General features: G+C 65.8%; 55 protein-coding genes, 1 tRNA gene and 1 other RNA gene. 28 read left to right on the top strand and 29 right to left on the bottom strand.

Translation table 11 applies throughout. The features are described 5' to 3' along the window. Position 1 precedes the first annotated feature (1 nt). A complete protein-coding gene (locus ACP159_RS15610; protein ID WP_425100714.1) occupies positions 2-733 on the bottom strand; it encodes a GNAT family N-acetyltransferase in 732 nt (243 codons plus the stop codon). A gap of 82 nt (positions 734-815) precedes the next feature. After that, on the bottom strand, positions 816-1,241 hold the full coding sequence (locus ACP159_RS15605) for an outer membrane protein assembly factor BamE (RefSeq protein WP_425100638.1): 426 nt from the start codon (positions 1,239-1,241) through the stop codon (positions 816-818). 136 nt (positions 1,242-1,377) lie between these two features. Between ACP159_RS15605 and ACP159_RS15600 the strand changes: the two genes are divergently transcribed. From ACP159_RS15600 to ACP159_RS15560, 9 genes are all read left to right on the top strand, one after another. Further along, complete coding sequence (locus ACP159_RS15600) at positions 1,378-1,941, top strand: YceD family protein (RefSeq protein WP_425100637.1); 564 nt, start codon at positions 1,378-1,380, stop codon at positions 1,939-1,941. A 171-nt stretch (positions 1,942-2,112) separates the two neighbouring features. Then, a complete protein-coding gene (rpmF, locus tag ACP159_RS15595) occupies positions 2,113-2,319 on the top strand; it encodes a 50S ribosomal protein L32 (RefSeq protein WP_425100636.1) in 207 nt (68 codons plus the stop codon). Between the two features lie 27 nt (positions 2,320-2,346). Next, positions 2,347-3,459 carry a phosphate acyltransferase PlsX gene (gene plsX / locus ACP159_RS15590; RefSeq protein WP_425100635.1) on the top strand — a complete coding sequence of 371 codons (1,113 nt, stop codon included), beginning with the start codon at positions 2,347-2,349 and terminating at the stop codon, positions 3,457-3,459. Then, entirely contained in the window at positions 3,456-4,427 is a 972-nt protein-coding gene (locus tag ACP159_RS15585) for a beta-ketoacyl-ACP synthase III (protein WP_425100634.1), read from the top strand. The genes plsX and ACP159_RS15585 overlap by 4 nt, the downstream gene beginning before the upstream one ends. A 98-nt stretch (positions 4,428-4,525) precedes the next feature. Continuing rightward, positions 4,526-4,828: an integration host factor subunit alpha gene (gene ihfA / locus ACP159_RS15580; RefSeq protein ID WP_425100633.1), complete on the top strand. Its 303-nt coding sequence runs from the start codon at positions 4,526-4,528 to the stop codon at positions 4,826-4,828. 10 nt (positions 4,829-4,838) lie between these two features. Further along, entirely contained in the window at positions 4,839-6,275 is a 1,437-nt protein-coding gene (locus ACP159_RS15575; protein ID WP_425100630.1) for a MerR family transcriptional regulator, read from the top strand. A gap of 153 nt (positions 6,276-6,428) precedes the next feature. Continuing rightward, a tRNA-Pro gene (locus ACP159_RS15570) sits at positions 6,429-6,505 on the top strand. A gap of 276 nt (positions 6,506-6,781) precedes the next feature. Next, complete coding sequence (locus ACP159_RS15565; RefSeq protein ID WP_425100628.1) at positions 6,782-8,539, top strand: PA14 domain-containing protein; 1,758 nt, start codon at positions 6,782-6,784, stop codon at positions 8,537-8,539. Positions 8,540-8,665: 126 nt separating this feature from the next. Next, entirely contained in the window at positions 8,666-9,751 is a 1,086-nt protein-coding gene (locus ACP159_RS15560) for a 2'-deoxycytidine 5'-triphosphate deaminase (RefSeq protein WP_425100627.1), read from the top strand. Between the two features lie 123 nt (positions 9,752-9,874). Here the strand turns inward: ACP159_RS15560 and scpB are convergent, their stop codons facing one another. From scpB to ACP159_RS15520, 8 genes are all read right to left on the bottom strand, one after another. Next, complete coding sequence (scpB, locus tag ACP159_RS15555) at positions 9,875-10,486, bottom strand: SMC-Scp complex subunit ScpB (protein ID WP_425100712.1); 612 nt, start codon at positions 10,484-10,486, stop codon at positions 9,875-9,877. A 61-nt stretch (positions 10,487-10,547) separates the two neighbouring features. Further along, entirely contained in the window at positions 10,548-11,345 is a 798-nt protein-coding gene (locus ACP159_RS15550) for a segregation and condensation protein A (protein WP_425100626.1), read from the bottom strand. Beyond that, positions 11,345-12,346 carry a glycoside hydrolase family 3 N-terminal domain-containing protein gene (locus ACP159_RS15545; protein WP_425100625.1) on the bottom strand — a complete coding sequence of 334 codons (1,002 nt, stop codon included), beginning with the start codon at positions 12,344-12,346 and terminating at the stop codon, positions 11,345-11,347. Before ACP159_RS15545 ends, ACP159_RS15550 begins: the two co-directional genes overlap by 1 nt. Then, positions 12,343-13,350: an SPOR domain-containing protein gene (locus ACP159_RS15540; protein WP_425100624.1), complete on the bottom strand. Its 1,008-nt coding sequence runs from the start codon at positions 13,348-13,350 to the stop codon at positions 12,343-12,345. Before ACP159_RS15540 ends, ACP159_RS15545 begins: the two co-directional genes overlap by 4 nt. An 81-nt stretch (positions 13,351-13,431) precedes the next feature. Further along, positions 13,432-15,174 (bottom strand): arginine--tRNA ligase, encoded by a 1,743-nt coding sequence (gene argS / locus ACP159_RS15535; RefSeq protein ID WP_425100623.1) that lies wholly within the window; start codon positions 15,172-15,174, stop codon positions 13,432-13,434. Between the two features lie 74 nt (positions 15,175-15,248). Beyond that, positions 15,249-17,096: a cation:proton antiporter gene (locus ACP159_RS15530; RefSeq protein ID WP_425100622.1), complete on the bottom strand. Its 1,848-nt coding sequence runs from the start codon at positions 17,094-17,096 to the stop codon at positions 15,249-15,251. 74 nt (positions 17,097-17,170) lie between these two features. Then, positions 17,171-17,857 carry a hypothetical protein gene (locus ACP159_RS15525; RefSeq protein ID WP_425100621.1) on the bottom strand — a complete coding sequence of 229 codons (687 nt, stop codon included), beginning with the start codon at positions 17,855-17,857 and terminating at the stop codon, positions 17,171-17,173. A 95-nt stretch (positions 17,858-17,952) separates the two neighbouring features. Then, positions 17,953-19,113 carry a deoxyguanosinetriphosphate triphosphohydrolase gene (locus ACP159_RS15520; RefSeq protein WP_425100620.1) on the bottom strand — a complete coding sequence of 387 codons (1,161 nt, stop codon included), beginning with the start codon at positions 19,111-19,113 and terminating at the stop codon, positions 17,953-17,955. 77 nt (positions 19,114-19,190) lie between these two features. Between ACP159_RS15520 and ACP159_RS15515 the strand changes: the two genes are divergently transcribed. Then, complete coding sequence (locus ACP159_RS15515; protein WP_425100619.1) at positions 19,191-19,514, top strand: HesB/IscA family protein; 324 nt, start codon at positions 19,191-19,193, stop codon at positions 19,512-19,514. A 59-nt stretch (positions 19,515-19,573) separates the two neighbouring features. On the opposite strand, the gene ACP159_RS15510 is transcribed toward ACP159_RS15515, so the two are convergent. The 3 genes from ACP159_RS15510 to ACP159_RS15500 form a co-directional block, all read right to left on the bottom strand. Next, positions 19,574-20,446 (bottom strand): DMT family transporter, encoded by an 873-nt coding sequence (locus ACP159_RS15510; protein ID WP_425100618.1) that lies wholly within the window; start codon positions 20,444-20,446, stop codon positions 19,574-19,576. Then, positions 20,443-21,504, bottom strand: coding sequence for a DUF6902 family protein (locus tag ACP159_RS15505; RefSeq protein WP_425100617.1), 1,062 nt, complete (start codon positions 21,502-21,504; stop codon positions 20,443-20,445). Before ACP159_RS15505 ends, ACP159_RS15510 begins: the two co-directional genes overlap by 4 nt. 65 nt (positions 21,505-21,569) lie before the next feature. Further along, positions 21,570-22,079, bottom strand: a complete 510-nt coding sequence (locus tag ACP159_RS15500; RefSeq protein ID WP_425100616.1) for a hypothetical protein — start codon at positions 22,077-22,079, stop codon at positions 21,570-21,572. 538 nt (positions 22,080-22,617) lie between these two features. On the opposite strand from ACP159_RS15500, the gene xth reads away from it, so the two are divergent. From xth to ACP159_RS15460, 8 genes are all read left to right on the top strand, one after another. Beyond that, on the top strand, positions 22,618-23,427 hold the full coding sequence (gene xth / locus ACP159_RS15495) for an exodeoxyribonuclease III (protein WP_425100615.1): 810 nt from the start codon (positions 22,618-22,620) through the stop codon (positions 23,425-23,427). A gap of 71 nt (positions 23,428-23,498) precedes the next feature. Continuing rightward, positions 23,499-23,850: a transfer-messenger RNA gene (gene ssrA, locus ACP159_RS15490) on the top strand. Positions 23,851-23,947: 97 nt separating this feature from the next. Continuing rightward, positions 23,948-24,310: a DUF4345 family protein gene (locus tag ACP159_RS15485; protein WP_425100614.1), complete on the top strand. Its 363-nt coding sequence runs from the start codon at positions 23,948-23,950 to the stop codon at positions 24,308-24,310. 32 nt (positions 24,311-24,342) lie between these two features. After that, positions 24,343-24,987, top strand: a complete 645-nt coding sequence (locus ACP159_RS15480; protein WP_425100613.1) for a DUF1194 domain-containing protein — start codon at positions 24,343-24,345, stop codon at positions 24,985-24,987. A gap of 120 nt (positions 24,988-25,107) precedes the next feature. Continuing rightward, positions 25,108-25,590 (top strand): SspB family protein, encoded by a 483-nt coding sequence (locus ACP159_RS15475; RefSeq protein ID WP_425100612.1) that lies wholly within the window; start codon positions 25,108-25,110, stop codon positions 25,588-25,590. 226 nt (positions 25,591-25,816) lie between these two features. Beyond that, entirely contained in the window at positions 25,817-27,211 is a 1,395-nt protein-coding gene (gene fumC / locus ACP159_RS15470) for a class II fumarate hydratase (protein WP_425100611.1), read from the top strand. A 93-nt stretch (positions 27,212-27,304) separates the two neighbouring features. Then, positions 27,305-27,478: a DUF4169 family protein gene (locus tag ACP159_RS15465; RefSeq protein WP_425100610.1), complete on the top strand. Its 174-nt coding sequence runs from the start codon at positions 27,305-27,307 to the stop codon at positions 27,476-27,478. Next, positions 27,475-27,717: a ribbon-helix-helix domain-containing protein gene (locus ACP159_RS15460; RefSeq protein ID WP_425100609.1), complete on the top strand. Its 243-nt coding sequence runs from the start codon at positions 27,475-27,477 to the stop codon at positions 27,715-27,717. Before ACP159_RS15465 ends, ACP159_RS15460 begins: the two co-directional genes overlap by 4 nt. Here the strand turns inward: ACP159_RS15460 and ACP159_RS15455 are convergent. From ACP159_RS15455 to ACP159_RS15445, 3 genes are all read right to left on the bottom strand, one after another. After that, a complete protein-coding gene (locus tag ACP159_RS15455) occupies positions 27,712-28,803 on the bottom strand; it encodes an ABC transporter ATP-binding protein (RefSeq protein ID WP_425100608.1) in 1,092 nt (363 codons plus the stop codon). The genes ACP159_RS15460 and ACP159_RS15455 overlap by 6 nt on opposite strands. Before the next feature lie 82 nt (positions 28,804-28,885). Continuing rightward, positions 28,886-29,425, bottom strand: a complete 540-nt coding sequence (locus ACP159_RS15450) for an RSP_2648 family PIN domain-containing protein (protein ID WP_425100607.1) — start codon at positions 29,423-29,425, stop codon at positions 28,886-28,888. A gap of 4 nt (positions 29,426-29,429) precedes the next feature. Then, positions 29,430-30,629 (bottom strand): RSP_2647 family RNA methyltransferase, encoded by a 1,200-nt coding sequence (locus ACP159_RS15445; protein WP_425100606.1) that lies wholly within the window; start codon positions 30,627-30,629, stop codon positions 29,430-29,432. A 161-nt stretch (positions 30,630-30,790) separates the two neighbouring features. Here ACP159_RS15445 and edd point away from each other — a divergent pair, with 161 nt between their 5' ends. After that, positions 30,791-32,596: a phosphogluconate dehydratase gene (edd, locus tag ACP159_RS15440; RefSeq protein ID WP_425100605.1), complete on the top strand. Its 1,806-nt coding sequence runs from the start codon at positions 30,791-30,793 to the stop codon at positions 32,594-32,596. 61 nt (positions 32,597-32,657) lie between these two features. Then, complete coding sequence (locus tag ACP159_RS15435; protein ID WP_425100604.1) at positions 32,658-33,302, top strand: bifunctional 4-hydroxy-2-oxoglutarate aldolase/2-dehydro-3-deoxy-phosphogluconate aldolase; 645 nt, start codon at positions 32,658-32,660, stop codon at positions 33,300-33,302. Positions 33,303-33,596: 294 nt separating this feature from the next. Here the strand turns inward: ACP159_RS15435 and mfd are convergent, their stop codons facing one another. Further along, positions 33,597-37,082 carry a transcription-repair coupling factor gene (gene mfd, locus ACP159_RS15430; protein ID WP_425100603.1) on the bottom strand — a complete coding sequence of 1,162 codons (3,486 nt, stop codon included), beginning with the start codon at positions 37,080-37,082 and terminating at the stop codon, positions 33,597-33,599. Positions 37,083-37,130: 48 nt separating this feature from the next. Beyond that, positions 37,131-37,655 carry a component of SufBCD complex gene (locus ACP159_RS15425; RefSeq protein WP_425100602.1) on the bottom strand — a complete coding sequence of 175 codons (525 nt, stop codon included), beginning with the start codon at positions 37,653-37,655 and terminating at the stop codon, positions 37,131-37,133. 109 nt (positions 37,656-37,764) lie between these two features. Between ACP159_RS15425 and hemB the strand changes: the two genes are divergently transcribed. Beyond that, positions 37,765-38,763 carry a porphobilinogen synthase gene (hemB, locus tag ACP159_RS15420; RefSeq protein WP_425100601.1) on the top strand — a complete coding sequence of 333 codons (999 nt, stop codon included), beginning with the start codon at positions 37,765-37,767 and terminating at the stop codon, positions 38,761-38,763. Between the two features lie 191 nt (positions 38,764-38,954). After that, positions 38,955-39,509: a YSC84-related protein gene (locus ACP159_RS15415; RefSeq protein WP_425100600.1), complete on the top strand. Its 555-nt coding sequence runs from the start codon at positions 38,955-38,957 to the stop codon at positions 39,507-39,509. A gap of 128 nt (positions 39,510-39,637) precedes the next feature. Here the strand turns inward: ACP159_RS15415 and ACP159_RS15410 are convergent, their stop codons facing one another. After that, entirely contained in the window at positions 39,638-39,922 is a 285-nt protein-coding gene (locus tag ACP159_RS15410) for an usg protein (protein ID WP_425100599.1), read from the bottom strand. Positions 39,923-40,120: 198 nt separating this feature from the next. Between ACP159_RS15410 and gyrA the strand changes: the two genes are divergently transcribed. Genes gyrA through ACP159_RS15395 form a run of 3 tightly spaced genes read left to right on the top strand, consistent with a single transcriptional unit; the run spans position 40,121 to position 43,488 of the window. Beyond that, complete coding sequence (gene gyrA / locus ACP159_RS15405) at positions 40,121-42,850, top strand: DNA gyrase subunit A (RefSeq protein WP_425100598.1); 2,730 nt, start codon at positions 40,121-40,123, stop codon at positions 42,848-42,850. Next, on the top strand, positions 42,847-43,086 hold the full coding sequence (locus ACP159_RS15400) for a hypothetical protein (protein ID WP_425100597.1): 240 nt from the start codon (positions 42,847-42,849) through the stop codon (positions 43,084-43,086). Before gyrA ends, ACP159_RS15400 begins: the two co-directional genes overlap by 4 nt. Positions 43,087-43,137: 51 nt before the next feature. After that, a complete protein-coding gene (locus tag ACP159_RS15395; protein WP_425100596.1) occupies positions 43,138-43,488 on the top strand; it encodes a DUF6614 family protein in 351 nt (116 codons plus the stop codon). An 89-nt stretch (positions 43,489-43,577) separates the two neighbouring features. On the opposite strand, the gene ACP159_RS15390 is transcribed toward ACP159_RS15395, so the two are convergent. Together ACP159_RS15390 and ctaA are read right to left on the bottom strand one after the other, a co-directional pair. Further along, positions 43,578-45,056, bottom strand: a complete 1,479-nt coding sequence (locus ACP159_RS15390; RefSeq protein ID WP_425100595.1) for a carboxypeptidase M32 — start codon at positions 45,054-45,056, stop codon at positions 43,578-43,580. Between the two features lie 3 nt (positions 45,057-45,059). After that, positions 45,060-46,208: a heme A synthase gene (gene ctaA, locus ACP159_RS15385; protein ID WP_425100594.1), complete on the bottom strand. Its 1,149-nt coding sequence runs from the start codon at positions 46,206-46,208 to the stop codon at positions 45,060-45,062. Positions 46,209-46,407: 199 nt separating this feature from the next. On the opposite strand from ctaA, the gene ACP159_RS15380 reads away from it, so the two are divergent. Then, positions 46,408-46,722 (top strand): SH3 domain-containing protein, encoded by a 315-nt coding sequence (locus ACP159_RS15380; RefSeq protein WP_425100593.1) that lies wholly within the window; start codon positions 46,408-46,410, stop codon positions 46,720-46,722. Positions 46,723-46,790: 68 nt separating this feature from the next. Here the strand turns inward: ACP159_RS15380 and ACP159_RS15375 are convergent, their stop codons facing one another. Next, complete coding sequence (locus ACP159_RS15375) at positions 46,791-47,573, bottom strand: RNA methyltransferase (RefSeq protein WP_425100592.1); 783 nt, start codon at positions 47,571-47,573, stop codon at positions 46,791-46,793. Between the two features lie 145 nt (positions 47,574-47,718). Here ACP159_RS15375 and ACP159_RS15370 point away from each other — a divergent pair, with 145 nt between their 5' ends. After that, entirely contained in the window at positions 47,719-48,336 is a 618-nt protein-coding gene (locus ACP159_RS15370) for a thiamine phosphate synthase (protein WP_425100591.1), read from the top strand. A gap of 5 nt (positions 48,337-48,341) precedes the next feature. Here ACP159_RS15370 and ACP159_RS15365 read toward each other — a convergent pair whose 3' ends face one another. The 3 genes from ACP159_RS15365 to ACP159_RS15355 all read right to left on the bottom strand — a co-directional run bounded on the left by ACP159_RS15365 (position 48,342) and on the right by ACP159_RS15355 (position 50,324). Continuing rightward, complete coding sequence (locus ACP159_RS15365) at positions 48,342-49,166, bottom strand: lysophospholipid acyltransferase family protein (protein ID WP_425100590.1); 825 nt, start codon at positions 49,164-49,166, stop codon at positions 48,342-48,344. Then, entirely contained in the window at positions 49,163-49,924 is a 762-nt protein-coding gene (locus ACP159_RS15360) for a GNAT family N-acetyltransferase (protein ID WP_425100589.1), read from the bottom strand. The genes ACP159_RS15365 and ACP159_RS15360 overlap by 4 nt, the downstream gene beginning before the upstream one ends. Before the next feature lie 214 nt (positions 49,925-50,138). Beyond that, positions 50,139-50,324 carry a DUF3553 domain-containing protein gene (locus tag ACP159_RS15355; RefSeq protein WP_425100588.1) on the bottom strand — a complete coding sequence of 62 codons (186 nt, stop codon included), beginning with the start codon at positions 50,322-50,324 and terminating at the stop codon, positions 50,139-50,141. Between the two features lie 28 nt (positions 50,325-50,352). On the opposite strand from ACP159_RS15355, the gene ACP159_RS15350 reads away from it, so the two are divergent. After that, a complete protein-coding gene (locus ACP159_RS15350) occupies positions 50,353-50,961 on the top strand; it encodes a histidine phosphotransferase family protein (RefSeq protein WP_425100587.1) in 609 nt (202 codons plus the stop codon). 75 nt (positions 50,962-51,036) lie between these two features. Here ACP159_RS15350 and ACP159_RS15345 read toward each other — a convergent pair whose 3' ends face one another. The 4 genes from ACP159_RS15345 to ACP159_RS15330 all read right to left on the bottom strand — a co-directional run bounded on the left by ACP159_RS15345 (position 51,037) and on the right by ACP159_RS15330 (position 55,102). Next, complete coding sequence (locus ACP159_RS15345) at positions 51,037-52,302, bottom strand: glutamate-5-semialdehyde dehydrogenase (protein ID WP_425100586.1); 1,266 nt, start codon at positions 52,300-52,302, stop codon at positions 51,037-51,039. A gap of 68 nt (positions 52,303-52,370) precedes the next feature. Beyond that, on the bottom strand, positions 52,371-53,477 hold the full coding sequence (gene proB / locus ACP159_RS15340) for a glutamate 5-kinase (protein WP_425100585.1): 1,107 nt from the start codon (positions 53,475-53,477) through the stop codon (positions 52,371-52,373). Continuing rightward, entirely contained in the window at positions 53,465-54,514 is a 1,050-nt protein-coding gene (obgE, locus tag ACP159_RS15335) for a GTPase ObgE (RefSeq protein WP_425100584.1), read from the bottom strand. Before obgE ends, proB begins: the two co-directional genes overlap by 13 nt. A 51-nt stretch (positions 54,515-54,565) precedes the next feature. Then, positions 54,566-55,102 carry a GNAT family N-acetyltransferase gene (locus tag ACP159_RS15330; protein WP_425100583.1) on the bottom strand — a complete coding sequence of 179 codons (537 nt, stop codon included), beginning with the start codon at positions 55,100-55,102 and terminating at the stop codon, positions 54,566-54,568. Positions 55,103-55,264: the final 162 nt, after the last annotated feature.

Genomic DNA, 55,264 nt, shown 5'->3' with positions numbered 1-55,264 from the left:
TTCACCCGGCCACCGCCCGCAGCAGCTTCTTGCGCGCCGGCGGAATGGCCGCGATTTCCACCCCGGTAAACACGTGCAGCGTGTTCATCTGCGCGTCCACCACCGCGTGGTCGGACACCCAGCCGCCCATCATCAGGTAAGTGCGCAGGAGCGGCGGCATCCGCGCCATGGCCGCCCGCACATCGGGCTTGCGCCGCAGCCTCTGGGCAAAGCGGAAGACGTCGGGTGCCTTGACCCGGGGCAGCCAGCGGCGCGGGCCCAGGTGCCGTGCCTTGAGCACGGCGAAGGCGTCGTAATAGGCCCGCGCGTCGGTCCCGGCGAAGGAGGTGCAGCCGAACAGCATCTCCACGCTGGTCTCGTCCACGTAGGCGGTCATTGCCCCCCAGGCCACGCGCAGGATGTCAGGGTCCGTCCAGTCCGGGTGCAGGCAGAAGCGGCCCATTTCGACCATGCGGCCCTCGAACCCTTCGAGGCTGGAGAGTTCATAGAACTGCGCCGCGTAGCTGTTGCCGATCGCCCGTCCGCTTGGCAGCGGCAGAAAGCGGAAGCAGCAGACCAATGCGCCGCTCCGCGTGTCTTCGATCAGCATGTGATCGCAGCGCGCGTCGAAGGCGTCGGCATCCGGGATCTGCGTGCCATGGAATGCCAGACCACGCAACTTCTGCGCCGCGGCGAGGTCATCCGCGCCCTGCGCCAGCCGTGCGCGATAGCGGCCCCTGCTCAGCTCGATCATCCCGTCCTCCGGCGCTTGCGGCACGGGTCTCGTGCCGCCGTCCATGGAGGTGCCAAATTTCTGTGTCGTCAAGATGACGGGATCAGCTGCCCCCGAGATCGCCGAGGTTCAGCGCGCCGATGTTGCCGAACAGCTTGCGCACGAAGCTGATGTCGCCGTCCGAGGTGCGCGTGATCCGCCGCTGCAGCGGCACGACCCGGCCGTCCTCCAGCCCGTATGTGGTGATGTTGGTCACCACGCCGGCCTGGTCGAAGGAAATTTCCAGGATCGTCCGGTCCACCACTTCGGGGCGTTTCCAGGCGAAGTGTTTCACTTCGCTCTGGATGTAATAGTAGCCCGAGTCCTTCTGCACGCCGGAGGTAGTCGGCAGGCCGATCAGGTCCTCGACGGAGGCGCGGGTGTCGACACCCGGCACGATCTGCTGCAACTCGTCCTCCGGCGGGACAAAGCCATGGCTGCGGTATTGCGCCGAACAGGCCGCCATTGCCACGAATGCCAGCACCGCCATTACGGTCCTTGCCCGTGTCCCTGTCACTCCCGGAAACCTGCGTCGCATCCCACACCCCTTGCCTTGGCCCTTCCGGCCTCTTAATTCCGATTACAGAAGGACGCCTCTGCATTCAAGCCAAGGAAATCCCGACCTTATGACCAATTCCGCCTCCCAGAGCCATCGCCTGCGTGTCGCAGACCTGCCCCAGCGCCGGGAAACCGCGTTCCTGATCGAACCGGGCGCGGCCTCCCGCGAGGCGATTGCCGGGGAACTCGGCGCCGAGGCGCTGCGCAAGCTGCGCTTCGAGGGCAGCCTTGCCCCGCGTGGAAAAAGCGGCTGGGAACTCAAGGCCACGCTGGGCGCGACGGCGGTGCAATCCTGCATCGTGACGCTGGAGCCGGTGACGACCCGCATCGACACCACCGTGCTGCGCCGCTTCGTACCCGAGGAGCATCTTGGCACGCCCGAGGTGGCCGGGGCGGAGACTGAGATGCCCGAGGACGACAGCCTTGAGCCGCTGGGCGATGTCATCGACCTCGAGGCGGTGATGATCGAGGCCCTGTCGCTGGCGCTTCCGAGCTATCCGCGCGCCGACGGGGCGGCGCTGGACGAGGCGGTCTTTGCCGAGGATGGCACCGAGCCGCTGCGCGATGCGGACCTCAAGCCCTTCGCCGGTCTTGCCGCTCTGCGAGACAAATTGCAGGACAAGGGGGAATAATCCCGCTGCACCGCACCGAATCGGCTTGCTCTTTCGCCGCCGATGCGTATTTTCGCGCCTTCACGAGAAATGATCCTTGTGCCCGCCCGCGTCTTCGCTTTAAGAGGCCGGACACGAATGCAAATCACCGGGCAGCGCGTCTGCCCCGCTACCCAAGATAGAGGTTGAGACATGGCAGTCCAACAGAACAAGGTGTCGAAATCGCGCCGCAACCAGCGCCGCGCCCACGATTCCCTGACCGCTGCGAATCCGAACGAGTGCGACAACTGCGGGGAACTGAAGCGCCCGCACCACGTCTGCCCGTCCTGCGGCCACTATGCAGAACGCGAAGTCGTTGCCATGGCGGACGACATCGAACTGGACGAAGACGCGGCATAATTCCGAAACGACTCAGGCCCTCTGCTCATGAGCTCCCTCAAGGATCACACGCAGGCAGGGTCTGATCGGGTCGTGATTTCGGTCGACGCCATGGGCGGAGACAGCGGGCCGGCAACCGTGGTTGCCGGCATTTCGCATTCTGCGGAAAAGAACCCCCGGCTGCACTTCCTCCTGCATGGCCCGAAAGCCGAGCTCGATGCGCTTGTCGCCAAGCGCCCTGTACTTGCCGGGCGCTGCGAGATTCGGGACGCCACCGGCGTGGTCTCGATGCACGACAAGCCGAGCCAGGTGATGCGCAACGGCAAGGGGACCTCCATGTGGTCGACCCTCGACGCCGTGCGCGACAAGGAAGCCGAGGTCGCCGTCTCCTGTGGCAACACCGGGGCGCTCATGGCGCTGTCGATGGTGCGTCTGCGCAAGCTGCCGGGTGTCGATCGCCCGGCCATCGCGATTCTGTGGCCCTCGCGCAATCCCCAGGGGTTCAACGTGATGCTCGACGTCGGCGCCGATGTGCGCGCCGACGCCCGCGACCTGCTGCAATATGCGCATATGGGCGCATCCTACGCCCGCAACGGTCTCGACCTGAAGACCCCGCGGATCGGTTTGCTGAACGTCGGCACCGAGGAGCACAAGGGCCGCGCCGAACTCAAGGAAGCCTATGAGCTGATTGGCCGCCACGCCGAGGCCGGCGGCTTCGAGTTCGTCGGATTCGTCGAGGGCGGCGACATCCCCGGCAACCGCTGCGACGTGATCGTCACCGATGGCTTCACCGGCAATGTGGCGCTGAAGACCGGCGAGGGTACCGCGAGCCTGATCGGCGAGCTGCTGCGCGAGGCCTTCGCCTACTCGCCGCTCTCCCGCCTTGCCTCGCTTCTTGCGCTGACCTCGCTCCGCCGCCTGAAAAAGCGCATCGACCCGCGCCGGGTCAACGGCGGCGTCTTCCTCGGACTCAATGGCACCGTGGTGAAATCCCACGGCGGCGCCGATGCCACCGGCGTCTCGGCAGCGGTCAAACTGGCCTTCGAACTGGCCGACAGCGGCTTTGGCGGACGTCTGGCCGCCCGGGTTGCCTCTGCCGCCAAGCTTGCGCAGGATGCAGGCGAAGACGGTGACGGACAAAAGGACAGCAAAGTATCATGACCACCCGAGCCGTCGTCATTGGCGCAGGGCATTACCTGCCGGAACGCATCGTCGAGAACGCCGAGTTCGAAAAGACACTGGACACCACCGACGAATGGATTCGCGCACGCTCCGGGATCGAGCGCCGCCATTTCGCCGCCGAAGGGCAGACCACCTCCGATCTCGCCTGCCGCGCCGCGCGGAATGCGCTGGCCGATGCCGGGCTGGAACCGGACGACATCGACGCCATCGTGCTCGCCACTTCCACTGCCGACCTGACCTTTCCCTCCGCCGCCACCATGGTGCAGGCGCAACTCGGCATGACGCGCGGCTTTGCCTTCGACGTGCAGGCGGTCTGTGCCGGGTTCATCTATGCGCTGACCAATGCCAACGCCCTGATCGTCTCCGGTCAGGCGAAACGCGTTCTGGTGATCGGGGCGGAGACCTTCAGCCGGATCATGGACTGGACGGACCGCAGCACCTGCGTGCTGTTCGGCGACGGCGCCGGGGCGGTGGTGCTGGAGGCGCGCAACGGCAGCGGCAACAACGCCGACCGCGGCATCCTCTCGACCGATCTCAACAGCGACGGGCGTTACCGCGACCTTCTTTATGTGGACGGCGGCGTGTCGACGCAGTCCACCGGCTTCCTGCGCATGGAAGGCAAGGAAGTGTTCCGCCACGCGGTCGAGAAGCTGGCCGCCACCGCAACGACGGCGCTGGACAAGATCGGCATGACTTCCGCCGATATCGACTGGGTGGTGCCGCATCAGGCCAACATCCGCATCATCAAGGGCACGGCGAAGAAGCTGGACCTGCCGATGGAGCAGGTCATCGTCACGGTGCAGGACCACGGCAATACCTCCGCCGCATCGATTCCCCTCGCCCTGTCCGTCGGCAAGCAGCGCGGCCAGATTCGCGAAGGGGATGTGCTTGTCACCGAGGCCATCGGCGGCGGACTGGCCTGGGGCGCGGTGGTTCTGCGCTGGTAATAAGCGTTCCAACCGTTTGAAAGTGTTAATGCAAGTCGTTGATATTGACTTGTGATTTGTCCTGCCGCATCCTGCCCCAAACCTCGGGAGGGACGATGATGGGTGACAAGACGCTGACCCGGATGGATCTGAGTGAAGCGGTGTTTCAGGAAGTCGGGCTCTCGCGCAACGAGAGTTCGGAACTGGTGGAGGCTGTCCTGCAGATGATGTCCGACGCGCTGGTGGCGGGCGAGCAGGTGAAGATTTCCTCCTTCGGGACCTTCTCGGTGCGGGAAAAGGCCGCCCGCGTCGGGCGCAATCCGAAAACCGGCGAAGAGGTGCCGATCCAGCCCCGCCGCGTGCTGACCTTCCGGCCATCACACCTCATGAAAGAGCAGGTTGCCGCGGGCAACAAGGGCTGAGGACTGAGGCATGGCGAAATCCCGCGACGCCTTCCGGACCATCTCGGAAGTGGCGGATTGGCTGGAGACGCCGGCCCACGTCCTGCGCTTTTGGGAAAGCAAGTTCACCCAGGTGAAGCCGGTCAAGCGTGCCGGTGGCAGGCGGTATTACCGGCCCGCGGACATGGAGTTGCTTGGCGGCATCAAGAAGCTGCTGCACGACGATGGGATGACCATCAAAGGTGTGCAGAAAATCTTGCGGGAACAAGGGGTTCGCCACGTTGCATCGCTGTCGGAGCTGCGCGCGGAAGGGGCCGATGACGACTACGCCCTGATCGAGGACGCGCCGTACATCGAGGTCGAGTCGGAACCCGCGCCCGATACCGTCGTCGCGTTCAACCGCGACAAGACCGCCGACCTGTTCGCCGCCAGCGCCTCCCGGACCGAGCCGGTGCCGGAAGAGGCTGCCGAGGGGACTGTCCCGGAACCGGAGGAAGAAAAGGCGATCGCGCCCGAGCCGGCGCCGGAGGCGCCTGCCTCACCGGAGCCGGTTGCACCCATGGAGGACGCGCCGGAGACTCCGGATGCCGTCGCAGACCCCATGCCGGCGGCCGCGACCTCGGAAGAACCGGAAGAGGCCCCGGCGGCGGAAGCCGCTTCGGCTGACCTGCCGGAGAGTGATCCTGTCGCGGACGCCGTGACGGCCCGGGCGTCGGAGGACGAGTTCCGTGCCGAGGCCGAGGACACGCAGGACGTGGAACCAGTACCGCAGATGGCCCCTGCCCCGGTGACGCCGGAGCCTGAGGCGCTTGCGAACGAAGAAGAGCAACCTGTCGCCGAGTCGCCGGATGCACCGGAACCGGAGCCCGAACCGGACGCACCGGCCAAAGTGTTCCGCACCGCCCCCATGCCCCCCATGGACCCGGAACCTGAAGCGGCCACGGACGACCAAGAACGCGCCGTGGAGGCAGAACCAGCGGACACGGCTTCCAAGGATGCCGTGCTGCCCGAAGACGCGCCGGAAACCGCTGACGTCTCGGCGGAGCTGGAACCGGCGAATCCCGTGTTCAGCACGGCCCCGATGCCCGCCCCTGAGCCTGAGCAGGCGCCTGAGCCTGAGCCGGATCTCGGGGCCGATGCCATGCCGGAAACAGACCCGGAGTCCGACGCCACCCCGGAGGCCGCCGAAGTCGACACGCCTCCACAAGCGGCCGCCTCGGACGCCGAAGACGACGCGGATCTGACCATGCCCCTGCCGGAGCATGTCAGCAGCCGCCCGCTCGACCTGCCGGATTTCGAGACCCCGGCCATTCCCGACGTCCCCGACGTCCGGCCAGCCGCCGCCCTTCCCGGCCCGCTCAGCCGCCTCGATGCGCTCGGCACACTGTCGGAGGCACAGATCGCGGCCATTGCCGCGCTCATTCCGCGTCTCGAAGCCATCGCCACGCGCACCGGATCGGGGAACTGACAGGGGCGGAGAAGTTTTTCCAGATCGGGGGTTGCCCCTGCCCTGAAAACGGGTAAGACACTCCCCATTCAGGCGTTTCGACACGCTCCTGACTCGGCCAGGCGCCCCGCGAGGGGGTCCATCGGGACAGGGCAAAAGCCGAAACACCGTAGTCGGGCTATAGCGCAGCCTGGTAGCGCGTCCGTCTGGGGGACGGAAGGTCGCAGGTTCAAGTCCTGCTAGCCCGACCACTTATCCAAGCTGCCAGTTCACGCCACTCACCTTGAAGTTGTGATATTCTGGTTTGGCATTCACCAAACCTTAACCAAACCGCTGCTAGGAAACGATCTGTTTCTACCGATCTGACAACCGGACGTTTAACGGGCCGTTGACCAGTTTGCCGAGTGCAGTACAATTTGGCAACCGGATCATGGGGGCGACAGCGGTGAGTCCGGGCCGTTCCCGGACCATCCGTGCGCCCCTGCCCGCCTGTTTACGTCCCGCCTGTTCCGAGGAGTGTCGGCACGATGCCCGATGTCGTCTCACAGTACCTGTTCGGCAATTCGCTGATTGCCTTCTCCGGCGGTGGCATACGGACCAGCCTGCCGTTCTGGATGGATTACCTCGCGGATTCCGAGGGCAACACCTACGAGGGCTCCGGCGGCTATGGCTTCCTGCGCAACTTCGCCGACAATCCGAACCCGCCCGCGGCCTGGGGATTCGGTGGCCTGAACCAGTCCATCAATCCCGGCGAGACCTTCGCCACCGCCGACATCAACACGGTCCTGATCACCCCGGCGAACTTCATCCAGGATGTCAGCCCGGACACCGACTATGTCGGCGACGTCCGCAGCCCGCTCGACGCGGTGATCGACATCGTCGGCACCGTGAACGCCAGCCATCCGACCGCGCAGATCCTGATCTACGAAGGCATGGCGGACCTTGCGCCGTTCACCTCCACGATCCCACCGAGCGACGCGGCGCTCGACTCCTACTACGATTACATCCTCGGACCGTATCACGACTGGTACGTGGACCTCGTCGACCAGGTCAATGACGCCTTCCCGGAAGACGAGGTGCAGCTGGTCCCGGTCGGCTCGATCCTCGCGGACCTGCTCAGCACCACGCTCTCCGACATCCCGGCCACCGATCTGTATGTGGACGACGCGCCGCACGGGACGGAGACGCTGTTCTACCTCACGGCGATGGTGACCTACCAGGCGACCTTCGGCGAGCCCGCGCCGCTGCCGGACGTGCTGCCGGATTCCATCCACCCGTCTGTCTTCACCAATTACGACGAGATCAACGCGGTGATCGAGGCCGGCCTGATCGAGGCCGATGTGCTGGACGACCTGCCCGATACCACGCCCGACCCGGTCATTCCGGACCCGGTCGTACCCGATCCGGTCATCCCCGACCCCGTCGAACCGGACCCGGATACGACCCCGGATCCCCAGCCCGACCCGACGCCGACGCCGGACCCGGCAACCGGCGACGACACGGATGACGCCGGAGCGCCGGTTGCGCCCACTCCGGTGGACCCCACTGACCCGGTGGTCGACAGCGGCGACCGCCCGGCCCCCGGTCCGGTTCCGCCAGTGGACGAGACGCCCGTGCCGGACGAGACGCCGGTGGGCTCCGATGCCGACGAGCCGGACAACGCTCCGAGCGTGCCCGATGCGCCGGTCGGTACCTACGCCGTGGACTTCTTCACCCTCGGCGCGGGTGTCACTTCGCTCGATCAGGTCGATTTCACCGCCACCCCGGACGCCACCGGCACCGAGGATGCGCTTGATTTCGTTGGCGAAGCGGGCAGTTTCTGGGATGGAGGGCCGACGGACAACGTCGCCGCCGCCTACAGTCAGACGCTCGAAAGTCCGGATGGCGGGGTGTACCACTTCAGCCTCATGGCCGACGATCAGGCGCAGGTCTACGTCGATGGGACGCTGGTGCTCGATACCGCCGATGTCGGCTTCGAAGAGGTTCAGGACACCACCGTCGACCTCTCACCCGGCAATCACCTGCTGGAGGTGCACTATCTGGAACAGGACGGCGAGGCGAGCCTGCAACTGGGTGTGAACCGCATCGGCGACCTGCCGGACCAGCCGTCGCAGCCCGATCCGGCCCCCGCGCAACAGACGCTGGCCGATCAGGTCTCGGACATGGACGACATAACCAGCATCTTTACCGTGCTCCAGGACAGCTGGAACGCGATGGAGGCGGAGGCCGAGTACAACGGTCGGGTCGAGGAAGAGCTCGACGCGGAGCCCGAACCCGTGGTCTGACCGCGCACCAGTGTGGAAAATCATGGCTTTTCCGCGTGCCGGGGGTGTCTTCGGCACGCATCTGCCTTTCCATTGCCGGGCAAGCCTTGCTAAGGAAGCGGTCAGGCAAGCAGAGAGGCATCCCGCATGACAGGCGTTCTGGCCAGCCAGCAGATCGAGGCACTGATCGCGCGCGGCGCGCTCGGCGCCGAGGCCGAATTTACCGAAGGCCAGGTCCAGCCCGCCAGCCTGGACCTGCGTCTCGGCCGCGTGGCTTACCGGGTGCGGGCATCCTTCCTCGCCGGTCAGGGCCGCTCCGTCGCCGCCCGCATCGACGATTTCGAGATGCACCGGATTGACCTGACCAACGGCGCGGTGCTGGAAAAGGGTTGCGTCTACGTGGTGCCGCTGATGGAGCGGCTCGCCCTGCCCGATGACATCCAGGCGATTGCCAACGCCAAGAGCAGCACCGGGCGGCTCGACCTGCTGACCCGGGTGATCACCGACGGGGGCACCGAGTTCGACCGCATCGCGCCGGGCTATTCCGGGCCGCTCTACGCGGAGATCTGCCCCCGGTCGTTTTCCGTGCTGGTCCGCCCCGGGATGCGCCTGAACCAGATCCGCTTCCGCGATGGCCGCGCGGTGCTGACCGACGGCGAATTGCGCGATCTGCACACGGCCGAAACGCTGGTGTCCGGCGGTCCTGCGGTGATCGGCGAGGGTCTTGGCTTCTCGGTCGATCTGCAACCGGAGGGCGGCACGCTGGTCGGCTACCGCGCCAAGCCGCACACCGGGGTGATCGACCTCGATCGCATCGGGTATTACGACCCGGCGGAATTCTGGGACCCGCTGCACACGAAAGACGGGCAACTGGTGCTGGACCCGGGGGCCTTCTACATCCTCGTCAGCCGAGAGGCGGTGCACATCCCCCCGGGCTATGCTGCTGAAATGGCGCCCTATCTCGCCATGGTCGGTGAATTTCGCGTGCATTACGCGGGTTTCTTCGACCCCGGCTTCGGGCATGAACATGCAGGCGGCACGGGTGCCCGAGGCGTGCTGGAAGTGCGCTGTCACGAGGCGCCCTTCGTGCTCGAACACGGCCAGATCGTCGGGCGGCTGGTCTACGAGCGCATGTCCCAGGTCCCGACGCAGCTTTACGGCGCGGGGATCGCGTCGAACTACCAGGGCCAGGGGCTGAAACTGTCCAAGCATTTCGCGTCGCCCACGGAATAGCGCCGCGCCCTCTCCCTTGGGGAGGGTTGGGGGTCCCGAGCGCCCGGAAAACCGTCCTGTGGACGGTTTTCAGCGAGGGACGGGCGAAGCCCCTGGGGACAGGAAAACGTCCGGAACTCCGGATCAGTCCTCGAACAGCTCGCTCTGGCCCTCGTCGGTTTCCTCTTCCGCGTCGAGATCGCCCTCGCCCATCCGCGGTGCGCCGCCCGGCAACGGGCGGCTTTCCAGCAGGCCCGCGGCGCGGAGTTCCGCGAGACCCGGCAGGTCGCGGGCGGATTCGAGGCCGAAGTGGTCGAGAAAGCCCTGCGTCACCACGAAGGTCACCGGCCGCCCCGGCGTCATCCGCCGCCGCCCAAACCGGATCCACTCCATCTCCAGCAGCTGGTCGATGGTCCCCCGCGAGACCGCCACGCCGCGGATCTCCTCGATCTCCGCGCGGGTGCAGGGCTGGTGGTAGGCGATGATCGCCAGCGTTTCGATGGCGGCGCGGCTGAGTTTGCGCTGCTCCACCGTCTCGCGCTGCATCAGGAAGCCGAGGTCGCCGGCGGTCCGGATCGCCCAGGCGTCGCCGACCCGGACCACATGCACGCCGCGCCCTTCGTAGCGCTTGCGCAGGTGGACCAAAGCCTCCGCCGGATCGCAGCCGTGCGGCAATCGGTCGGACAACTCCTTCACCGTCACCGGCTCGGCGCTGGCAAACAGGATGGCCTCGACCATGCGCTCCTGTTCGCCCATGGGCGGCGCATCGAACAGGCTGTCGCGCGGGGCCTTGCGCTCCGCCTCGGGGGTCAACTCGTCACTCACGCGGCGTCTCCCGCTTGCGCATCTGGATCGGCGCGAACAGATCCGACTGTTTCAGTTCGAGATGGCCTTCCTTGACCAGCTGCAGCGAGGCGGCAAAGGTCGCCGCCGTGGCCGAACGCCAGCGCACCGGATCGCCGTCCCAGCCCTCCGGCAGCCAGCTCTGGATATCGGTCCACTGGCCCGCATAGCCGATCATCCCGCGCAGCCGCTCCAGCGCCTGCTCCATGGTATAGACATTGTCGCGGTCCATGACGAAGGGACGGAATTCGTCGCGGGTGCGGATGCGGGCGTAGCCTTTCATCAGGTCGATGAGCGTGGCGGTATAGGTCACCTTGCGCACACGCTGCATCTCTTCCGGCAGACCGCGCGCAAAGAAATCCTTGCCCAACTGGTCCCGCGCCATCAGCCGTGCCGCCGCCTCGCGCATGGCTTGCAGGCGTTCGAGCTGGAAGGCCAGATGCGCGGCGAGGTCCTCTCCGGAGGGGCCGTCCTCGGTCGGGTCCGGCGGCAGGAGAAGCCGCGATTTCAGGAAGGCGAGCCAGGCGGCCATGACCAGATAGTCGGCGGCAAGTTCGATCCGCAGTTCCTTGGCCTTCTCGACAAAGGCCAGGTATTGCTTTGCCAGCGCCAGCACGCTGATCTTGCGCAGGTCCACCTTCTGAACCCGGGCCATGTTCAAAAGCAGGTCCAGCGGCCCCTCGAACCCGTCCACGTCCACGACCAGAGCCTCCGCCGCGAGGCGGGCCTCCACGGTCTGGGGCTCGGTGAACAGGTCTGGATCGTCGCTCATCAGGCGTGCTTTTGGCTCAAAGCCTCAAACTCCGCAACCAGTGTGTCGATGTCAACCGGTGCCGGGGCTTTCCGCGCGTCCAGCGCCCGCGCCGCGCGGTCCATCGCGCCCTGCGGCATCGTCCCGATGCGGTCCATCAGCGCCGTCATTTCGGAGAAATCGCCGTTGCAATGCAGCACCGCATCGCAGCCCGCCGCCAGCGCCGCCGCGCCGCGTTCCGCCACGGTGCCGTCCAGCGCCTCCATGCTGATGTCGTCGGTCATCAGGAACCCTTCGAAGCCGATGTCGCTGCGAATGAGCTCGATCATCACCGGGGAGATGGTCGAGGGGCGCGGGTCGATCTGTTCGAAGACGAGGTGGCAGGTCATGCCAAGCGGCAGGTCATTGAGTGCTTTGAAGGCGGCGAAATCGACGCGGTCCAGCTCGTCGCGCCCAGCCCCGACCCTCGGCAGTTCCAGATGGCTGTCGAGCGTGCCGAGGCCATGGCCCGGCATATGCTTGATGACCGGCAGCACACCGCTGTCCAGATGTGCCTGCGCGATCACGCGGCCAAGCTCTGTGACCTGCTCCACCGTATCGCCCAGCAGGCGGTTGCGCAGCACGGCATGGGTCTCGGGTCGCGCCACGTCGAGCGCGGGCGAACAGTTGCCGTCGATTCCAAGCGCCAGCAGTTCGGCGCAGATGATGCGGTAGCGCAGGGCCATGGCTGCGGCGGCATCAGTGCCGAACCGCCTCACATCGTCCAGCGGCGGCAGCCAGTCGCGGGCCACAGGCGAGCGCAGACGCTGCACCCGGCCGCCTTCCTGGTCGATGAACACCGGCGCCTTCCAGCCGACGCTCTCCCGCAGCTCGGACGTCAGCGCTCGCAGTTGCTCCGCCGTCGCGACATTGCGGGCAAAGAGGATGAACCCGAAGGGGTTCGCCTCCGCGAAGAACCGCTTCTCTTCCGTCGTCAACCGTTCCCCGGCACAGCCGAAGATCGCCGCACCGAAGGGTTTCACTTGGTCACCAGCGGGATGCAGTCGACGTTCTGCGCCACGAAGGCCGCGCAGAAGCGGCGGGCGTCGGACAGGTCCTCGAAGCCATGCGCGCGCAGGCGGTAGAACGTCCGCCCGCCGGAACTGGCCTTCTGGATAACCCGGTCCTTGCCGTCGAGATACTCGCCAAAACGCACTTCCAGCCGCTTCCATTCGGACCGCGCGGCGTCCTCGCTGTCGAAGGCACCGATCTGGACCAGCCGCGTGCCCACGGGCAGAGCGGCCGGGTCGAGTTCCTGGGTCTCCGCCGCCGCAACCGCCGCGGCGATGGCCTCGGGCGCCACTGCGCTCAGGGAGGCGGTCTGCATCTCGGACGGACGCAGTTTCGGACGCAACGACCGGGCCAGCCCCGGGCCAGGCTTCGGCAGATCCGGTTCGGCCATGGTCACGTCTTCGAGCGGCTCCTCGGGGACGATCTCCGCCTGCACCGGCACGTCCTCGCCCGGCGCAAGCGCGCTCAGGGGTTCTGCTCCGGCAGCCAGCTCAGCGGCCAGTGCCGCAACCGGATCGGTCTCGACCGGCTGGGTCAGGGCGGGCGCCGGCTCCGGTGCGGAGAGGTCCGGCGCCGGCTGCACGGCCACCGGGCGCGGCGCTTCGGGATGCGGGGTCACCGCGGTGAGCAATCCCTGCGCCACGTCCTCTTCGGACAGCCCCGCCGGGCGCGGCGCCAGAACCAGCCGCTCCGCCGGGCCTTCGGCCTTGCCGGTTCCCGCGACCTCGTTCACCGCCAGACCCTGGTTGTCCGCCAGTTCGCCGCCGGGATTGTCGGGCGCGATGCGCATCGGGGAGGTGGTCGCCTTGACCACGGGAATGCCGGAGACGTCCCGCGCAATCGTCTTGTAGCCCCAGACACCCACGCCCGCGACCAGCGCAAGCGACACGACGGCCCCGGCAATGTTGGCCATGGAGCCTGCACTGCGCGAAGTCGGAGCCGCGTCTGCGGCTCCTTGATAGGTGTAATCAGCCATGTTGCCTCATCTCGTCCGGGGAATGCCTGTCCCCCGGATCGTCTGCTCGAAGTCAAACCGGCTGAGGCCGCGCCTTGTAGGTCAGCGCATTTCCTCGACCGGAGTCACGCCCAAGATACCCAAGCCGGACGAAATGACAACCGCCGTGGCGCGGGCCAGCGCGATCTTCGCCTGCGATGTTGCAGGATCGTCCTGCAGGAAGCGCAGCTGCGGCTCGTCGTTGCCCCGGTTCCACAGGCCATGCAGGTCGGAGGCCACTTCGCTGAGGTAGGTTGCCACGCGATGCGGCTCGTTGCCCTTCGCCGCGATCTCGATCAGGCGCGGGAATTCCGCCAGCTTGCGGGCCAGTTCCAGCTCGCTGGCATGGGTCATCGCCGTCAGGTCAGCCTGCGCCAGCGCCGCGTCGGAGACGTCGATGCCCTGCTCCGCCGCCTTGCGCAGCACCGAGCAGATCCGGGCGTGGGCGTATTGCACGTAGAACACCGGGTTTTCCTTCGACTGCTCGACCACCTTGTCGAAGTCGAAATCCAGCGGCGCGTCGTTCTTGCGCGTGAGCATGTGGAAGCGGGCCACGTCCGCGCCCACCATGTCCACCACGTCGCGCAGGGTCACGAAGGTCCCTGCCCGCTTCGACATCTTGAACGGCTCGCCGTTCTTGAACAGCTTGACCAACTGGATCAGCTTGATGTCGAGCGGCGTCTTGCCGTCCGACAGCGCCGAGACCGCCGCCTTCATCCGCTTGACATAGCCGCCATGGTCCGCACCGAAAATGTCGATCAGCAGATCATAGCCGCGCGTGACCTTGTCGTAGTGATAGGCGATGTCCGGCGCGAAATAGGTCCAGCTGCCGTCCGATTTCATGATCGGCCGGTCCACGTCGTCGCCATGGGCGGTGGACTTGAACAGGGTCTGCTCGCGCGGCTCCCAATCCTCGGGCTTCTTGCCCTTCGGCGGCTCCAGCACGCCCCGGTAGATCAGACCCTTGTCGCGCAGGCTGTCGATGGCCGCCTCGATCCTGCCGGTGCCATAAAGCGACTTTTCCGAGAAGAACCGATCCATGACCACGCCGAGCGCCGCGAGGTCCTCGCGGATCAGGTCCATCATCGCGGCAATGGCGAACTCGCGCACCGGCTCCAGCCACTCCTCCTCGGGAGCCTCCAGCCAGATGTCGCCGACCTTGTCCTTGAGCGCGTCGCCGACCGGCTCCAGATACTCGCCCGGGTAGGATTGCTCGGGCCAGTCCACCGTCAGGTCATGGGCTTCGAGATAGCGGTTGTAGACCGACCGCGCCAGCACATCGACCTGTGCGCCGCCGTCGTTGATGTAGTACTCCCGCGTCACGTCCCAGCCCGCGAAGGCCAGCAGGCTGGCAATCGCATCGCCCACCACCGCGCCCCGCGCATGGCCGACGTGCATCGGGCCGGTGGGGTTGGCGGAGACGTATTCGACGTTGACCGATTTGCCCGCGCCCATTTCGGAGCGGCCGTATTGCCCGCCCGCTTTCAGGATCGCCCCGGGCAGCGCCTGCCAGACCTTCGGCGCCAGCCGCAGGTTGATGAAGCCCGGCCCGGCCACCTCCGCCGATGCGATCCGGTCATCCTCCGCCAGTTTCGCCACCAGCGCCTCCGCGATGTCGCGCGGCTTCATCCCGGCGGGCTTCGAGAGCACCATCGCGGCATTGGTCGCCATGTCGCCGTGCAGCGGATCGCGCGGCGGCTCCACCGTCACGGCGGCGGTGTTCAGGTCGCCGGGCAATGCGCCCGAGGCCTGCATCGCCTCGATCGAGGCGATCACGAGGGCACGGATATCGGTAAAGAGGTTCATGTCAGGCTCCAAGTCTTGGGGCCTCCTCTACCACTTTGTCGCGCGGGGTCAAATGGCCTGTCGGACGCGGGCCGTCACGCGCCCGCCTGACCGCCCGCCTGCCCTCCGGCCAGCCGCTCTTCGCGCGCGGGCATCAGCGCCAGCAGCTTGCCCGCATCCTTGCGCTTCACCTCGTCCTCTGGACCGAAGAACCGCAGCGTGCCGTTCGGCCCCAGCGTCGCGACGATCACCGCCTCCGGGTTCTTCTCGCGCCAGTCGTCCAGCGTGAATTCCTCCGTCAGCCCGGTGACCCGGAACTCCCAGCCCTCCGCCAGCCGCGCGTTGGCCTCGAAGAAGGTCTCGTTCGCCCCGATCAGCCGTCCGCCGAGGGTCGAGGGCAGCGCGTGGCGGGTGCTGGCGTGCTTGACGCGCTTGAGCTGATACACGTTCTCGCGCCCGAATTCCGGCGCAAGGTCCGTCGCGGCCAGCGTGTTGTAGGCGTCGTTGTCGGTTGCGCAGATCAGCGTGTCATAGGCGGCCAGCTCCAGCCGGTGCTCCGCCGCCTCCGACAGGATGTCGCCGAACCAGGTGTCCAGCCCCGCCTCCCGCGCCGTGCGCAGGTGGGCGTGGTTGGGGTCGGCCACGATCACCGGCAGGTCCAGCTTCCGGAGCGCCTGCCCCAGCGCCACCGACCAGCGCGAGCCGCCGAGGATCATCACCCCCGGCGCATTGCTCGCGGTCAGCCCAAGCGCGCGCGCCAATGGGGTCAAGGTGAAGCCGTGCAGCACAACCGTCGCCGCCACCAGCGCGAAGGCCAGCGGCGCGATCCGGTCCGCGTCCTCGATGCCGAGACCCACCAGCCGTTCGCCGAACAGCCCCGCCACCGCGACCAGAACCACGCCCCGCGGGCCGGTGAAGGCGACGAGCAGGCGCTCCTTCCATGGCACGTTGGAGAAGGCCAGCGCGATCAGCACCGGCAAGGGCCGCGCCAGCAGGATGACCGACAGGACGAACACCGCCGCGCGCCAGTCCAGCGTGGAGAGCACGTCGAGGCTCATGCCCGCCGCCAGCAGGATGAACACGCCCGAGACCAGCAGCACGGTGGCGTGTTCCTTGAACCGGCGCAGCTCCGCGAAGCTCGGCAGGTCGGCGTTGGCGATCCACAGGCCCATGATCGTGACCGCCAGAAGGCCGCTTTCGTGCAGCACGGAATCCGCCACCGCGAAAACCCCGATGAGCAGCACGAAGAGCACAGGAACCTTCATGTATTCCGGCACATAGGCCTGGCGGAACGCCCGCACCAGCCCCCAGCCGGCGGCGATGCCGAGGCCGGTCGCCACCGCGATGCCGAGGCCGAGCTGCCAGACCGCATGGCCGAGGCCCGTCGCCGTCTGCAGCACCACGACCACCTCGAACGCCAGAACCGCCGCCAGGGCGCCGACCGGATCGTTGACGATGGCCTCCCATTGCAACAGCGCGGCGGGGCGTTTCGACAGCTTTGCCTGCCGCAGCAGCGGTGCGATCACTGTCGGTCCGGTGACGATCATGATGCCGCCGAAGACCGCCGCCGTCTCCCAACTCAGGCCCGCGACGTAGTGCAGCGCACAGCTCGACGCCAGCCATCCCAGCGGTGCCCCGATGAAGACCAGCCGGCGCACCCCGACCGCCGCGTCCCGCAACGAGCCGAGGTTCAGCGTCAGACCGCCTTCGAAAAGGATGATTGCCACCGCGATGGCGACCATGGGTGACAGCATGTCACCGAACTGAGCGCCCGGTTTCAGCAGACCCAGCACAGGCCCGATGATCAGCCCGGCCAGCAGCATCAGCACGATGGCGGGAAGCCGCATCCGCCAGGCCAGCCACTGGCTGCCGACGCCCAGCAGACCGACCAGCGAAAATGCAAGGACGGGGTCCAGCCCACCGCCCGTAGATGAAAGTGCCATGCGCGTTGTCCTGCCCCGGATTGTTCCACGTCTCGCTGAACATAGCGCGGCCCGCGCCATTTCAAACTGCACCGTCAGGCGGTCCAGGCCAGCACCGTTCCCGGCTGCACGCCGCGCGACACCGGGTGGCACAGCATCAGGATCGCGTCTCCGGCAGACAGGCAATCGGCATCCGTCCAGGCGCAGTCCGCATCGTTGAAATTCAGCCCGAGGAACCGCCCCGGCAGGCAGTTTTCGTTGAAATGCCGCACGAGCCCGGCATAGCCCGCCGCCCGCGTCCCGCGGTTCGGCGCGCCGGCCCGCGCCTGCGGAAAGCACAGCACCGCCTGCGCCTGCCCGGCCCGCATGCCGGGCAGGAGGGCCGACGCGAGCGCCGCGCTGCGCGAGAAGACATCACGGGTCTCGGACAGGCTGTGCGACTCCGCGAGCGGCAACAGGTCGATGTAGAGGTCGATCGGCTCCTCTGCCCAGGCCTCCTGCAGAAGGCGCAGGACCTCGCGCCAGCCCCGGCCCAGGGTCAGGGTCTGCACCGCACCGGGATATTGCCGCGCCAGCCGCCAGAGGATCTCCGCATCGTCGCCCAGGGCCACCACCGTGGCGCCGAATTCCGCAAGACGGCGCACCAGGGACTGGGCCAGAGGAAGCTCGCCCCCTGCGACGATCGCCACCTTGTCCTTGAACCGCGACACGCTGAACAGCTTGCTCTCCAGACCCCAGTCCCGGATGTTCCTCCGGGTGGCGGCACTTATAGGTTGCGTCATGACAAATAATACCCGAAATCGTGCAGAATCGTCCCTGCTTTCGCGACAATCGCGCAGGAAACAGCCGAAATCATGCGGAAATTGACCCGGACCGCTCAGCTGCCGTCGTGCAGGATGTCGGTTCCGGTAAATTGGGCATGTTGCTGCAGGGCAAAGCGGTCGGTCATGCCGGCGATATAATCGGCCACGAGACGTGCGCGGGTGGTATCGTCCCCCGAACCCTGCGCTTCGCCATGCCAGCGTTCCGGCAGCAGCGACAGGTCCGCCATGTAGATCGGAAACAGCGCCTCGACGACCTTCGTCACCTTGGCACGCTGCTCCATGACGCTGGGTGCGCGGTACATGTTGGTGAACAGGAAGGTCCGGATCTCCTTGAGGTCCGTCCACATGCCATCGGAAAAGGCGATCACCGGCCGTCCGAGTTCCCGGATCTCCTGAGCAGACCGGCAACCGGAGTCCGCAAGCCGCGCGGCGGAGGTATCGATCAGGTCGGCAACCATGACCCCGAACACCCGCCTCAGCGCCTCGTGCCTGCGCCGGTAGGCATCCGTGGTCGGATAAAGCCGGTCGACTTCCGCATAGGCCGCGCCGATGATCGGCAGATCGCCGATCTGGCTCTCGGTAAACAGCCCGGCCCGCAGCCCGTCGTGCAGGTCGTGGTTGTTATAAGCCACGTCATCGGACAGTGCCGCCACCTGCGCCTCGGCGCTGGCATGGGTGTGCAGTTCAAGATCGTGGCGGGCGTTGTACTCCGCCAGCGCATAGGGAATCGGGTCCTGAACCGGACCATTATGCTTCGCTATACCCTCCAGCGTATCCCAGGTCAGGTTCAGCCCGTCGAACTCCGCGTAATGACACTCCAGCCTGGTCACGATCCGCAGCGTCTGCGCATTGTGATCGAACCCGCCATAAGGTGCCATCAGCGCATGCAGCGCGTCCTCCCCGGTATGACCGAACGGCGTATGGCCGAGATCATGCGCCAGCGCCACGGCTTCGGTCAGATCCGTGTTCAAATTCAAGGCGCCCGCAATGGTTCTTGCAACCTGCGCCACCTCGATCGAATGGGTCAGCCGGGTGCGGTAGAAATCACCCTCATGCTCGACGAAGACCTGTGTCTTGTGCTTGAGCCTCCGGAAACTGGACGCGTGGATGATCCGGTCGCGATCCCGTTGAAAACACGAGCGAAAGGCGCTCTCTTCTTCCGCGATCAGACGCCCGCGCGCCGTCTTTGGATCGCAGGCATAGCTCGCTCGCATCCGTCCATCCTTGTCGCCCGTCCCTTGCGCCCATATATTCGAGACAGGACACGAATGAAAGCAAGAGGATGCAGAGCATGCAACTCCCCCCGAAAGTGACGGACCGCGCCTTCGAACGCCTCGCCGAGATCGGCGCGGGCGAGGATGGCAAGGCGCTGCGCGTCGCCGTCGAGGGCGGCGGCTGCTCCGGCTTCCAGTATGACATCCGGCTCGACAACCCCGAGGGCGAGGATCTGGTGCTCGAAGGGCACGGCCAGCGCGTGGTGGTGGACCCGGTGTCGCTGCCCTTCCTTGCCGGTGCCGTGATCGACTTCAGCGACGAACTCATCGGCGCCCGCTTCGTCATCGAGAACCCCAATGCCACCAGCTCCTGCGGCTGCGGCACGTCCTTCTCGATCTGATTTTCTCAAGACAAAACCTCCGCTTGCCAGCGGCGGTTGACGCATCACATGAAGGTGGGTCAGACGTCCTGCGCCGCGCCCCGGGCGATGGTTTCCTCGGCCACGAGATACAGCCCGGAGGCAATAACCAGCATGACGCCCATCACCGTGCCAAAGCTCGGGATCTCGCCGAAGGCATAGATGCCGATGCCCACCATCCAGACAAACTGCACGTTCATCACCGGCATGGCGACATAGGCCGGCAGGAACCGCATGGCCTCGGCGGAGACATAGCGTGCGCCGAACAGGAACCCGGCGTAGGTGACGATCCAGATGCCGTCCATCACACCCATCGGCTTCCAGACGAACGGCAGCGCCAGCGCCATCACAAGCGCGAGGCCGAGGTTGGGCCAGAAGACCTGCGCCAGCGGCGCCCGCTCGACCTTCGCGATCACCCGGGCCAGCAGCATGGACACCGCCCCGCTGAGTGCCGCGACAAGCGCCCAGAGGTGGCCCGCCTGTGCGCCGGAAATGCCGCCGGGCATAAGGAAGATCACGCCGCCCGCCCCGATGCTCAGGGCAAGCCAGGCCACCGGGCGCGGCGTCTCGCCCAGGATCGGGCCGGAGAGGGCCGCCGCGATCAGCGGGATCAGCCCGATGAACAGGAAAACATCCGCGAACGGCAGGTGCCTGAATGCCTGGAAGAAGGCTATCGCCGCGACCACCGTCAGAACGGTCCGCAGGATCATCGGCTTGACGGAGCGGATGCGCAGCGTCTCGCCGCGGCTGACCCCTGACGCGCCCGCCGCCATCAGCGCCACCAGCGCCGCGGCCAGGGCATAGAGTTGGGGCGCCTCGTAATTGCCCGCGACCAGCTTGGTGATGCCGTCGGCGGCGGCGATCATGCCGGTGAAGAGCACCGCCAGCGCGGCACCGACGACAGAGGGATTCATTGTGCACCTGCCCGGGCAAAGCCCTCGAAATAAGCCTCGAAATGCGCGCTGGTCGTTGCGGCCATCTCCAGCATGCCGAGCGCTTCCTGCGAGACGGATTCCGCCATGCGGCGTTTCATCACCGACCAGTCGCCCACCCGCGCATCGTCGAGCGCCAGCATCGCCTGGCTGATCTCGCGCAGCGCGGCGGCCTGCGTCGGGCGCTTGTCGAAGCGCATCCGGCCAAGGCTCATCGGCTTGCGGAAAGGCTCCCCGCCCTCGATGGCCTCGTGCCAGTTGCAGATCAGGAAGTCGTGGTAATCATCGTTGATGGAGACGGTCTCGCCCGCCTCGACGTTGAACAAGGATGTCTCGCGGCGCAGCCAGCCGGTCCAGACCGGCGGCGGTACCTCACCCAGAAAACGCATCGCAAGACAGATCTCGGCAAGCAGGTCGGCGTTCTGGTCAAGGAACGCGGTCAGCCCGGCGAAATGCAGGCTGGTGACCGCCTCGGGGCCGAGATCGGCGGGGCGATGGCCATATTGCGTGAGGTAAAACACGATGTGCGTCAGCTCGTAGGCCGCCTTCTTGTTGGGCAGGGCAAAGGTTCTTGTCCTGCTTACAAAGGCGCGCAGCCGGTCGTCCAGCCCTGCATCACGGACAGGATCGACGCCCCGCCGCGTCAACAGCCGACGCGCTTCGGCGCGTTGCAGGTCGGACATCTCCGCCTGCACGAGGCCCTCGCGGTCGGCGAAGGCCACCATCTTTTCGGCCTCGTGGCCCGGCATTCCCAGATCTTCGAGATCGAGCGCAAGCGAGACCAGAAAGCGATAATACTGCGGGAAAAACTGGAGCCGTTTCGCGGCTTTGGCGTAGAATCCCGCATGCACGGCCAGCGCCTCGGCGGGCACGGGAAGCCCCGTGCTTTGCAGGATGTTCAGCATCTCCCCGTTCTCCTTCAGCCAGAACACATCGTCGCCGGTGCGGCGATGTTCGGCGAAGAGAGCCAGAAGCGCGGTGATCCGCGCTTCCAAGGGCAGGATCCGGGACGGGACGGCCAGGTGAATAACGTTGCTCATCGGGATGGCTCCTCTCGTTTTGGCGACAAGGCGGCCAATCCGCCCCGCCCGGGTATCTCTGCGGCTCAGGCGCGGGTCGGCTTCGACCAGCTCATGAACGCCTCGACGGCATCGCCGGTCTCGGAGGCGGTGGCTTTCGGGCCGGACCACGACATGAAGGCCTCGACATTGTCTCCGGTCTCGGCGCGGGTGCCTTCCGGCTTCGACCAGGACATAAACGCTTCGACGGCGTCGCCGGTCTCGGCTGCGGTCGCCTTCGGGCCCGACCAGCTCATGAACGCCTCGACGTTGTCACCGGTTTCGGCGCGGGTACCTTCGGGCTTCGACCAGGACATGAACGCTTCGACAGCGTCGCCAGAGTCGGTGCGGGAGGCTTTCGGGCCGGACCACGACATGAAGGCCTCGACATTGTCGCCGGTCTCGGCGCGGGTGCCTTCCGGCTTCGACCAGGACATGAACGCTTCGACGGCGTCGCCGGTCAGCGACCGGGAGGCCTTCGGGCCGGACCAGGACATGAAAGCCTCGACAGCGTCGCCGGTTTCTGCACGACTGTCACGGGGGGAAGACCAGGACATCAGACTCTCAACAGCGTCACCCGACGCCATCTCGTGGCCAGAAGGCCCCGACCAGGACATGCAGCTTTCGACGGCGTCGCCGTCAAATGCGCTGTGAGTCCGGCCGTTGGAAAGGATTTCTTCAGCAAAGCTGTGCTTCTTGTGTGCAGTCATTTTCGTGTTCCTCGAAAGGGTTGCGTGGTAGACCCTTTCGAGTTGCACGGAAAACGCGTTTGCAAAAAAGTTAATTCTTGTTAAGGTTGATTAATACCGAAAGTATTCACACGAACTTTGTGTCACACTGACGCTAACCCGCTCCCATATCCGAGTTATCCCCAGAGAATTTTTTCCTGTGGATTGTTTCGAAGTTTGCAACGCAACGGGGGTTTGCAAAGTTGCAAAGTCCCGAATCGATTCCCGGCAACGCCGGTCGGACGGGAACAAAGCCGGACCGCGGCCAGCCGCGGCGACCTGGGGAGTGCCCGGTTCGGGACGTTTTCCGGCTTGCCTGCCGCGCCAAAACCCGAAACGGTCGGCCCGCAAACAGGAGACGCCAGACGTGAAAATCGCCACCTTCAACATCAACGGGATCAAGGCCCGTCTGAACGCACTCACCGACTGGATCGATGAGGCTCACCCCGACGTCATTCTATGCCAGGAGATCAAATCGGTCGACGCGGCCTTTCCGGGCGAGGTCTTCGAGGAGCGCGGCTATAACGTGGCAACGCACGGTCAGAAGAGTTTCAACGGTGTCGCAATCCTGTCCAAGCTGCCGCTGGAGGACGTCACGCGCGGCCTGCCCGGCGACGAGGCGGACGAACAGGCGCGCTGGATCGAGGCGACGGTCGTGGGCGACAAACACGCCTGCCGGGTGTGCGGGCTGTACCTGCCGAACGGCAATCCGGTGGAACTCGGCGCGGACGGGCTGCCGGTGCCGGGCGGGAAATACGCCTACAAGCTGGACTGGATGAAGCGGCTGGAGGCGCGGGCGAAGGCGCTGCTGGCGGAGGAGATGCCGGCGCTGATGGGCGGCGATTACAACATCATCCCGCAGGCGGAGGACGCGGCGAAGCCGGAGCAATGGACGGACGACGCGCTGTTCCTGCCGCAAAGCCGCGATGCCTTCCGCCGCATCGTCAACCTCGGTTTCACCGAGGCCTTCCGGGCACAGACGCAAGGACCGGGGCACTACAGCTTCTGGGACTACCAGGCGGGCGCGTGGCAACGCAACAACGGCATCCGCATCGACCACTTCCTGCTGACGCCGCAGGCCGCGGACCTGATGGTCTCCTGCGAAATCCAGAAAGACGTGCGCGGAAGGGACAAACCGTCGGATCATGTGCCGGTGGTGCTCGACCTTGCGCTTTGACCACCGCCCGTGAGGGTGAGCATAATTTTAGTCTGAAATTATTCTCACCCCGGCCCCTGTCCCCCATAGACCCGCTTGAAACCGCCCCGCCCCGGGCCTATATTGCATCCTGTCTCCTTCGGGGGACTATGGGCATAAACGCGCATGGAATAAACGGATCGGACCCGGGGGCGGTACCCGGCGTCTCCACCAAAATCCTTCGTTTGGGGATCATGGGGACGAAACAGGATCGACGAACGCGTAAAGATGTAGCTTTGTCCCGGTGAGCCACCACCGTTATCGGTGCAAACAGTACAATTGCAAACGACAATCGTGCTCCGGTTGCTCTGGCCGCGTAAGCGGTTCGAGGAATCGAAATCTAAGCCCTTGCGCTTTGCAGCGTAAGGCGGGGTTCGCAGGCACCTGGCAACAGAAGCCTGCACTTTCCCTTCCAAGGCGTCCCTGCCCCGGTTCCTGCGGTGTCCGGTCTGGACATTCCGCGCAGTCGCACCAGATCGTGGCAGAAAGCCAAGGCGGACCCATGACCGACATCCTCAACAATGCCATCTCCCTGCTGACCATCGCGCTCGGCCTCTTCGGCCTGCTCGCGCCGCGCTATACGGCGCAGGTGCTCGATCTTGAGCCGACCCGAAGCACCATGGGCCTGAGCGAGCTGCGCGCCTCTGCCGGCGGTTTGTTCGTTGCGCTCGGCCTTGTCTGCCTCGTCACCGGCGCGCCCGGCGCCTATGCCATGCTGGGCGTGGCCTATGTCGGCGCGGCCACGGGACGGACGCTGGCCATGATCCTGGACCACCCGCCCCAACCCAAGGCCCTTGCCTGGTTCGCACTCGAAGCCGGGCCCGCCGCATTCCTTCTCTGGGCAAACCCCGGCCCCTGGGCTTGACCAAAGCGCGGGCGGTGGAGCAGGCTCCATCCATGATCCGCGCCGCGCTCCTGTCCGTGACCCTTGCCACCCCCGCCGCGGCCTGTCAGACGGCGCTGATCCTTGCCATGGACGTCTCGCAATCGGTCGACGCCGGGGAGTTCCGCCTGCAGATCGACGGGCTGGCGCTGGCGCTGCAGGACCCGGACATCGTCGACACGCTGGTCCGAGACGAGATTGCGCTCAGCGTGGTGCAATGGTCGGGCGCAGACCTTCAACAGGTCAGCCTCGACTGGACGCCAATGCGCAGCGCCCTGCATGTGGCGAATTTCGCCGCGCAGGTTCGCGGCCTGGACCGCGCCTTCCAGCTCTCCGACACCGCCCCCGCCGAAGCCATCGGCTTTGCCCTCCGTCATTTCGCCCGGGCGCCGGACTGCCACCGCCACGTCATCGACGTCTCCGGCGATGGCACGCCCAACGCCGGGGCCGACGTGCGGCAGATGAGGCAACGGGCGCAGCGCGCCGGGGTCACGATCAACGGCCTCGCCATCGAGGGACTGGGCGTCGCGGTCACCAATTTCTACCGCCGCCACCTCGTGACCCGCGACGGCTTCGTCGAGACCGCCCGCGGTCACCGCGATTACGCCCGCGCCATCCGCGAAAAGATCCTGCGTGAAATCAGCCGAATCCTGTTCTGACCGCCCCCAAAAGGCGGTCAGGAGCGCGCACGACGGGCCGGTGGCCAAATCCTCGATTCTTGCTCTTTCCCTCGCCGCCATATTCAATATGCTGAGGGGAAACGAATAAGAGGATCAGGGATGTCCCGCGGGATTGATTACGGAAGACTGATGCACCGGGCCATGCGTGGCCTGATCCAGGAAGTGCTGGAAGGTGTGCGCGAGAATGGCCTTCCCGGGGACCACCATTTCTTCATCACCTTCGACACCGCCCACCCGGACGCGGAACTGGCCGACTGGCTCTCGGACCGCTACCCGGGCGAGATGACGGTGGTCATGCAACACTGGTTCGACGATCTCGACGTCTCGGACGAGGGGTTTGCCGTGACGCTCAACTTCGGCGACGCGCCGGAGCGGCTCTACATTCCCTATGACGCGATCAAGACCTTCGTGGACCCTTCCGTCGAATTCGGCCTGCGCTTCGAAAGCCAGGACGCCGGGGATGAGGACGACGAGGACGAAGACGACGACACGCCCCCGGACGGCCCCGGCGGCAAGAAACCCGAGACCAAACCGGCGCATCGCGACGCCGAAGTGGTGAGCCTCGACCGTTTCCGCAAGTGACAACCGGGCGCGGCGCGTCGGTCCTCCCGGCTCGGATCTCGCAACCGCCGGTATTTCAGACCTGCCCGCTGCAACACACCGCTGATCTGCGCGGCCTGCGTCCAATCGCGCAGAATTTCTGCGGCATGTTAACGGTATCCCACGGTATGCCGCCTTGTCTTTCTTTCCCTGTCGGGTAAGAGGAGGCCAACGTGTGACGTGCAGCTCTGGCGAGGAGGATACCCCCATGTGTGCAACCCGTACCGAGACCGACAGCTTTGGCCCCCTCGAGGTGCCCTCCGAGAAATACTGGGGCGCGCAGACCCAGCGCTCGATCATGAACTTCCCCATCGGCTGGGAGAAACAGCCTGTCGCCATCGTCCGTGCCCTCGGCGTGATCAAGAAGGCCTGCGCCCAGGCCAACGTCGCCTCCGGCGATCTGGACACCAAGCTGGGCGAGGCCATCATCCAGGCCGCCAGTGAGGTCATCGACGGCAAGTTCGACGACAACTTCCCGCTGGTGGTCTGGCAGACCGGCTCCGGCACGCAGTCGAACATGAACGCCAACGAGGTCATCGCCAACCGCGCGATCGAGATCCTCGGCGGCGAGATCGGCTCGAAGACGCCGGTGCACCCGAACGACCACTGCAACATGGGCCAGTCGTCCAACGACACCTTCCCCACCGCCATGCACATCGCCGCCGCCATGATGGTGCGCGACGTCTTCCTGCCCGGCCTGACGAAGCTGGCCGAAGGTCTGGAAACCAAGTCCGCGGAATTCAAGGACATCATCAAGATCGGCCGCACCCATACGCAGGACGCGACGCCGCTGACGCTTGGCCAGGAATTCTCCGGCTACGCCATGCAGATCCGCAACGGCATCAAACGCGTCGAGCTGGCCATGCCGGGCATCTACGAACTGGCGCAGGGCGGCACCGCCGTGGGCACCGGCCTGAATACCAAGAAAGGCTGGGGCGAGACCGTCGCCGCCAACATGTCGGAGATCACCGGCCTGCCCTTCGTCACCGCGCCGAACAAATTCGAATCGCTGGCGGCCCATGACGCCATGGTCTTCCTTTCGGGTGCCCTCGCGACCGTCGCCGGCGCAATGTACAAGATCGCCAACGACATCCGCTTCCTCGGCTCGGGTCCCCGTTCCGGCCTCGGCGAGCTGATCCTGCCGGAGAACGAGCCGGGCTCCTCGATCATGCCGGGCAAGGTCAACCCGACGCAGGCCGAAGCCATGACGCAGGTCGCGGCGCATGTCATGGGCAACGATGCCGCGATCAAGTTCGCGGGTAGCCAGGGCCATTTCGAACTCAACGTCTACAACCCGATGATGGCCTACAACCTGCTGCAATCGCTGCAACTTCTCGGCGATGTGGCGGACAGCTTCACCGAGCGGATGCTGAACGGCATCGAAGCCAACAAGCCGCGCATCCAGAAGCTGATGGAAGAGAGCCTGATGCTGGTGACGGCCCTTGCCCCGACCATCGGCTACGACAACGCCACGAAGGTCGCCAAGACCGCGCACAAGAACGGCACGACGCTGAAGGAAGAGGCCATCGCGCTCGGCTTCGTCGACGCGGAGACCTTCGACCGCGTGGTGCGGCCCGAGGACATGATCGGCCCGAAAGGCTGACCCCGGCGCACCGGCACACTCGCCGGGACAGTCAAGACAAGGAAACAGCAGGTCCGGACTTCCGCCGGGCCTGTTTTCGTTTAAACTGAAGGCATGAGCAAAGTCGTCAATCTCAACACAGTCCGCAAACAAAAGAGCCGCGATGCGAAACGTCGCGAGGGCGATGCCAATGCCGCGAAACACGGGTTGACGAAATCGCAGAAAACCCTCGCCAAGGCCTTGGTGGACAAAGCGAAACGCAATCTCGACGGGCATGAGAAAGAATGAGCGGCAAGCCGGTGAAACGGTCCCTGACGCTGCGCGGGCATCGCACCTCCGTGTCCCTGGAAGATGCCTTCTGGACCGCGTTCCGGGCCATGGCCAAGGCCGAGGGCATGGCGCTCAACGAGTTGGCCGCACGGATCGACGAGTCTCGCGATCCGGAGGTCGGCCTTGCCTCGGCGATCCGGGTGGCCATCCTGAACGATCTTCACGCGAAGCTTGAAGATCGTCGCGAACGCTTATGATTTCACAGGGAAAATGAAGCATCTGTCCCGCCGAACCGTCAGCCACATCGGGGTGCCGGGCTTGGGCAGGAAGACGTTGGGCACCGTCGCACGCAGCACCTCGTTGTCATGGTCCATGCGGAATTCGACGAGGCTTTCGGACCCCATGAACCGGGCGCGTTCCACGAGGCCCCGTGCCGGGGTCCCGGCGAGAACGGTGGGATGCGGGCCGGAACCGCTGCGGTCGAAGTCGATGCCGACGTGTTGCGGGCGGAAGACGATCTCCACCTCGGTGCCATCGGCCACCCCCGGGGCGAGGAAGGCACCGAAGGGCGTGGCCACCAAAGCCCCTTTAACTTTGCCTCGCAGAACATTGATATCGCTGAAAAACGCCACCGCTTCGCGGTCTACGGGCGCGTTGTATATGTTGTAGGGAGCGCCCTGTTGCACGATCCGCCCGCCGCGCATCAGCGCGATTTCGTCGGCCATGCGCATGGCTTCCTCGGGCTCGTGCGTGACCAAAAGGACGCTGGCGCCTTCCTCCTTAAGGAGGTCCAGGGTCTCGTCCCGGATGCCGTCGCGCAGCCTGTTATCCAACCCCGAAAACGGCTCGTCCATCAGCATAACCCGCGGTTTCGGTGCCAGTGCCCGGGCGAGCGCAACCCGTTGCTGCTCGCCCCCCGAAAGCTGATGCGGGTATTCGTCGATGAAATGCGCAAGGCCAACGCGATCCAGCAACCCCTTGGCGCGACTGCGTTTCTCCGGTCCGGACCCTTTCAGGCCAAAGGCCACGTTCTGCCCCACCGTCAGGTGCGGAAACAGCGCGAAGTCCTGGAACATCAGCCCGATCGAGCGCCGTTCGGGCGGCACCCGAAACACCGTGTCGCAGATCAGAGTGCCGTCGAGATAGATCGTCCCGCTGTCCTGCATGTCAACACCCGCGATCATCCGCAGGGTCGTGGACTTGCCGCAACCGGATGGCCCGAGCAGGCACATGACGTTGCCCGGCTGGATCGCCAGCGAAACGTTATCCACAACCGTCTTGCCCTCGAACCTGCGGACAAGATTGCGGATTTCCAGACGTGGCGGGGTGCGTTCCGGCTTCAAACGGGGCCTCTCGGGGACTTTCCGACAGAAACCATCGGATTTGAACCGAGAGGTAGCAGCCCCGCCCGGCACGCGCAAGAGATCAGGACAGCGCCTTGGCCAGCCGTGGCAGCCGTGCCTTTTTCAAAAGTGCGCGCATGGACCAGTCATCGCCTGACAGCCGCCGCGCTTCGCCCAGGACCTGCGCCGCAACGCGCTCCAGTGCTTCCGGCGAGGCTTGCCAGAGCCCATGCAGGAAACCGTCCGGATCGGCCCTGGACAGCCCCTCCTCCGCCAGAATCTGGCCGGGAAAATCCTTGTTGTTCAAGGTGATCAGAACATCTGCGGAGCCAGCGATGGCGGCCGCCAGAACATGGCAGTCCGCCGGATCAGGCAGCCAGAGCCGGACCTCAAGCGACGGCTTCCAGCGCACCGAAGCCTTGGGCCAGCGGGCCTGCACCATCGCGATCTCGCCCCGAGCCTGCGCTTCACCCATCGGGCCGATCTTGCGCGCGGCACGGGCCCATTCCTCCAGAATCCGTTCCGACCAGAGCGGTTCGAACAGCCCTTCGGAGGCCGCGCCGAGCAACATTTCCCGCATTACGGTGGGAAATAACACGCAGGTATCCAGAAGGACTTTCAAGAGCTTACAACCGGAAAACCAGCGCCTTGAGGTAGCCGCTCTCGGCCAGTTGCGGCAGCAGCGGATGATCCGGACCAGCCTGTCCCGTGTGAATCAACTGCGCCCGCCGCCCGGCCCGCCCAATGCCGCGCAGGCAGGCGCCGGTGAAGGCATTGAGGTCCGCCGCGTGCGAGCAGGAGCAGAGCACGAGGTAACCGTCCTCCGCGACCAGTGGCGCCGCAAGCCGCGCCACGCGCTCATAGGCCCGAAGGCCCTTCTCCAGCGCCGGTTTGTTCGGGGCGAAGGCGGGCGGGTCGCAGACGACCACGTCGAAGGACGTGCCTTCGTCGCCCAGGGCCGTCATCACGTCGAAAGCGTCGCCCTGCCGCGTGGCGAAGCGGTCCGCCGCCCCCATGCGTTCCGCGCCTTCCCTGGCGAGGGCCAGCGCCGGGGCCGATCCGTCGACCGCCAGAGCCTGCGCCGCGCCGCCCGCCAATGCCGCCAGAGCAAAGCCGCCGACATGGCTGAACACGTCGAGCACAGACGCACCGGCAGCCAGCCGCGCCGCGAATCCGTGGTTGTCCCGCTGGTCGAAGAACAGCCCTGTCTTCTGTCCGCCGGTCAGGTCGGCCATATAGGTCGCGCCGTTCATCACAACAGGCACAGGGGCGTCCGGCGCATCTCCCCGAAGCACCACGTCCACGTCGTCCAGCCCTTCCAGCGCCCGCCCGCGTCCGCCGGCATTCTTCATGACACAGGTCACGCCGGTCACGCTGACCAGCGCCTCGGTCAGATCGTCCAGCAACACCTCTGCCCAGGCGGCGTTCGGCTGCACCACGGCGACATCGCCGAAACGGTCGATGATGACCCCCGGCAGCCCGTCGCCTTCGGCATGTACCAGCCGATAGAACGGCGCATCATAGAGCCGTTCCCGCAGCGCCAGGGCCTTCTGCAGCTTCGCCTCCAGCCACGCCCGGTTGATGACAGCCTCCGCATCGCGGTCCAGCATCCGCGCCACGATCTTCGATCCCGGATTGACACCGACCACGCCCAAAGGCACCCGGTCATTGTCCTCCAACCGCGCGATCGTCCCCGGCGCAATCCCGCGCGAGCGCCGGTCCATGACCAGTTCATTGTCGAACACCCACGGCGCGCCGCGGCGAATGGCGCGGGCGTTGGCTTTGGGCAGGAGGCGGAGGACGGGAAGGCTCGGAGTATCGGTCATGGCGCATGCACCTACCGCGCTTTCCTCCCCTTGGGAAGTCGCAAAGCATGGGCCATTCTCCTCCCGAAGAACAACTGCCCCTTTACCGTTAGCGCTAACCGCGCTATGTGCAGAACAACGCAACGCCAAAGCGCCCCGCCGCGCCCGCAAGGAGGCCGTTCATGCCGCTCAATGACACCATCGCCCGCGTCACCGCCCGCATCGAGGACCGCTCGGAGACGCTCCGCGCCACCTACCTCGACCGCATGCGCCGCGCCGCCGAGGAAGGCCCGCGCCGCGCCCACCTGACCTGCGGCAACCAGGCCCATGCTTATGCCGCCATGGCGGGCGACCAGAACGCCCTTGCCACCGGGCAGGCTCCGAACCTCGGCATCGTCACCGCCTACAACGACATGCTCTCCGCCCACCAGCCGTTCGAGCGCTTCCCCGAGCTGATCCGCCAGACCGCCCGCGCGAATGGCGGGACCGCACAGGTCGCGGGCGGCGTTCCGGCCATGTGCGATGGCGTCACCCAGGGCCAGGTCGGCATGGAGCTGTCGCTCTTCTCCCGCGACGTGATCGCGCTCGCCACCGGCGTTGCCCTGTCGCACAATGTCTTCGATGCCGCCATCTATCTCGGCGTCTGTGACAAGATCGTGCCCGGCCTGATCATCGCCGCCGCTACCTTCGGCTACATCCCCGGTATCTTCCTGCCCGCAGGCCCCATGCCTTCCGGTATCCCGAACGATGAAAAGGCCAAGGTGCGCCAGCAATTCGCCACCGGCGAGGTTGGCCGCGACGAGTTGATGAAGGCGGAGATGGCCTCCTACCACAGCCCCGGCACCTGTACCTTCTACGGCACCGCAAACACCAACCAGATGCTGATGGAATTCATGGGCCTGCACCTGCCCGGCGCCTCCTTCGTCAACCCGAACACCCCGCTGCGCGACGCCCTCACCGTTGCGGGGACCCAGCGCGCGCTGGAGATCACCAACCTTGGCAACGACTACCGCCCCGTGAGCGAGATCCTCAACGCCAAGGCCTTCGTCAACGGCATGGTCGGCCTGATGGCCACCGGCGGCTCGACCAACCTCGTGCTGCACCTGCCCGCCATGGCCCGCGCCGCCGGGATCGTGCTGGAACTGGAGGACTTCGACGACCTCTCGAACGCGACGCCGCTGATGGCGAAGGTCTACCCCAACGGCCTCGCCGACGTGAACCACTTCCATGCTGCGGGTGGCCTGCAGTTCATGATTTCGGAACTGCTCGACGCCGGCCTCCTGCACGAGGACGTCAGCACCGTCATGGGCGACGGCCTCAGCCATTACCGGCAGGAACCGCGCCTGACAGAGGGCCGCGCCACCTGGGTCGACGGCCCGCGCAAGACGGAGAACGACAAGATCCTCCGCCCCGCCTCCGATCCCTTTCAGCCCACCGGCGGCCTCAAGCAGCTTTACGGCAACCTCGGCCACGGCATGATGAAGGTCAGCGCCGTCGCCCCGGAGCGCCACGTGATCGAAGCGCCCTGCCGTATTTTCCACGATCAGGAGAGCGTCAAGACCGCCTTCAAGGCCGGCGAATTCACTGGCGACACCGTTGTGGTCGTCCGTTTCCAAGGCCCGTCCTCCAACGGCATGCCGGAACTGCACGGCCTGACGCCGACCCTCGCCGTGCTTCAGGATCGCGGGTTGAAGGTCGCCCTCGTCACCGATGGCCGCATGTCCGGCGCGTCGGGCAAGGTCCCCGCCGCCATCCACATCTCCCCCGAAGCCTCCAAGGGCGGCCCGCTCGCCCGGCTGAAGGATGGCGATATCCTGCGCGTCGACGCCGTGAGCGGCACCATCGACTGCCTCGCCGAGGACTTCGACAGCCGCACTCCCGCCACCGCCGACCTCACCGGCAATGGCCATGGTGTCGGGCGCGAACTCTTTGCCGCCTTCCGCGAAAACGTCGGTCTGGCCTCCAACGGCGCGGCGGTTGTCGTCTGACCCCTTGCTTCTTCTTGGCCGAAATACCCATAACCCGTTCGCCGCATAAGGAACGCCCGACATGATCACCGCCGCAGACGCGTCCGTCCAATCCGAAAAACTCTGCCGCCTCGCACCCGTCATCCCGGTGCTGGTGGTCGACGACGCCGCCCACGCCCGCCCCTTGGCCGAAGCGCTGGTCGCGGGCGGGCTGCCGGTGCTCGAGGTCACGCTCCGCACCCCCGCCGCGCTCGACGTCATCGCCGAGATGGCGAAGGTGGAGGGCGGCGTAGTCGGCGCGGGCACCCTGCTGACACCGGCGGATGTCGAGAAAGCCGTCGCCGCGGGCGCAAAATTCGGCGTCTCCCCGGGCGCGACAGACACCATCCTCTCTGCCTGCGAGCAGGCAGACCTGCCGCTCCTGCCCGGCGCCGCCACCTCCTCCGAGGTCATGCGCCTTCTGGAGCGCGGCTACACCGTGCAAAAGTTCTTCCCGGCGGAGGCCAACGGCGGCGCGAAGGCACTCGGGGCCATCGGCGCGCCCATCCCGCAGGTGAAGTTCTGCCCCACCGGCGGCGTGTCGATGAAGAACGTCGGTGACTATCTGTCGCTGTCCAACGTGCTCTGCTGCGGCGGCAGCTGGGTCGCGCCGAAGGACCTCGTGGCCAAAGGCGACTGGAAAGCCATCGAAGAGCTTGCCCGCGAGGCAGCCGCGCTCCCGCGCTGAGCGGTCCCGACGCCGTCCCGGACTTGATCCGGGACCTCATGCCCCAAGGCCCCGGCACCACGCGCCGGGGCTTTTTCTTGCGCCGTTAACCCGATTTCGTGCGGCAAATGCCCTGACAATCCATGGTATCGGTACCACAAAACCAAATCTGTACGAAAATCGCCCAGAATCGTACCAAACTTGCCCTTGGGAATACCCGAGCGGCTTCAACGACACCGACGCTCTTGTGCCAGACGCCAAAGGCGCCTGCCACATCTTGCGGCGCACGGTGCCTTAACCCTACCGTGCGCTGCGTTAAGCGTCCTTTTTCCGCTTCACCGTCCCCGCCGCCTCGGCAAGATCGCGGGCGATGGCGAAAGCCCCCTGGATCTTGTCCTTGTCGGTGCGCCAATCGCGCCGGACGATGATCTTGTTGTCCCGAACCTTCGCCAGGTCCTTCTGATCCTTGAGGAATTCCACCAACCCTGCGGGGCGCGGGAACTTGTCCTGATGGAACTGCACCGTCGCCCCCTTCGGCCCGGCGTCCAGCTTAGCGATATGCGCGCGCTTGCACATCGCCTTGATCCGCACGACGAGCAGCAAGGTGTTGACTTCCTTCGGCAATTTCCCGAACCGGTCGATCAGTTCGGCAGCAAACCCTTCCAGTTCCACCTTCGTCGTGAGCCCCGAAAGCCGCCGGTACAGACCCAGCCGCACATCGAGATCCGGCACGTAATCCTCTGGAATCAATACCGAAACACCGAGGTTGATCTGCGGCGCCCACTGATCGTCCGCCTCCGCCAAGCCCTCCATCTGGCCGCTGCGGATCTTGGCAATCGCCTCCTCCAGCATCGACTGGTACAGTTCATACCCCACATCCCGCATCTGCCCGGACTGCTCCTCCCCCAGGAGGTTCCCCGCTCCGCGTATGTCAAGGTCTTGAGATGCAAGGTTAAATCCGGCTCCCAGCGTGTCGAGACTGCCCAGAACCCTAAGCCGTTTCTCCGCAGTCACCGTCAGTTTCGCCCGCGGTTTCGTCGTCAGATACGCATAAGCCCGTGTCTTCGACCGCCCGACCCGCCCCCGGATCTGGTAAAGCTGGCTCAGACCAAACATGTCCGCACGGTGCACCACCATCGTGTTCGCCGTCGGAATATCGAGGCCCGATTCCACGATGGTCGTCGCCAGCAACACGTCATACTTGCCGTCGTAAAAGGCGTTCATCCGGTCGTCGAGTTCCCCCGCCGCCATCTGGCCATGGGCGACGACATAGGTCACTTCCGGCACCTGTTCGCGCAAAAACTCTTCTATTTCAGGCAGATCGGCTATGCGCGGCACGACGTAGAAGGACTGCCCGCCGCGGTAATGCTCCCGCAGCAGCGCCTCGCGTATGGTGACCGGATCGAACTCACTCACATAGGTCCGGATCGCCAACCGGTCCACAGGGGGCGTGCCGATGATTGACAGGTCGCGCACCCCGGTCAGGGAGAGTTGCAGCGTCCTCGGGATCGGCGTCGCGGTCAGGGTCAGGACATGCACATCGGAGCGCAGCTGTTTCAGGCGCTCCTTGTGCTGCACGCCGAAGTGCTGCTCCTCGTCGATGATGAGCAAACCGAGGTTCTGGAACCGGATCCCCTTCGCCAGAAGCGCATGGGTGCCCACGGCAATATCCACCGTCCCCTTGGCGATTCCGTCGCGGGTCAGGGCCGCCTGCTTTGCTCCAACGAACCGGGACAGGGGCGCAACCTGTACCGGAAATCCCCGGAATCGTTCAGCAAATGACTTGTAATGCTGCCGCGCCAGCAACGTCGTCGGGGCGATCACCGCCACCTGCACGCCGCTCATCGCCGCAACGAAGGCCGCTCGCATCGCCACCTCGGTCTTGCCGAAGCCCACGTCGCCGCAGACCAGCCGGTCCATCGGCTGGCCCGAGTGCATGTCGGTCATCACGTCCGAAATTGCCGTCAGCTGATCGTCCGTCTCCTGGTACGGGAAGCGGGCAGCAAAGCTCTCGTAGGCCCCCGGCGGCGGGTCCATGATCGGGGCCTTGCGCAGCGCCCGCTCTGCCGCGATGCGGATCAGCTTGTCGGCCATCTCGCGGATACGCTGCTTCAGCTTTGCCTTCTTGGCCTGCCACGCCCCACCGCCGAGACGGTCCAGGAGCCCCTCTTCATGGCCGTATTTCGACAGCAGTTCGATATTCTCGACCGGGAGGTAAAGCTTTGCGTTTTCTGCATATTCCAGCAGAAGACATTCATGCGCCGCCCCCAGCGCCTGCACCACCTCAAGCCCCTGATACCGCCCGATGCCGTGGTCCACATGCACCACGAGGTCACCCGGCGTCAGGCTCTGCGCCTCGGTCAGGAAATTCTCAGCGCGGCGTTTCTTCTTCGGCTGGCGGATGAGACGGTCGCCGAGAACATCCTGCTCGGAAATGACCGTGAGCTTGCCCTTGCCGCCGCCGGGCGCCGTCTCCCACGGCGCCTCGAACCCCGCTTCCAGCGCCCAGATCGCGAGATGCAGACCGCGTTTGCCGATCCGGGTGCCGTCGCGGATCGGGATGACTTCGGCCAGTCCCTCGTCCTCGATCAGCCCGGTCAGGCGCTCCCGCGCCCCTTCGGAATAGGACGCGATGACAACCGGGCCGTCCTGCATCTTCGCTTTCACATGCGTCGCCAAGGCCCCGAAAAGGCTCAGGGATTCCTGCTGGCGTTCCGGCGCGAAATTGCGCCCGATGCGCCCGCCCGCGTCCGTGACACCGGGGCCGCTCGCCTGCGGCAGCGGGTGCAACTGCACCGAACGCCGGTCGCCAAGGGCGCGGGTCCAGGCGGCGTCGTCCAGATACAGCTGATCCGGCGGGATCGGCTTGTAAACGCTGCTGCCCATTGTCTTTTTCTGGGACATGGCGATGCGCCGGGTCTCGTATTGGTCGGCAATGCCGTCCCACCGCGCCAACCGCGCCGGGGTAAGCTGGTCGTCCATGACCACGGGCGCGCCGGGCAGGTAGTCGAACAGCGTTTCCAGACGCTCGTGGAAGAACGGGAGCCAATGCTCGATTCCCGCGTGCTTGCGCCCGGCGCTGACCGCTTCGTAAAGCGGATCGTCAGTGCCCGCCGCGCCGAATTCGATGCGGTAGTTTTGCCGGAACCGGGTGATGGCCGCCTCGTCGAGGATGACCTCGGAGACCGGCGCAAGTTCAATCACGTCAAGGGTTTGCGTGGTCCTCTGCGTCTCCGGATCGAAGCGTCGGGCGCCATCGAGGATGTCGCCGAAGAAGTCGAGCCGGACCGGACCGCCATGACCCGGCGGGAAGATGTCGATGATGCCGCCGCGAATGGCGTAATCGCCCGGTTCCATGACCGTGGGCGACTGGGAAAAGCCCATGCGGACCAGGAAATTGCGCAGGTCCTCTTCATTGACGCGCTCGCCGACCCGCGCCGCGAAGGCCGCCTGCTTCAGCACGTCACGCGCCGGAAGATACTGCGCGGCGGCCGACAGGGTGGTCAGCAGGATGTACCGCCCCGGCATCCCGTGCACGAGGCCGGCCAGCGTCGCCATCCGCGCGGCGGAGATGTCTGCATGCGGCGAAACCCGGTCATAGGGCAGGCAGTCCCAGGCGGGAAAGCTCATCACCGGCACGTCCGGCGCGAAGAAGGCGAGCGCCGCCTGCATCGCCGCCAGCCGCTTGTCATCGCGGGCCACGTGGATCACCGGCCCGTCGGCCCTGTCCATCTCCCGAAGCAGGAGGGTTGCGTCAAAGCCCTCGGGGGCGCCGCCAATGGTGATGCTGTTCTGTGCCATGGCGCCTGAAATGGCCCGCGCGGGGGCGCAGGTCAATGGCGGAAAGGCTCAGTGCAGGATGTGCTGCGAGAGGTTCTGATACATGCCCCAGAGCGCGGTGCAGAAGATCGAGGCCATGCCGATGAACTGGGTGATGGTGCGGTGGATGCGCAGGCGCCGCCAGAGCGCCTCGCCCTCGCCCTCGCCCGCCTGGATCTTGCGCGAGGAATGCAGGCTGAGCAGCCCCACAAGCGTCATCGGGAAAGCCAGCAGGAAAATCGCCTGGGCGATTTCGATGTCATACCCGATGCCGAGCACGGCCAGCCCGGTGAGCAGTGCCGAGCCGATGGCGGTGATCCAGAGACCGGCCTCGTCCGCGATGAAGATCAGGCGGTTGGTGTTGATCCGCACGAGGTCTTCGAGGTCCTGTTCCGCCTGCCCGCCCTGCCGACGCGCCCGCGCCACCATGTCGAAGGGCACGCCCAGAACCCAATGCGAGGCCGAGGACCAGGTCACCGCCAGCACGATCCAGAACCACAGGTTCGAGAAGGAGCGCATGTCGATGACTTCGAAAACGGTGCTGTACCAGTCCAAGCGATGAGTCTTTCTGCATGGGCCGCGACGCGGAAAATGCGCTGCGCGGGTCTTGTGGGAGCGGTCTTTCCATGCCACCCAAGAAGCGCGTTTACAAGGACCAAGCCCCATGAAGCCGACAATTGCCGCTTTTCCTGCCACACGCCTGCGCCGCCTGCGCCGCACCCCTGCCATTCGGGCGCTGGTGCAGGAGACCACACTATCTCCGGCCGATTTCATCTGGCCGGTCTTCGTGCGGGATGGGACCGGCATCGTCGAGCCGATCCACTCGATGCCGGGGGTGAACCGGCTGTCTGTCGACAAGGTGGTCGAGGCGGCGCAGGAGGCCCATGCGCTCGGTATCCCTGCGATCTGCCTGTTTCCCTACACCGATCCCGCGTTGAAGACCGAGGATTGTGCGGAGGCCTGGAACCCGGAGAACCTGTCGAACCGTGCCACGCGGGCGATCAAGACGGCGGTGCCGGACATGGCAGTGATGACCGACGTGGCGCTCGACCCCTACAACATCAATGGCCATGACGGGTTTGTCGAGAATGGCGAGATCGTGAACGACCGCACGGTGGAGGCCCTGGTAAAGCAGGCGCTGTCCCAGGCGGACGCAGGCGCGGACATCATCGGGCCATCCGACATGATGGACGGCCGGATCGGCGCCCTGCGCAGCGCCCTTGAGGCCGCAGGACATCAGAACGTCCTGTTGCTGAGCTACGCCGCGAAGTATGCGAGTGCGTTTTACGGCCCGTTCCGCGATGCGGTGGGTGCTTCGGGCGCTTTGAAGGGCGACAAGAAGACCTACCAGCAGGACCCGGGCAATTCCGACGAGGCCATGCGGCTGATCCACCGCGACCTTTCCGAAGGCGCGGATATGGTCATGGTCAAGCCGGGCATGCCCTATCTCGACATCTGCCGCCGGGCCAAGGAGATGTTCGGCGCGCCGACCTTTGCCTATCAGGTCTCCGGCGAATACGCGATGCTGGCGGGCGCGGGCGAGCGCGGCTGGGTCGACGGCGAGAAGGTGATGATGGAGAGCCTGATGGCCTTCAAACGCGCCGGATGCGACGGCGTTCTGACCTATTTCGCCCCGGCGGCGGCGCGGCTGCTGAACGGCTGAGGCGGCAGGCCATGGCGTGAAAGGACGTCGGTCGGACCTCTTTGTGAGCATTTGGAATGGCCGTGCCTAGCGCATTCCCGCGCAAGGTCCACGCAATGTGGTGACAACCGGCGCCCTCCCGCCTATAGTTGCGCCCAACCGGCGGCACAGCCGGACGAGAGGCGATGCAACATCAAGAAACGAGCAGTGAGATGACCCTTTCCCGACGCACGACCATCCTGGGGCTTGGCGCCCTGCCCCTTCTGGCTGCCTGCGGCAATGGCATTGGCGGACGCGGCCCGGCCACCATCGACGCCCGCGTCGACAGCACGCTGAACCAGCTCTACGCGGATTACCCCGGCACCCGCGACCTTGCCGCGAAGTCGACCGGAATGCTGATCATGCCGCTGGTCACGGAGGCCGGTCTCGGTCTTGGCGGCGGCTACGGGCGCGGTGCCCTGCGGGTCGGCGGCGCGACGGTGGATTATTATTCGGTGACCAAAGCCTCCGGCGGTCTGCAGATCGGCGCACAGCAATACGCCCATGTGCTGTTCTTCATGACGCAGGACGCGCTGGAAACCTTCCGCCGCTCCCCGGGCTACGCCGGAGGGGCCAACATCCTCTACGCCACTCCGGCGAAGGGTGAGACCCTGTCGGCGGAGACCACCACCTCCCTCGCGCCGGTCATCGCGGTGATCTTCGGCCAATCCGGCCTGCGCGTCAGCGCCTCGCTCGAAGGCGTGAAGTACACGCGGATCATTCCCTGACCTGACGGCCGTCCAGCAAGAACGCACCCGCTTTTCCAGATGCCTCGACTATTCCGGGCCGAAGCGAAGCCCCGAAGTGCGCCCCGCAGGGGCGCGCCGGTCGTCCAGCGCAAGCTGGACGAAACCGCTCAGTGATACTTGCCCTTGCCGTAGGTGAATTCCCCCACCACGTGCCGCCATTCTCCGGGGGAGATCATCTTGCGGTGGGTGAAGCGGACCGAGTGCAGCGGGCCTTCGATTTCGTCCTGCCAGAACTCGATGAATTTGAACAGCCGCGGATGATCCGGGGCGAGATCGTAGTCCTGCCAGATGAACGTGTTCAGAACATGGGTGTAATCGGGCATGTGGTAGAAGAATTCAGCCGTGGTCAGCCCGTAGCCCTTGAGCATCAGCTCGGTTTCACTTTCCTGCATCGCAGTGCCTCGAACGTTTCTTGTTGCCGTGAAACAAGCTTGCCGCGCGATTCCTTACTTTTCAATGAAAACAGTATGTTAGCAGCCTCTCTGCCCGGCTGCCAAAACCCGGGTCGCCAGCGGCATTGCACCCTATCCCTAGTCCGGGGTATAACCTGCGCCAACAAGATATAGCACCAGAACAGACAGGCCCCCCTCGTGAGCGATACGCCCGAAACTCCTGAAAACGAAGAAGAAAATCGTCCCGTCCCCAGCGGGCCTTCGATCTCGATCGAAAACGAGATGAAGAACAGCTATCTCGATTACGCCATGAGCGTGATCGTGAGCCGGGCGATTCCCGATCTTCGGGATGGGTTAAAACCTGTGCACCGGCGCATCCTTTATACGCTCTGGGAGAACGGCCAGACCCGCGCCAAGCCCTATCGCAAATGCGCGACGGCGGTGGGCGATGTCATGGGCCGCTACCACCCGCATGGCGACTCGGCGGTCTATGACGCGCTGGTGCGCATGGCGCAGGACTTTTCCATGTCGCTGCCGCTGATCGACGGTCAGGGCAACTTCGGCTCCATGGACGGCGATCCGCCCGCCGCCTATCGTTACACCGAGAGTCGGCTGCAGAAATGCGCCGAGGCGCTGCTCGAGGACATCGACAAGGAGACCGTCGATTTCGTCCCGAACTACGCCAACGAGCGCATGGAGCCGACGGTCCTGCCCGCCCGCTACCCCAACGTGTTGGTCAACGGCGCGGAGGGTATCGCGGTCGGCATGGCAACGCGCATCCCGCCGCACAACCTTGGTGAGGTGATCGACGCGACGCTGGCGCTGATGGAGAACCCGGACCTGTCGTCCGAGGACCTGATCCAGTACATCCCCGCCCCGGACTTCCCCACCGGCGGCGTGATCCTTGGCCGCTCCGGCGCGCGCAAGGCCTACCTTGAAGGGCGCGGTTCGGTCATCATCCGCGCCAAGACCCGCATCGAGGAAATCCGCAAGGACCGCTTCGCCATCATCATCGACGAGATCCCCTACCAGGTGAACAAGGCGACGATGATCGAGCGCATCGCCGAGGCGGCCCGCGACAAGAAGATCGAGGGCATCGCCCATGTGCAGGACGAGTCCGACCGCGACGGCGTGCGCGTGGTGATCGAGCTCAAGCGCGACGCCACCGGCGAGGTGGTGCTGAACCAGCTGTTCCGATTCACCCCGATGCAGACCTCGTTCGGGTGCAACATGCTGGCGCTGAATGGCGGCAAACCGGAGCAACTGACCCTGCGGGCCTTCCTCTCCGCCTTCATCGACTTCCGCGAGGATGTCGTCGCCCGCCGCACCGCCTACCTGCTGCGCAAGGCCCGGGAGCGTTCGCACATCCTCTGCGGCCTCGCCGTGGCGGTCTCGAACGTGGACGAGGTGGTCCGCACCATCCGCTCCTCCGCCGATGCCACCGAAGCCCGCGAACGGCTGATGGAGCGCCGCTGGCCCGCGGCGGAAATCCTGCCCTACATCGCGCTGATCGACGATCCGACCCACAAGGCCAACGAGGACGGCACCTACAACCTGTCGGAAACGCAGGCCCGCGCCATCCTCGACCTGCGCCTGCAACGCCTTACGCAACTGGGCGTCAAGGAAGTCACGGACGAGCTCGAAGAACTGGCGGCCAAGATCAAGGACTACCTCGACATCCTGTCGAGCCGCGAGCGGATCATGGAGATCATCTCGAACGAGATGCGGGAAATCCGTGAAAGCTACGCCGTGCCGCGCCGGACGGAGATCGTCGACTGGGCCGGCGACATGGACGACGAGGACCTGATCGAGCGCGAAGAGATGGTTGTGACCGTCACCGCCGGCGGCTGGATCAAGCGGACGGCGCTGGCCGATTTCCGGGCGCAGAAGCGCGGCGGCAAGGGGCTGTCGGGCGGCGCGATGAAGGACGACGACGTGGTGACGACACTCTTCGTCGCCAACACCCACACGCAGCTGCTGTTCTTCACCACGGACGGCATGGCCTACAAGCTCAAGACCTGGCGTCTGCCGCTCGGCGGGCGCACGTCGAAGGGCAAGGCCATCGTCAACATCCTGCCGATCCCGGCGGGCGTTTCGGTTGCCGCGATCATGCCGGTGGACCGCGACGAGGCGGAATGGGACGATCTGCAGATCGTCTTCGCCACCTCCAAGGGCTCGGTGCGGCGCAACAAGCTGTCGGATTTCACAAACGTCATGCGCAACGGCAAGATCGCGATGAAGTTCGAGGGCGAGGACGAGAACACCCGCCTGATCGACGCGCGCATCTGTTCCGAGGACGATGACGTGATGCTGGTCACGAACTCCGGTCGCGCCATCCGCTTCCCGGTGCCGGACGTGCGGATTTTCAACTCGCGCTCCTCGACGGGTGTGCGTGGCGTGCGTCTGCTGGGTGAGGACAAGGTCGTCTCCATGTCGATCATCCGCCATTTCGAGGCGGAGAGCGACGAGCGGGCCTCCTACCTCAAGATGCGCCGCCTGATGGCCGGCGTGACCGAAGACGAGACGAGCGACGACGAGGGCAACGCCGACGCGCCGCTCAGCCAGGAACGCTATGCCGAGATGTCGGCGGCGGAGAACCTGATCCTGACGATCACCGCCAAGGGTCTCGGCAAGCTGTCCTCCTCGCATGACTATCCGGTGCGCGGGCGCGGCGGCCAGGGTGTGACCGCCTGGGAGAAGAGCATGCGCGGCGGCGACATCGTGGCGAGCTTCCCGGTGGAGATGGACGACCAGATCATGCTGGCCACCTCCACGGGGCAGTCGATCCGTGTGCCTGTCGACGGCATCTCCTTCCGCTCCCGCAGCGCGGGCGGCGTGAGGGTGTTCAACACCGGCAAGGGCGAGGAAGTCGTCTCGGTGGCCTGGATCGCCGACCAGGGCGACGAAGAGGGAGACGCCGAGGCATGATGGCGCTGGACGTCATTCTGCTCGTCCTTTTAATCGCGCTGGTGGCGATGCTCGCCTTCGCCATCTACAGGGGCCGCAATGCGGCCTCGCACTCCGCCCGGATCGTCGACGTGAACACGCAGTTTGCCGAGAACCAGAAGCGCCAGATCGCGCTTCTGGAACGGCAGGTGACCTTGCAGGAGCGCAGCGCCGTCGCGATGGAACGCATCGCGGATTCGCTCGAGAAGCGCTCATAAGCGCTTCTTAAGCTCTTGGGTGTACATCCTTCGTCCAGCGGAGGATCACCAATGAATCTCTATACCTGCTCGATCGACCTGCGGAATGACGGGGTCGCGTTGAAATTCGCCAAGGCGCTGGATGACTGGATGGGTCATCTGAAGGCCAAGGGCGTCATTCTCGACTGGCAACTCTACCGGCGGAAGCTGAACCTCGCTTCGCAGCATCACCGGGATTTCCTCCTGAACATCGCGGTCCAGGATCTCTCGATGCTGGACCAGGCGTTCCGAACGCTTGGGACGAAGGACGAGGAAATCGACAACCTGTACCGCGCCGTGCATGACCAGATCCTGAACGCCGATTTCGCCCTGTATCGCCCCTTCCCGGACCCGGAGCGGGCGGAGCGGATGGCGTTGCTGTAGGATTTGGGTAGGGTGGGTTTTCAACCCACCCGGGCCAGGCGGTGGGTTGAAAACCCACCCTACGGCGCTGCCCGGCAATCACCGCCCGGTCAGAGCCCGTACAGCGCCCCGAACTTCTCTTCGAGATAATCGAGGAGCGGCGCCTCGCTCGGGGCTTTGTCACCGCAGGCTTGCGTGATCACCCCGCGCGGCTCGTACAGCCCGCCAAACACCTGCAGGTTCTCCCGCAACCAATCCGTCGCGGGCGTCGTATTGCCCTCCGCGAGCGCGTCGTCGAGGCCCGGCACCGCCGCGCGAAGAGCCGCGTGCAGGCAGCCGGCATAGACGTTGCCAAGCGAATAGGTCGGGAAGTAGCCAAACAGCCCCGCCGACCAATGCACGTCCTGCAGCACGCCATTGGACGGCCGGTCCACCGCGAAGCCGAAATCCGCCTCGAAGCGATCGTTCCACGCCGCCTCCAGATCCGCCACGGCGAGGTCGCCCTTGATCAGCGCCCGCTCCAGGTCAAACCGCAACAGCACGTGCAGGTTGTACTGCACCTCGTCCGCCTCGGTCCGGATGAACCCGTTCTTGACCTCGTTCACCGCCGCATAGAACGCATCCGCATCGGCAATCCCGAAATCGCCGAAAGTGTCCCGCATCCGGGCGAACAGCCAGCCCGTGTAGGCGCGGCTGCGGCCGAGCTGGTTTTCGAAGATCCGGCTCTGGCTCTCGTGCACGCCCATCGACACGCCCTTGCCGAGTGGCGTCAGCCGATAGGCGCGGTTGATGTTCTGCTCGTAGCTGGCGTGGCCGACCTCGTGGATCGTCGAATAGATGCAGCCGAACGGGTCGAGCGCACTGGTGCGGGTGGTGATGCGCACATCGTCGCCGCTGCCGGAGCTGAACGGGTGCACGGCCTTGTCCACGCGTCCGCGCTTGAAATCGTAGCCGAAGCTGCGGGCAACGAGCCGGGTCAGTTTCATCTGGCCATGCTCGTCGAAGGGTCCGGTCACGCCTTTCGGGGACGGCTTGTCCAGCACCGCCTCGCGCAGCGCCACCAGACGCGGACGCAGGGCGCCGAACATGGCGTCGAGGTCGCTGGCCTTCGCGCCCGGTTCGTAATCGTCGAGCAGCGCGTCGTAGACATCGCCCCCAGCGGCAAGCGCCTGCGCCTCCTCGCGGCGCAGCGCGATGATCTCCGAAAGAACGGGAGCGAAGGCAGCAAAATCGTCGTCCGCGCGGGCCTCGGCCCAGACGACATGCGCCCGGCTGACCAGTCTGGCGATCTCGGCGGCGAGCCGCGCGGGCACCTTCGTCGCCCGCTCGTGCTCCTTGCGGATCAGGCGCAGCTGCGCCTGCTGTTCCGCGTCGAGCGCCGCGGCGTCGATCCCCGCCAGCCAGTCGCCGATCTGCGGAGCCACCCGGCGGGCATGCAGCACCGATTCCATTGCCGCCATCTCGTCCGCACGCTGTTCGGCAGCGCCACGCGGCATCATGGTTTCCTGGTCCCAGCCCAGACGCCCGGCCACCTGGCTCAGCGCCTCGGTCTCGCGCTGGTACGCCATCAACTCGTCAAATGCCTGCATACGTCAAATGCCTTCCCGAATGGACTGTTTTCTTGGATAGCGGGCGGCGAACCGCGCCCGCAGGATCAGGGCCCAGAGCAGCACCGCCCCGAACTGGTGCGGCAGCGCGATCTCCAGTGGCGCAGCGTATACAACCGTAACGATACCGATGACAACCTGAACCAGCATCATCGCCATCACGGCATTGAAGCGAAAGCGGGTGTCGGCATTGGGCGATTTGCGCCCGCGCAGCCAGACGACGATGCCGAAGACGAACAGCAGGTAGCCGGCCATGCGGTGCAGGAATTGCACGAGGCCGGGGTTTTCGAAGAAATTCCGCCACAGCGGGGTTTCCGCGAACATGTCCGACGGCCAGAGCCCGCCCTCCATCAGCGGCCAACTCGGGAAATTGCGGCCCGCATCGATTCCCGCCACCAGCGCGCCGAGCAGGATCTGCAGGAAAGCGAAATGCATGAGGCCTGTGGCCATGGAGAAGAGCTTCGGCTCCGCCTCGCGCCGCGCCTGCATCAGGGCGCGTTCGTCGCGGCCAAGCGCGTAGACGTACCAGGCGATGAAGCCGAGGATGATGAAAGCGAGACCAAGATGCGTGGCGAGGCGATAAGACGCCACGTCGAGCATTTCCCCGCCAAGCCCGGAGGAGACCATCCACCAACCCACCGCGCCCTGCAACCCGCCAAGAGCGCCGAGGCCGAGCAGACGGCCGGTCCAGCCGGTCGGGATCTGCCGGGCGGCAAGGAAGCCGAAGAAACCCAGCGCCCAGACGAGACCGATTACCCGGCCCAGCTGCCTGTGGCCCCATTCCCACCAGTAGATGGACTTGAACTCCGCAAGGGTCATGCCCTTGTTCTGCAACTGGTATTCGGGGATCTGCCGGTATTTTTCGAACTCGGATTCCCAACCTGCCGCATCCATCGGCGGCAAGGCTCCGGTGACAGGCCGCCATTCGGTGATCGACAGGCCGCTGTCGGTCAACCGGGTCAGCCCGCCCACCGCGATCATCACCACCACCAGTGCAAAGAGCACCATCAGCCAGAGCCGGATCGCCCCGCGCGCCCCGCGCTTTCCTGCGTCGATCATGCCGCCCTTCGGCGCGGTGCGCGCCACGGGCGTCTCGCTGCCCACCTCTTCGAACAGCTTGCGTTTGTCCGCCATGTCCTGCCTCCGGAATTTCGCGCTGACAGTAGGGCGTGGGCGCGGGGGCTTCAAGCGCCCGGACGGAGTGACGCAGGCCCGGGAAGTCCGGAATTCCACAGTCAGGGTTACCTGACTTACGGGAAAGCGCCGCCGGGCGTACCGTGAGACTACAAACTGCCTCAGACCGCCTCAACCTGCTTCAACGAGAGTATTCCAGATGAACGCCTTTCTCAAATCCGCCGCCTTCGCCCTTGGCCTGACCTTTGCCGCCGGGGCCGCCTCCGCCACCAATTACTGGGTCGACTACGGCGTCACCCTGAACGCCCGCTCCGGCCCCGGCACGAATTACCATGTGATCGGCACCTTCTCCTCCTGCTCGAAGGTGAACGTGGTCGGCTATTCCCACGGCTGGGCAAAGATCCAGTACAACCACTCCTATTACTGGGTTTCGGCCAAGTACCTGCAGGACCACGCCTGCAACACCGGCTATGCGCCGAAGAAGAAGGGTGGCGGCTACGGCAACAATTACTGACCCTGCCGGATTGCGCGTCCCTCCCGCGCGCGATCCTCTGCCTGCCGGACCGGGCGATCCTCCCCCGCTCAGTCCGGCTTTTTCTTGTCCGCGTCCCGCGCCGCAACGGCCTGATGGGTCTTCCAGCGCACCATCTGGCGCATGATCCCGTGCAGCATCTGCACGTCCACCCGCGTCAGCGGCATCCGGCTCCAGAGATTGCGCAGGTTGAGCTTCATGCTGTCCGCCTTGTGCTCCGGAAAGAAGAAGCCCGCCGTCTCCAGCGTCTCCTCGTAATGCCGCGCCAGGTGGTTGACCTCCGCCACTTCGGCCCAGTCCGTGCCCGCCATTTCCTCGCGCAGCGGCGTGACTTCCGTGCTGGCCCGCTGCCATTCGTAGGCGCAGAGCAGCACGCATTGCGCGAGGTTCAGCGAGGCGAACCCCGGGTTGACGGGCACGGAGATGATGGCGTTGGCCTGCGCGATGTCGTCATTCTCCATCCCGGCCCGCTCCGGGCCGAACATCACCGCCACGCGCTGCCCCTCGCCGATGCGCCGCGCCGCTTCGCGCATGGCCTCCTCGGGGCTGTAGACGGGTTTGGTCAGGTCGCGCGGCCGCGCCGTGGTGGCAAAGACAAACGTGCAATCCCCCGTCGCCCCCGCGATGTCTTCGAACAGCTGCGCCTCGTCCAGCAGCCGCCCGGCACCCGAGGCCATGGCAACGGCATTCGGGTTCGGCCAGCCATCCCGGGGCGCGACAATCCGCATCCGGTCGAGCGAGAAGTTCCACATCGCCCGCGCCGCTGCCCCGATGTTTTCACCCATCTGGGGACGGACGAGGACAAAGCTCGGCTGGGGCGTGTCGGTGGGCATGGGTCTCTCCTTGTGCTGCCTTCCCCTACGCAGACGGGCGCGGTTTCGCAAGCGGGGCGGACCCGGTGAAATCCGCCTGAGGCCCATGGTCAAAGGCGAAATCCCGAGGTAAATGGGGGGTCACGTCAAGGACAGGAGACCCAAGATGAGCGCCGAGGATACCCCGCAGATCTATCTCGTCACGCCCCCGGTCTTCGACCTTGGCAGCTTTCCCGGCCAGCTCTCCCGCGTCCTCGAAGGCGCGGACATTGCCTGCCTGCGGCTCTCCCTCGCCACCCGCGACGAGGACACGCTGATGCGGGCCGCCGACGCGGTGCGCGAGGTGGCGCATCGCTTCGACGTGGCGCTGGTGATCGACACCCATGTGGTGCTCTCGCAGCGGCTCGGTCTCGATGGCGTGCACCTGACCGACGGCGCGCGTTCGGTCCGCGCCGCCCGAAAGGAGCTTGGCCCCGATGCCATCGTCGGCGCCTATTGCCACCAGTCCCGTCATGACGGCATGAACGCCGGTGAGGCGGGCGCGGACTATGTCTCCTTCGGGCCGGTCTCCGGCTCGCTCGGCGATGGCGGAACCGCCTCCGAGGACCTCTTCGGCTGGTGGTCGGAGATGATCGAGGTGCCGGTGGTGGCCGAAGGCGGCCTGACCGAAGAGCGCATCCGCGCCCTGACCCCGATCACCGACTTCTTCGCCATCGGCGAGGAAATCTGGTCCGCCGAAGATCCACTGGCCGCATTGCAGACGCTGAAGGCCGCGATGGGCTGACCCGGTCAGTCCAGCGGCCTGCCGAACCCTTCCCTGACCTGCTGTTCCAGATGCGCCGCCAAAGTCTTGCGGTTCGGGAAGTCGTCCACCCGAACCGGCGTATGGTAGATCAGCCGCACCGTTCCGTGCCGCGGCGTGCCGAGCATCTTCACCAGCGATCCGCCGAAGTCCATGTCACCCCACCAGCCATAGAACGCATCCGGTGCACCCTTCGGGGCAATGTAACGCATGCTCAGAGCCTGCATGTGCATCGCATGTTCGAGCCGCTGCGAGAAGAAGGCGGCAAAGAGTGTGGTCTTGAACGGCAGCACCCGCAAGCCATCGGTGGAGGTGCCCTCGGGGAAGAACAGCAGCTTGTGCCCGTGCATCAGCCGGTCCTCGAAAATCTCGGTCTGCCGCTTGGCTTCGCTGCGGTCGCGGCGGATGAAGACGGTCCCGGTGGCCCGCGCCAGCCAGCCGATCCCGGGCCATCCCGCCACCTCCGCCTTGGAGACGAAATAGATGCACTTGCGGCTGTTCAGCACGAAGATGTCCAGCCAGGAGCTATGGTTGGCCACGATGGCGCCGGGCTCCCTGAGGAAGGTTCCCCGGGTTTCGACCCTCAGCCCCATGATCGCCAGCGCCGTCCGGCAGACGCACAGCGTGATCCACGGTGTCACAGGCCGGTCCATGCCGCAGATCGGCCGTTCCACCAGCCGGACCAGCAACAGCAGCAGAAGGCCGCCGAAGACGACCACCGCCATCGGTATCCCGCGCAACAGGACCAATGCCCAGTTGCCCGGCCCGAATGTGGGTGCGGGCGGCGGCGGCGGGCCGTCCCAGGTGCTCATGTGCCCTCCCGCACATAGAGGCCGCGCTGCCGGGCGTTCATGCGTTCCGTGTCCATCACGAGGCAGATGTCGGTGGTGTTGAAGGCGTGGTCGATGAAGGCCCCCTCGCCCACCGTGCCCCCGAGCCGCAGGTAGGCCTTGATGAGCGCGGGCACCGCCAGCATCGCCGCCCGCCGGTCGAGCGCCGCCTCGTCGATCAGGTCCATGCGCTGGAACTGCCGCGAGCGCACCCGCAACGCTTCGGGCGCAAGGTGGCGATGGTGCAGCAGCGACAACGGCTCCGCCAGCGCGGCGATGTCCGTGCCGTGGAAGCTGGCAACGCCGAACAGGATCTCGATCTCGTGTTCCAGAACGTAGTCCGCGAGGCCCTGCCAGAGGTGGAACATCGCCGGGCCGCCCCGGTAGTCGCGATGCAGGCAGGAGCGGCCCAGCTCCAGCAGCCGCCGTCCGGAGGCGCGCAGCGCCGTCAGGTCGTATTCGTCCTCGGAATAGAACTGCCCCGCCGCCGCCGCCTGATCGTCCCGCAGCACCCGGTAGACCCCGACGACGGCGCCGTCCCGGGCCGGATCGCGCACCAGAAGGTGGTCGAAAAACGGATCGAAGCGGTCCCGTTCCAGCCGTGCGTCATGATCCACAAGTGCCCCGTCGCCGCCCAGTTCCTCAACGAAAACCGCATAGCGCAGCCGCTGCGCCTCGCGGATCATCGCGTCGGTCGTGGCCCGCTCGACCACGAAGCTGTCCTGCGTCGCTGAGGTCATGATACCTGTCCGTGGCTCCCTTACTTGCGTTCTACAGCGTCCCGCCTTTTACCTGAATCATCCTGCGACACAAATGTCCCGATAGCACCGCAGGTGCGACAGGGTATTTGTGGCTCAGGTTTAAGGCGGGGCGCTTCAGGGGGCGCGGGGCGACACCGCAATCCCGTGCCGGAAAAGGATATTCCTTCGTTAACCCTTCATAAACTTGTGAAAGTTAATTTTCGTTATAAACTGGAATCAACCCGATCCGGCTACCGTCTATCACGATCTTCCCCTCTTCGCGGAAGTTCACCGTGATCCGCCCGTCGATGTTGGACTGAACCTGTCCAACGCCCCATTCGGGCTTGTCAGGGTGCGTGACGAGCATACCCGGTTCCAAAAACGAATTGAGTTCTTGCATGACCAATCCCTTCGATCGGAGCGACGTGATGATCAAAGATAGTGCCGCCTTGGCCGCCTTGGTAGGGTCGCGGCTCTGCCATGACCTGATCAGCCCGGTTGGTGCCATCCAGAACGGACTGGAGCTGCTCGACCTGTCCGGCTTCGCCAAGGACATGCCGGAACTGGAGCTGATCCGCGAGAGCGTCGTCAACGCCAACGCCCGCATCAAGTTCTTCCGCGTGGCCTTCGGCCTGGCCGGCGACAGCCAGATGATGGGCGAACGCGAGATCCGTGGCATCCTGCGCGACCTGACGGCGGCGGGACGGGTGCAGGTGGACTGGAAACCGACGAAGGACCTGCGCCGCACCGACGTGCAACTCGCCTTCCTCGGCTACCTGTGCTGCGAGGCGGCGCTGCCGCAGGGTGGCACGGTGCGCTGTGAGCGGGGCGAGACGGGCTGGTCGGTCAGCGTCACCGCCCCGCGCATCAACTTCTCGAAACCGCATTGGGAGCTTCTCAACGGCGGACCCGGCCCGGAGGAGCTCGGTGCCGACAAGGTGCAGTTCGCCATGCTGGCAAACCTGTCGACCGAACGCCGTCGCCGCGTCCGCGTGCATCATGGCGACACCAGCCTGCGGATGGAAATCCTCGACTGACGCCGGATCGGTGCCGATTTCCTTGAAAGAAATCGGTCCGGACTTTTTGCAAAAGTCCGGAGCCAGCCTCTGCGGTCAGCTTCTCACGGTGCCGTCGCCGGTCACCTGGTACTTGAACGACGTCAACTGCATCGCCCCGACCGGGCCGCGCGCGTGCATCTTGCCGGTGGCGATGCCGATCTCTGCCCCCATTCCGAATTCGCCGCCGTCGGCGAACTGGGTGGAGGCATTGCGCATCAGGATCGCCGAATCGAGCCGCTGGAAGAACCGCGCCGCCGCGGCGTCATCCTCGGTCAGGATGCAGTCCGTGTGGCTGGAGCTGTAGCGGTTGATGTGCGCGATGGCCGCGTCGATGTCGTCCACAACCTTCGCCGCGATGATCATGTCGAGGTACTCGTGCCCCCAATCCGACTCCTCCGCCGCCGTGACGCCCGCGATGGCTTGCAGGGTCTCGTCGCCGCGCACCTCGACTCCAGCGTCAAGCAGCGCCTTGATCAACCCCTGCCCGATTGTGTCCAGCACGCCGCGGTGAATGAGCAGACATTCCGCCGAGCCACAGATGCCGGTGCGGCGGGTCTTGGCGTTCATCACGACCTTCAGCGCCTTGACCGGATCGGCGTCCTTGTCGACGTAGATGTGCACGATGCCTTCGAGATGGGCAAAGACCGGCACCCGTGCCTCGCGCTGGACGAGGCCGACGAGACCCTTGCCGCCACGCGGCACGATCACGTCGATAAAATCGGTCATGGTCAGCATTTCCTTGACCGCCGCACGGTCCCGCGTCGGCACACGCTGGATGGCGTCCTCGGGCAGGCCCGCGGCTTTCACACCCTCGACCAGACAGGCGTGGATCGCGCCGGAGCTGTGGAAACTCTCGGAGCCGCCACGCAGGATCACCGCATTGCCCGCCTTGAGGCAGAGCGCCCCGGCATCCGCCGTCACGTTCGGGCGACTCTCGTAGATCACGCCGATCACGCCGAGCGGCGTGCGCACGCGCTCGATATGCAAGCCGGAGGGCATGTCCCAGGCGTCCATGACCGCGCCGATGGGGTCCTCCTGCGCCGCTACCGCGCGCAGCCCGTCGACGATGCCCTGAATGCGGGCTTCGTCCAGCATCAGCCGGTCGAGCATCGCCTTCGACAGCCCCTTGTCCGTGCCGTATTCCATATCCTTGCCATTGGCCGCGATGATCTCCGCGCGGCGGGACCAGACGGCCTCGGCGGCGGCTTCGAGCGCCTTCTGTTTGGCCTCGGCTGGGGCGAAAGCGAGCTCTGCTGCGGCGGCCTTGGCGCGCGCTCCGATGTCCTGCATGAGGGCGGGAATGTCGGTCAGGTCTTTCATGACGTGTCTCGCTTTGGTTGAGGGTGGAATACTACGCGTATTTGGAAAGAGAAGAAACCGGGGACCGCTCAGAGCGCCATGTCGTCGCGATGGATCAGCACGGCGCGGCCCGGGTAGCCGAGCAGCACCTCGATCTCGGCACTGTGGTGGCCCGCGATGGCCGTAGCCTCGGCGGCGGTGTAGCGGCTCAGCCCCTGCCCAAGGCTGCGCCCGTCGGTCACCCGGATCGTCACCGGATCGCCGCGTCCGAACTTGCCCTCGACACCGCGCAGACCGGCGGGGAGAAGCGACTTGCCGGAGGCCAGCGCCTTCGCCGCGCCCTCGTCCACCAGCACCGTGCCCTGCGGTTTCATCGCCGCGATCCAGCGCTTGCGGGCGGCGTGCGGGTCCATCTGGGCTGTGAACCAGGTGGCGTTCGCGCCTTCGGAGAGGCGCTTCAGCGGATGGGTCTCGAAACCATGGGTGATCGCCATGGCGCAGCCGGAGGCGGTGGCGGTCTTGGCCGCCATCAGCTTGGTCTTCATGCCGCCTTTCGACAGGCCGGAGCCGGCATCCCCGGCCATGGCCTCGATCTGCGGGGTGATGGCGTCCACCACGTCGAAGCGGGTGGCGGCGGGATCGGTGTTCGGGTTGCCGGTATAAAGACCGTCCACGTCAGACAGCAGGATCAGCGCATCCGCGCCCACGGTGACGGCGATCTGCGCCGCGAGGCGATCGTTGTCGCCGTATCGGATCTCGTCCGTGGCGACGGTGTCGTTCTCGTTGACGATGGGCACGGTGCCGAAGCCGAGCAGCGTCTCGAAGGTGGCGCGGGCGTTGAGGTAGCGCCGCCGGTCAGCGGTGTCCTCCAGCGTCAGCAGCACCTGCGCGGCGGTGAGGCCGTGCGGAGCGAGTACCTCCTCATAGGCGCGGGCCAGCCGGATCTGGCCAACCGCGGCGGCGGCCTGGCTCTGTTCCAGCGGCAGCGTGGTCGCGGGCAGCTTCAGCACCCCGCGACCGAGCGCGATGGAGCCGGAGGAGACGAGGATCACATCCGCGCCGCGCCCCTTGAGCGCCGCCACATCCTCCGCCATGGCCCGCAGCCAGTCCGTGCGCAAAGCACCGGTGGCACGGTCGACCAGCAGCGCCGAGCCGATCTTGACGACGATGCGTTTCGCCGTGCTCAGGGGGTCCATGTGCCGTCCTCGTCCTCATCGCCGCGGGCTTCGGCGGCTTCAGCCTGACGCAGGGCGGTGATGTGCGGGCGCAGGGCGCGGAGAACCTCCGTCACACCTTCCTTCGTCGCACCGGACATGAGCATCACGTCCTCCGCCCCGGCAGCTTCCAATTCGTCCCTGAGGAACTCTCGCTCTTCGTCATCCAGCGCGTCGATCTTGTTCAGCACCGTCACGCGCGGCTTTTCGGCAAGACCCGCGCCATAGGCTTCGAGCTCGTTCACGATCGTCTGGTAATCCTCGATCAGCGTGCCGGAGGTGCCATCGATCAGGTGCAGCAGCACGGCGGAGCGTTCGACGTGTCCGAGGAAGATGTCGCCAAGGCCCCTGCCCTCATGCGCGCCCTCGATCAGGCCCGGAATGTCGGCGACGACGAATTCGGTGTTGTCCACACCAACCACGCCAAGGTTAGGGTGCAGCGTGGTGAAGGGGTAATCGGCGATCTTCGGGCGGGCGTTGGAGGTAGCAGCAAGGAAGGTGGACTTGCCCGCGTTCGGCAGGCCCACGAGGCCGACGTCCGCGATGAGCTTGAGGCGGAGCCAGAGCGTGCGGTCGACCGCCTCCTGCCCGGGATTGGCGCGCCGGGGGGCCTGGTTGGTGGAGGTCTTGAAGTGCAGGTTGCCCCAGCCGCCATTGCCGCCCCGCGCCAGAAGCACGCGCTGGCCAAGCTCGGTCAGATCGGCGACGACGGTTTCCTCGTCCTCTTCGAGGATCTCGGTCCCCACAGGCACCCGCAGGACGATGTCATCGCCGTCCGATCCGGTGCGGTTGCGGCCCATGCCACCCTGGCCGTTGGAGGCGAACCAGTGCTGCTGGTAGCGGAAGTCGATCAGGGTGTTGAGGCCGTCCACGGCCTCCGCCCAGACGTCCCCGCCCTTGCCGCCGTCACCGCCATCCGGACCGCCGAACTCGACGAACTTCTCGCGGCGAAAGGAAATGCAGCCGTTGCCGCCCGCGCCGGAGCGGACGTAGACCTTGCAGAGATCGAGGAACTTCATGAGTTGGGCTTTCTGACGTTTGGCGCGGTGTAGCCGGGATTGGGCGCACGCTCAAGCGGGGGTATTGACGGGAGCGGTCCTGCCGTTGTCGTGCGTGAGGATCATCGGGTGAAAGGCGACCGGCGTTCCGGTCGAGAGCGGGGTAACGGTCCGGAGCTCGCCGGTGTATTCGAACCCGAGCTTCGACAGGACGCGGCCGGAGCGCAGGTTCCCTTCGAAATGACCGGATTCCAGCCCGGTGCCCGCCCGCACAAAGGGATGGCCCAGCAGCGCCTGCCCGGCTTCCGTGGCATAGCCCTGCCCCCAGACACGCCGGGACAGCCAGTAGCCGAAGCTGCCCTGGAGGCCGATGACACCGACAAGCGGGCCACGTCCAGGGCAGATGGCCCAGACGGGCCGGTTCCCGGCAAGGACCGCGCGAATGAAGGTCGCGGCATCGGAGGGCCGATAGGGGTGCGGCGCCCTCGGGAGCCAGCGTGTCACCTCGATGTCATCGAGGGCGGCGGTGATTGCCATGACGTCCGAGCGGTGCAACGGGCGCAGGGTCAGGCGGGGCGTGGTCAGGATCATGGCTCGGCTCTGTGTCATGCGCAGGTGCGGGGCAAAGCCCCGCCCTACGTCGGTCAGGTCTGTCCAGGAGCGTGGTCACAGAGCCGGAGGTGCCGTAGGGGGGGGGGGGGGGGCCCCCCCCCCCCCCCCCGGGGGGGGGGGGGGGGGGGGGGGGGGGGGGTGTGTGGATGGGGAGGCGGG

This window comes from Tropicibacter sp. S64 (assembly GCF_049803835.1).
GTDB lineage: Bacteria > Pseudomonadota > Alphaproteobacteria > Rhodobacterales > Rhodobacteraceae > Pacificoceanicola.
Note: the sequence above shows the minus strand (reverse complement) of the source record. Positions and strands in the feature narration are given on the sequence as shown.

What these genes read in the sequence shown, in the direction of transcription:
- ACP159_RS15330 (WP_425100583.1), bottom strand. Translation starts at nt 55,102, where the DNA reads ATGACACAGAGCCGAGCCATGATCCTGACCACGCCCCGCCTGACCCTG.
- ACP159_RS15585 (WP_425100634.1), top strand. Translation starts at nt 3,456, where the DNA reads ATGACCACCCGAGCCGTCGTCATTGGCGCAGGGCATTACCTGCCGGAA.
- ACP159_RS15380 (WP_425100593.1), top strand. Translation starts at nt 46,408, where the DNA reads ATGAACGCCTTTCTCAAATCCGCCGCCTTCGCCCTTGGCCTGACCTTT.
- ACP159_RS15605 (WP_425100638.1), bottom strand. Translation starts at nt 1,241, where the DNA reads ATGGCGGTGCTGGCATTCGTGGCAATGGCGGCCTGTTCGGCGCAATAC.
- obgE (WP_425100584.1), bottom strand. Translation starts at nt 54,514, where the DNA reads ATGAAGTTCCTCGATCTCTGCAAGGTCTACGTCCGCTCCGGCGCGGGC.
- ACP159_RS15525 (WP_425100621.1), bottom strand. Translation starts at nt 17,857, where the DNA reads ATGACGCAACCTATAAGTGCCGCCACCCGGAGGAACATCCGGGACTGG.
- ACP159_RS15400 (WP_425100597.1), top strand. Translation starts at nt 42,847, where the DNA reads ATGATGGCGCTGGACGTCATTCTGCTCGTCCTTTTAATCGCGCTGGTG.
- ACP159_RS15415 (WP_425100600.1), top strand. Translation starts at nt 38,955, where the DNA reads ATGACCCTTTCCCGACGCACGACCATCCTGGGGCTTGGCGCCCTGCCC.
- ACP159_RS15350 (WP_425100587.1), top strand. Translation starts at nt 50,353, where the DNA reads ATGATCAAAGATAGTGCCGCCTTGGCCGCCTTGGTAGGGTCGCGGCTC.
- mfd (WP_425100603.1), bottom strand. Translation starts at nt 37,082, where the DNA reads ATGGCACAGAACAGCATCACCATTGGCGGCGCCCCCGAGGGCTTTGAC.
- ACP159_RS15505 (WP_425100617.1), bottom strand. Translation starts at nt 21,504, where the DNA reads ATGAGCAACGTTATTCACCTGGCCGTCCCGTCCCGGATCCTGCCCTTG.
- argS (WP_425100623.1), bottom strand. Translation starts at nt 15,174, where the DNA reads ATGAACCTCTTTACCGATATCCGTGCCCTCGTGATCGCCTCGATCGAG.
- ACP159_RS15395 (WP_425100596.1), top strand. Translation starts at nt 43,138, where the DNA reads ATGAATCTCTATACCTGCTCGATCGACCTGCGGAATGACGGGGTCGCG.
- ACP159_RS15345 (WP_425100586.1), bottom strand. Translation starts at nt 52,302, where the DNA reads ATGAAAGACCTGACCGACATTCCCGCCCTCATGCAGGACATCGGAGCG.
- ACP159_RS15500 (WP_425100616.1), bottom strand. Translation starts at nt 22,079, where the DNA reads ATGTCCTGGTCTTCCCCCCGTGACAGTCGTGCAGAAACCGGCGACGCT.
- ACP159_RS15560 (WP_425100627.1), top strand. Translation starts at nt 8,666, where the DNA reads ATGACAGGCGTTCTGGCCAGCCAGCAGATCGAGGCACTGATCGCGCGC.
- ACP159_RS15600 (WP_425100637.1), top strand. Translation starts at nt 1,378, where the DNA reads ATGACCAATTCCGCCTCCCAGAGCCATCGCCTGCGTGTCGCAGACCTG.
- ACP159_RS15355 (WP_425100588.1), bottom strand. Translation starts at nt 50,324, where the DNA reads ATGCAAGAACTCAATTCGTTTTTGGAACCGGGTATGCTCGTCACGCAC.
- ACP159_RS15365 (WP_425100590.1), bottom strand. Translation starts at nt 49,166, where the DNA reads ATGAGCACCTGGGACGGCCCGCCGCCGCCGCCCGCACCCACATTCGGG.
- ACP159_RS15530 (WP_425100622.1), bottom strand. Translation starts at nt 17,096, where the DNA reads ATGGCACTTTCATCTACGGGCGGTGGGCTGGACCCCGTCCTTGCATTT.
- ACP159_RS15410 (WP_425100599.1), bottom strand. Translation starts at nt 39,922, where the DNA reads ATGCAGGAAAGTGAAACCGAGCTGATGCTCAAGGGCTACGGGCTGACC.
- ACP159_RS15460 (WP_425100609.1), top strand. Translation starts at nt 27,475, where the DNA reads ATGAGCGGCAAGCCGGTGAAACGGTCCCTGACGCTGCGCGGGCATCGC.
- ctaA (WP_425100594.1), bottom strand. Translation starts at nt 46,208, where the DNA reads ATGGCGGACAAACGCAAGCTGTTCGAAGAGGTGGGCAGCGAGACGCCC.
- ACP159_RS15360 (WP_425100589.1), bottom strand. Translation starts at nt 49,924, where the DNA reads ATGACCTCAGCGACGCAGGACAGCTTCGTGGTCGAGCGGGCCACGACC.
- ACP159_RS15375 (WP_425100592.1), bottom strand. Translation starts at nt 47,573, where the DNA reads ATGCCCACCGACACGCCCCAGCCGAGCTTTGTCCTCGTCCGTCCCCAG.
- ACP159_RS15435 (WP_425100604.1), top strand. Translation starts at nt 32,658, where the DNA reads ATGATCACCGCCGCAGACGCGTCCGTCCAATCCGAAAAACTCTGCCGC.
- ACP159_RS15445 (WP_425100606.1), bottom strand. Translation starts at nt 30,629, where the DNA reads ATGACCGATACTCCGAGCCTTCCCGTCCTCCGCCTCCTGCCCAAAGCC.
- ACP159_RS15510 (WP_425100618.1), bottom strand. Translation starts at nt 20,446, where the DNA reads ATGAATCCCTCTGTCGTCGGTGCCGCGCTGGCGGTGCTCTTCACCGGC.
- edd (WP_425100605.1), top strand. Translation starts at nt 30,791, where the DNA reads ATGCCGCTCAATGACACCATCGCCCGCGTCACCGCCCGCATCGAGGAC.
- rpmF (WP_425100636.1), top strand. Translation starts at nt 2,113, where the DNA reads ATGGCAGTCCAACAGAACAAGGTGTCGAAATCGCGCCGCAACCAGCGC.
- ACP159_RS15540 (WP_425100624.1), bottom strand. Translation starts at nt 13,350, where the DNA reads ATGGCTGATTACACCTATCAAGGAGCCGCAGACGCGGCTCCGACTTCG.
- ACP159_RS15370 (WP_425100591.1), top strand. Translation starts at nt 47,719, where the DNA reads ATGAGCGCCGAGGATACCCCGCAGATCTATCTCGTCACGCCCCCGGTC.
- scpB (WP_425100712.1), bottom strand. Translation starts at nt 10,486, where the DNA reads ATGGGCGAACAGGAGCGCATGGTCGAGGCCATCCTGTTTGCCAGCGCC.
- proB (WP_425100585.1), bottom strand. Translation starts at nt 53,477, where the DNA reads ATGGACCCCCTGAGCACGGCGAAACGCATCGTCGTCAAGATCGGCTCG.
- ACP159_RS15610 (WP_425100714.1), bottom strand. Translation starts at nt 733, where the DNA reads ATGATCGAGCTGAGCAGGGGCCGCTATCGCGCACGGCTGGCGCAGGGC.
- plsX (WP_425100635.1), top strand. Translation starts at nt 2,347, where the DNA reads ATGAGCTCCCTCAAGGATCACACGCAGGCAGGGTCTGATCGGGTCGTG.
- ACP159_RS15515 (WP_425100619.1), top strand. Translation starts at nt 19,191, where the DNA reads ATGCAACTCCCCCCGAAAGTGACGGACCGCGCCTTCGAACGCCTCGCC.
- ACP159_RS15550 (WP_425100626.1), bottom strand. Translation starts at nt 11,345, where the DNA reads ATGAGCGACGATCCAGACCTGTTCACCGAGCCCCAGACCGTGGAGGCC.
- hemB (WP_425100601.1), top strand. Translation starts at nt 37,765, where the DNA reads ATGAAGCCGACAATTGCCGCTTTTCCTGCCACACGCCTGCGCCGCCTG.
- ACP159_RS15390 (WP_425100595.1), bottom strand. Translation starts at nt 45,056, where the DNA reads ATGCAGGCATTTGACGAGTTGATGGCGTACCAGCGCGAGACCGAGGCG.
- fumC (WP_425100611.1), top strand. Translation starts at nt 25,817, where the DNA reads ATGTGTGCAACCCGTACCGAGACCGACAGCTTTGGCCCCCTCGAGGTG.
- ACP159_RS15475 (WP_425100612.1), top strand. Translation starts at nt 25,108, where the DNA reads ATGTCCCGCGGGATTGATTACGGAAGACTGATGCACCGGGCCATGCGT.
- ACP159_RS15575 (WP_425100630.1), top strand. Translation starts at nt 4,839, where the DNA reads ATGGCGAAATCCCGCGACGCCTTCCGGACCATCTCGGAAGTGGCGGAT.
- ihfA (WP_425100633.1), top strand. Translation starts at nt 4,526, where the DNA reads ATGGGTGACAAGACGCTGACCCGGATGGATCTGAGTGAAGCGGTGTTT.
- ACP159_RS15565 (WP_425100628.1), top strand. Translation starts at nt 6,782, where the DNA reads ATGCCCGATGTCGTCTCACAGTACCTGTTCGGCAATTCGCTGATTGCC.
- ACP159_RS15520 (WP_425100620.1), bottom strand. Translation starts at nt 19,113, where the DNA reads ATGCGAGCGAGCTATGCCTGCGATCCAAAGACGGCGCGCGGGCGTCTG.
- ACP159_RS15485 (WP_425100614.1), top strand. Translation starts at nt 23,948, where the DNA reads ATGACCGACATCCTCAACAATGCCATCTCCCTGCTGACCATCGCGCTC.
- ACP159_RS15480 (WP_425100613.1), top strand. Translation starts at nt 24,343, where the DNA reads ATGATCCGCGCCGCGCTCCTGTCCGTGACCCTTGCCACCCCCGCCGCG.
- ACP159_RS15465 (WP_425100610.1), top strand. Translation starts at nt 27,305, where the DNA reads ATGAGCAAAGTCGTCAATCTCAACACAGTCCGCAAACAAAAGAGCCGC.